59 protein-coding genes, 2 tRNA genes, 2 rRNA genes and 2 pseudogenes (2 of these 65 running past the window's edge) are annotated in these 57671 nt (G+C 40.9%); 43 read left to right on the top strand and 22 right to left on the bottom strand.

The annotated features are described in order from the left end of the window. Positions 1 to 423, bottom strand: partial view of a DedA family protein gene (locus GFH30_RS12700; protein ID WP_153373127.1) — the 5' portion only. It extends 216 nt beyond the left edge of the window; 423 of the gene's 639 nt are visible here — the first part of the coding sequence; its start codon is at positions 421 to 423; its stop codon lies beyond the left edge, outside the window. A 191-nt stretch (positions 424 to 614) separates the two neighbouring features. On the opposite strand from GFH30_RS12700, the gene GFH30_RS12695 reads away from it, so the two are divergent. The 7 genes from GFH30_RS12695 (at position 615) to GFH30_RS12670 (ending at position 4943) form a co-directional block, all read left to right on the top strand. Continuing rightward, complete coding sequence (locus tag GFH30_RS12695; RefSeq protein ID WP_153373125.1) at positions 615 to 1031, top strand: DoxX family protein; 417 nt, start codon at positions 615 to 617, stop codon at positions 1029 to 1031. A gap of 141 nt (positions 1032 to 1172) precedes the next feature. After that, a complete protein-coding gene (locus GFH30_RS12690; RefSeq protein ID WP_153373123.1) occupies positions 1173 to 1541 on the top strand; it encodes a NirD/YgiW/YdeI family stress tolerance protein in 369 nt (122 codons plus the stop codon). A gap of 184 nt (positions 1542 to 1725) precedes the next feature. After that, a complete protein-coding gene (gene guaA / locus GFH30_RS12685; protein WP_153373121.1) occupies positions 1726 to 3294 on the top strand; it encodes a glutamine-hydrolyzing GMP synthase in 1569 nt (522 codons plus the stop codon). Positions 3295 to 3444: 150 nt separating this feature from the next. Then, positions 3445 to 3741: a hypothetical protein gene (locus tag GFH30_RS12680; RefSeq protein WP_227551515.1), complete on the top strand. Its 297-nt coding sequence runs from the start codon at positions 3445 to 3447 to the stop codon at positions 3739 to 3741. Between the two features lie 42 nt (positions 3742 to 3783). Then, positions 3784 to 4065 (top strand): IS1 family transposase, encoded by a 282-nt coding sequence (locus GFH30_RS13555; RefSeq protein WP_166323682.1) that lies wholly within the window; start codon positions 3784 to 3786, stop codon positions 4063 to 4065. Between the two features lie 87 nt (positions 4066 to 4152). Next, a complete protein-coding gene (locus GFH30_RS12675; RefSeq protein ID WP_171501085.1) occupies positions 4153 to 4521 on the top strand; it encodes an IS1 family transposase in 369 nt (122 codons plus the stop codon). After that, the gene (locus GFH30_RS12670; RefSeq protein WP_153373120.1) at positions 4500 to 4943 is read left to right on the top strand and encodes an HNH endonuclease; all 444 of its coding nucleotides are present in this window, start codon (positions 4500 to 4502) and stop codon (positions 4941 to 4943) included. The genes GFH30_RS12675 and GFH30_RS12670 overlap by 22 nt, the downstream gene beginning before the upstream one ends. 55 nt (positions 4944 to 4998) lie before the next feature. On the opposite strand, the gene GFH30_RS12665 is transcribed toward GFH30_RS12670, so the two are convergent. After that, positions 4999 to 6243, bottom strand: coding sequence for a GGDEF domain-containing protein (locus GFH30_RS12665; protein WP_153373118.1), 1245 nt, complete (start codon positions 6241 to 6243; stop codon positions 4999 to 5001). Positions 6244 to 6400: 157 nt separating this feature from the next. After that, positions 6401 to 7756, bottom strand: coding sequence for a GGDEF domain-containing protein (locus tag GFH30_RS12660; protein WP_153373116.1), 1356 nt, complete (start codon positions 7754 to 7756; stop codon positions 6401 to 6403). A gap of 457 nt (positions 7757 to 8213) precedes the next feature. Between GFH30_RS12660 and GFH30_RS12655 the strand changes: the two genes are divergently transcribed. From GFH30_RS12655 to GFH30_RS12645, 3 genes are all read left to right on the top strand, one after another. Beyond that, positions 8214 to 9161, top strand: a complete 948-nt coding sequence (locus GFH30_RS12655; protein ID WP_153373114.1) for a pirin family protein — start codon at positions 8214 to 8216, stop codon at positions 9159 to 9161. A 30-nt stretch (positions 9162 to 9191) separates the two neighbouring features. Next, entirely contained in the window at positions 9192 to 9590 is a 399-nt protein-coding gene (locus GFH30_RS12650; protein ID WP_153373112.1) for an OsmC family protein, read from the top strand. A 95-nt stretch (positions 9591 to 9685) separates the two neighbouring features. Next, the gene (locus tag GFH30_RS12645; protein ID WP_153373110.1) at positions 9686 to 10333 is read left to right on the top strand and encodes a glutathione S-transferase; all 648 of its coding nucleotides are present in this window, start codon (positions 9686 to 9688) and stop codon (positions 10331 to 10333) included. A 44-nt stretch (positions 10334 to 10377) separates the two neighbouring features. Here GFH30_RS12645 and phoR read toward each other — a convergent pair whose 3' ends face one another. The 3 genes from phoR to GFH30_RS12630 all read right to left on the bottom strand — a co-directional run bounded on the left by phoR (position 10378) and on the right by GFH30_RS12630 (position 13394). After that, complete coding sequence (phoR, locus tag GFH30_RS12640) at positions 10378 to 11736, bottom strand: phosphate regulon sensor histidine kinase PhoR (RefSeq protein ID WP_153373108.1); 1359 nt, start codon at positions 11734 to 11736, stop codon at positions 10378 to 10380. A gap of 25 nt (positions 11737 to 11761) precedes the next feature. Continuing rightward, positions 11762 to 12472 (bottom strand): phosphate regulon transcriptional regulator PhoB, encoded by a 711-nt coding sequence (gene phoB, locus GFH30_RS12635; RefSeq protein ID WP_153373106.1) that lies wholly within the window; start codon positions 12470 to 12472, stop codon positions 11762 to 11764. 241 nt (positions 12473 to 12713) lie between these two features. Further along, complete coding sequence (locus tag GFH30_RS12630) at positions 12714 to 13394, bottom strand: TetR/AcrR family transcriptional regulator (RefSeq protein WP_153373104.1); 681 nt, start codon at positions 13392 to 13394, stop codon at positions 12714 to 12716. A gap of 215 nt (positions 13395 to 13609) precedes the next feature. Between GFH30_RS12630 and GFH30_RS12625 the strand changes: the two genes are divergently transcribed. The 11 genes from GFH30_RS12625 (at position 13610) to GFH30_RS12575 (ending at position 22798) form a co-directional block, all read left to right on the top strand. Continuing rightward, positions 13610 to 14446 carry an SDR family NAD(P)-dependent oxidoreductase gene (locus GFH30_RS12625; RefSeq protein WP_153373102.1) on the top strand — a complete coding sequence of 279 codons (837 nt, stop codon included), beginning with the start codon at positions 13610 to 13612 and terminating at the stop codon, positions 14444 to 14446. Positions 14447 to 14644: 198 nt separating this feature from the next. Beyond that, positions 14645 to 15592: a TauD/TfdA dioxygenase family protein gene (locus tag GFH30_RS12620; RefSeq protein ID WP_153373100.1), complete on the top strand. Its 948-nt coding sequence runs from the start codon at positions 14645 to 14647 to the stop codon at positions 15590 to 15592. Between the two features lie 289 nt (positions 15593 to 15881). Then, on the top strand, positions 15882 to 16277 hold the full coding sequence (locus GFH30_RS12615) for a transposase family protein (protein WP_171501076.1): 396 nt from the start codon (positions 15882 to 15884) through the stop codon (positions 16275 to 16277). Beyond that, positions 16225 to 16695: a transposase gene (locus GFH30_RS13380; RefSeq protein ID WP_196779981.1), complete on the top strand. Its 471-nt coding sequence runs from the start codon at positions 16225 to 16227 to the stop codon at positions 16693 to 16695. Before GFH30_RS12615 ends, GFH30_RS13380 begins: the two co-directional genes overlap by 53 nt. A gap of 24 nt (positions 16696 to 16719) precedes the next feature. Then, complete coding sequence (locus tag GFH30_RS12605) at positions 16720 to 17346, top strand: Crp/Fnr family transcriptional regulator (RefSeq protein WP_227551512.1); 627 nt, start codon at positions 16720 to 16722, stop codon at positions 17344 to 17346. A gap of 112 nt (positions 17347 to 17458) precedes the next feature. Beyond that, positions 17459 to 17674: a TOBE domain-containing protein gene (locus tag GFH30_RS12600; RefSeq protein WP_153373098.1), complete on the top strand. Its 216-nt coding sequence runs from the start codon at positions 17459 to 17461 to the stop codon at positions 17672 to 17674. Positions 17675 to 17686: 12 nt separating this feature from the next. Further along, positions 17687 to 19180 carry a hypothetical protein gene (locus GFH30_RS12595; protein WP_153373097.1) on the top strand — a complete coding sequence of 498 codons (1494 nt, stop codon included), beginning with the start codon at positions 17687 to 17689 and terminating at the stop codon, positions 19178 to 19180. A gap of 29 nt (positions 19181 to 19209) precedes the next feature. Next, on the top strand, positions 19210 to 20277 hold the full coding sequence (locus tag GFH30_RS12590) for an ABC transporter substrate-binding protein (RefSeq protein WP_153373095.1): 1068 nt from the start codon (positions 19210 to 19212) through the stop codon (positions 20275 to 20277). Positions 20278 to 20308: 31 nt separating this feature from the next. Next, entirely contained in the window at positions 20309 to 21157 is an 849-nt protein-coding gene (locus GFH30_RS12585; RefSeq protein ID WP_153373093.1) for an ABC transporter permease, read from the top strand. Between the two features lie 28 nt (positions 21158 to 21185). Continuing rightward, positions 21186 to 21962: an ABC transporter permease gene (locus tag GFH30_RS12580; protein ID WP_153389454.1), complete on the top strand. Its 777-nt coding sequence runs from the start codon at positions 21186 to 21188 to the stop codon at positions 21960 to 21962. 20 nt (positions 21963 to 21982) lie between these two features. Beyond that, positions 21983 to 22798, top strand: coding sequence for an ABC transporter ATP-binding protein (locus GFH30_RS12575; protein ID WP_153373091.1), 816 nt, complete (start codon positions 21983 to 21985; stop codon positions 22796 to 22798). 146 nt (positions 22799 to 22944) lie between these two features. Here the strand turns inward: GFH30_RS12575 and GFH30_RS12570 are convergent, their stop codons facing one another. The 3 genes from GFH30_RS12570 to GFH30_RS12560 form a co-directional block, all read right to left on the bottom strand. After that, a complete protein-coding gene (locus GFH30_RS12570; protein WP_153373089.1) occupies positions 22945 to 24309 on the bottom strand; it encodes an MATE family efflux transporter in 1365 nt (454 codons plus the stop codon). A 115-nt stretch (positions 24310 to 24424) separates the two neighbouring features. Next, positions 24425 to 25579 (bottom strand): methionine aminotransferase, encoded by a 1155-nt coding sequence (locus GFH30_RS12565; protein ID WP_153373087.1) that lies wholly within the window; start codon positions 25577 to 25579, stop codon positions 24425 to 24427. 142 nt (positions 25580 to 25721) lie between these two features. Continuing rightward, entirely contained in the window at positions 25722 to 26645 is a 924-nt protein-coding gene (locus tag GFH30_RS12560) for a Dyp-type peroxidase (RefSeq protein WP_153373085.1), read from the bottom strand. A gap of 160 nt (positions 26646 to 26805) precedes the next feature. Here GFH30_RS12560 and GFH30_RS12555 point away from each other — a divergent pair, with 160 nt between their 5' ends. Next, positions 26806 to 27426, top strand: coding sequence for a LysE family transporter (locus tag GFH30_RS12555; RefSeq protein WP_153373083.1), 621 nt, complete (start codon positions 26806 to 26808; stop codon positions 27424 to 27426). A 152-nt stretch (positions 27427 to 27578) separates the two neighbouring features. Continuing rightward, positions 27579 to 28823 carry a mechanosensitive ion channel family protein gene (locus tag GFH30_RS12550; RefSeq protein WP_153373081.1) on the top strand — a complete coding sequence of 415 codons (1245 nt, stop codon included), beginning with the start codon at positions 27579 to 27581 and terminating at the stop codon, positions 28821 to 28823. Positions 28824 to 28873: 50 nt separating this feature from the next. Here the strand turns inward: GFH30_RS12550 and GFH30_RS12545 are convergent. The 4 genes and pseudogenes from GFH30_RS12545 to GFH30_RS12530 form a co-directional block, all read right to left on the bottom strand. After that, positions 28874 to 29357 (bottom strand): annotated as a pseudogene (locus GFH30_RS12545) (DUF523 domain-containing protein). A gap of 5 nt (positions 29358 to 29362) precedes the next feature. After that, positions 29363 to 30163 (bottom strand): zinc ABC transporter permease subunit ZnuB, encoded by an 801-nt coding sequence (gene znuB / locus GFH30_RS12540; RefSeq protein ID WP_153373079.1) that lies wholly within the window; start codon positions 30161 to 30163, stop codon positions 29363 to 29365. 3 nt (positions 30164 to 30166) lie between these two features. After that, positions 30167 to 30934, bottom strand: a complete 768-nt coding sequence (znuC, locus tag GFH30_RS12535; protein WP_153389455.1) for a zinc ABC transporter ATP-binding protein ZnuC — start codon at positions 30932 to 30934, stop codon at positions 30167 to 30169. After that, entirely contained in the window at positions 30931 to 31428 is a 498-nt protein-coding gene (locus GFH30_RS12530) for a transcriptional repressor (protein WP_153373076.1), read from the bottom strand. Before GFH30_RS12530 ends, znuC begins: the two co-directional genes overlap by 4 nt. Before the next feature lie 139 nt (positions 31429 to 31567). Between GFH30_RS12530 and GFH30_RS12525 the strand changes: the two genes are divergently transcribed. From GFH30_RS12525 to GFH30_RS12480, 10 genes and pseudogenes are all read left to right on the top strand, one after another. Next, entirely contained in the window at positions 31568 to 32404 is an 837-nt protein-coding gene (locus GFH30_RS12525; RefSeq protein ID WP_153373074.1) for a metal ABC transporter solute-binding protein, Zn/Mn family, read from the top strand. 173 nt (positions 32405 to 32577) lie between these two features. Continuing rightward, positions 32578 to 32976 (top strand): ATP synthase subunit I, encoded by a 399-nt coding sequence (locus GFH30_RS12520; protein ID WP_153373072.1) that lies wholly within the window; start codon positions 32578 to 32580, stop codon positions 32974 to 32976. 104 nt (positions 32977 to 33080) lie between these two features. Beyond that, entirely contained in the window at positions 33081 to 33956 is an 876-nt protein-coding gene (gene atpB, locus GFH30_RS12515) for a F0F1 ATP synthase subunit A (RefSeq protein WP_153373070.1), read from the top strand. An 83-nt stretch (positions 33957 to 34039) separates the two neighbouring features. Beyond that, a complete protein-coding gene (gene atpE, locus GFH30_RS12510) occupies positions 34040 to 34285 on the top strand; it encodes a F0F1 ATP synthase subunit C (protein ID WP_000424060.1) in 246 nt (81 codons plus the stop codon). 39 nt (positions 34286 to 34324) lie between these two features. Then, positions 34325 to 34795, top strand: a complete 471-nt coding sequence (locus tag GFH30_RS12505) for a F0F1 ATP synthase subunit B (RefSeq protein WP_153373068.1) — start codon at positions 34325 to 34327, stop codon at positions 34793 to 34795. A 12-nt stretch (positions 34796 to 34807) separates the two neighbouring features. After that, the gene (locus GFH30_RS12500; RefSeq protein ID WP_153373066.1) at positions 34808 to 35344 is read left to right on the top strand and encodes a F0F1 ATP synthase subunit delta; all 537 of its coding nucleotides are present in this window, start codon (positions 34808 to 34810) and stop codon (positions 35342 to 35344) included. A 42-nt stretch (positions 35345 to 35386) separates the two neighbouring features. Then, positions 35387 to 36931 (top strand): F0F1 ATP synthase subunit alpha, encoded by a 1545-nt coding sequence (gene atpA, locus GFH30_RS12495; RefSeq protein WP_153373064.1) that lies wholly within the window; start codon positions 35387 to 35389, stop codon positions 36929 to 36931. 90 nt (positions 36932 to 37021) lie between these two features. Further along, positions 37022 to 37893: pseudogene (gene atpG, locus GFH30_RS12490) on the top strand (F0F1 ATP synthase subunit gamma). Positions 37894 to 37919: 26 nt separating this feature from the next. Next, complete coding sequence (gene atpD, locus GFH30_RS12485) at positions 37920 to 39314, top strand: F0F1 ATP synthase subunit beta (protein WP_153373062.1); 1395 nt, start codon at positions 37920 to 37922, stop codon at positions 39312 to 39314. 26 nt (positions 39315 to 39340) lie between these two features. After that, on the top strand, positions 39341 to 39760 hold the full coding sequence (locus tag GFH30_RS12480; protein ID WP_153373060.1) for a F0F1 ATP synthase subunit epsilon: 420 nt from the start codon (positions 39341 to 39343) through the stop codon (positions 39758 to 39760). 75 nt (positions 39761 to 39835) lie between these two features. Here the strand turns inward: GFH30_RS12480 and GFH30_RS12475 are convergent, their stop codons facing one another. From GFH30_RS12475 to GFH30_RS12450, 6 genes are all read right to left on the bottom strand, one after another. Then, positions 39836 to 40207, bottom strand: a complete 372-nt coding sequence (locus GFH30_RS12475; protein WP_153373058.1) for a hypothetical protein — start codon at positions 40205 to 40207, stop codon at positions 39836 to 39838. Positions 40208 to 40342: 135 nt separating this feature from the next. Further along, positions 40343 to 40792 (bottom strand): AAA family ATPase, encoded by a 450-nt coding sequence (locus GFH30_RS12470; RefSeq protein ID WP_153373056.1) that lies wholly within the window; start codon positions 40790 to 40792, stop codon positions 40343 to 40345. A gap of 69 nt (positions 40793 to 40861) precedes the next feature. After that, positions 40862 to 41860, bottom strand: coding sequence for a pirin family protein (locus tag GFH30_RS12465; RefSeq protein WP_153373054.1), 999 nt, complete (start codon positions 41858 to 41860; stop codon positions 40862 to 40864). Positions 41861 to 41996: 136 nt separating this feature from the next. Beyond that, complete coding sequence (locus GFH30_RS12460) at positions 41997 to 42587, bottom strand: hypothetical protein (protein WP_153373052.1); 591 nt, start codon at positions 42585 to 42587, stop codon at positions 41997 to 41999. Between the two features lie 154 nt (positions 42588 to 42741). Next, entirely contained in the window at positions 42742 to 43119 is a 378-nt protein-coding gene (locus tag GFH30_RS12455; protein ID WP_153373051.1) for an RcnB family protein, read from the bottom strand. Positions 43120 to 43325: 206 nt separating this feature from the next. Next, a complete protein-coding gene (locus GFH30_RS12450; protein WP_153373049.1) occupies positions 43326 to 43871 on the bottom strand; it encodes a glutathione peroxidase in 546 nt (181 codons plus the stop codon). Positions 43872 to 44064: 193 nt separating this feature from the next. On the opposite strand from GFH30_RS12450, the gene GFH30_RS12445 reads away from it, so the two are divergent. Further along, the gene (locus GFH30_RS12445) at positions 44065 to 44967 is read left to right on the top strand and encodes a DMT family transporter (RefSeq protein WP_153373047.1); all 903 of its coding nucleotides are present in this window, start codon (positions 44065 to 44067) and stop codon (positions 44965 to 44967) included. Positions 44968 to 45396: 429 nt separating this feature from the next. On the opposite strand, the gene GFH30_RS12440 is transcribed toward GFH30_RS12445, so the two are convergent. From GFH30_RS12440 to GFH30_RS12430, 3 genes are all read right to left on the bottom strand, one after another. Beyond that, the gene (locus GFH30_RS12440) at positions 45397 to 45966 is read right to left on the bottom strand and encodes a Sua5/YciO/YrdC/YwlC family protein (protein ID WP_153373045.1); all 570 of its coding nucleotides are present in this window, start codon (positions 45964 to 45966) and stop codon (positions 45397 to 45399) included. Positions 45967 to 46011: 45 nt separating this feature from the next. Continuing rightward, positions 46012 to 47151, bottom strand: coding sequence for a DNA-processing protein DprA (dprA, locus tag GFH30_RS12435; RefSeq protein WP_153373043.1), 1140 nt, complete (start codon positions 47149 to 47151; stop codon positions 46012 to 46014). Positions 47152 to 47244: 93 nt separating this feature from the next. Continuing rightward, entirely contained in the window at positions 47245 to 48399 is a 1155-nt protein-coding gene (locus GFH30_RS12430) for a LysM peptidoglycan-binding domain-containing protein (RefSeq protein ID WP_153373041.1), read from the bottom strand. Positions 48400 to 48519: 120 nt separating this feature from the next. On the opposite strand from GFH30_RS12430, the gene def reads away from it, so the two are divergent. From def to GFH30_RS12390, 9 genes are all read left to right on the top strand, one after another. After that, positions 48520 to 49050 carry a peptide deformylase gene (def, locus tag GFH30_RS12425; protein ID WP_153373040.1) on the top strand — a complete coding sequence of 177 codons (531 nt, stop codon included), beginning with the start codon at positions 48520 to 48522 and terminating at the stop codon, positions 49048 to 49050. Positions 49051 to 49139: 89 nt separating this feature from the next. After that, positions 49140 to 49559, top strand: a complete 420-nt coding sequence (locus tag GFH30_RS12420; protein ID WP_153373038.1) for a DUF2946 family protein — start codon at positions 49140 to 49142, stop codon at positions 49557 to 49559. Between the two features lie 67 nt (positions 49560 to 49626). Next, a complete protein-coding gene (locus tag GFH30_RS12415) occupies positions 49627 to 51657 on the top strand; it encodes a TonB-dependent copper receptor (protein ID WP_153373036.1) in 2031 nt (676 codons plus the stop codon). Positions 51658 to 51779: 122 nt separating this feature from the next. Beyond that, the gene (locus GFH30_RS13475) at positions 51780 to 51947 is read left to right on the top strand and encodes a hypothetical protein (protein WP_227551509.1); all 168 of its coding nucleotides are present in this window, start codon (positions 51780 to 51782) and stop codon (positions 51945 to 51947) included. Between the two features lie 63 nt (positions 51948 to 52010). Then, the gene (locus tag GFH30_RS12410) at positions 52011 to 52910 is read left to right on the top strand and encodes an SRPBCC family protein (RefSeq protein WP_227551506.1); all 900 of its coding nucleotides are present in this window, start codon (positions 52011 to 52013) and stop codon (positions 52908 to 52910) included. Between the two features lie 652 nt (positions 52911 to 53562). Next, positions 53563 to 55100: ribosomal RNA gene (locus GFH30_RS12405) — 16S ribosomal RNA — on the top strand. 60 nt (positions 55101 to 55160) lie between these two features. Next, a tRNA-Ile gene (locus GFH30_RS12400) sits at positions 55161 to 55237 on the top strand. A gap of 43 nt (positions 55238 to 55280) precedes the next feature. Further along, a tRNA-Ala gene (locus tag GFH30_RS12395) sits at positions 55281 to 55356 on the top strand. A gap of 459 nt (positions 55357 to 55815) precedes the next feature. Next, positions 55816 to 57671, top strand: a 23S ribosomal RNA gene (locus GFH30_RS12390); it runs 1039 nt beyond the window's last position. The 16S and 23S rRNA genes sit together here with 2 tRNA genes alongside, the layout of an rRNA operon.

The following is a 57671-nucleotide window of genomic DNA, read 5'->3' as shown; positions in this document are numbered from 1 at the left end:
ACCTGCGACAAAGGGTGCAAAGGTACGTGCGAACGGCACAAAGCGGGCAAAAATAATGGTTTTACCGCCATGTTTGGCAAAGAATTGCTGCGTTGCAATCAAATGCTTTTTATTGATAAAACGCGACTCAATTTCAAAGACACGTGGTCCAATATAACGACCAATATGATAATTCAACGTATCGCCAAGTACGGCTGCTAAGAATAATAGCGGAATCAGTACCCACGGATCCATGACACCTGTTGAAGCCGCTAATGCACCTGCTGCAAACAATAAGCTATCGCCGGGCAGGAAGGGCATAACCACCAAGCCTGTTTCTACAAAAATAATCAGGAATAAAATTGCATAAATCCATACCCCATATTGGGTAATAAATTCAAGCAAATGGTCATCAACATGCAAGATAAAATCGATCAGTTCCATGAGGCCGTTACAAGCTTAAGTGTGTCGAAATGCTATCAGTGATCAAGGCACATGTCAGTAGGAAAAGCAGATTAATTCCAACTCTATCATCCTATAAATGCAACGAAGAGTATGATATTCACCGCTTTATTCAATTATTGGCGATGCTTAATATATGTGCATCTTCTGAATATGTATAAATGAGTTTGAACATGTTAAATCCGAATGTTGTTGCTGCAAATATCTTAAAAAATCCGACTGTGCATCATGGCTTGGCATTGCTTGCACGTGTTTTCTTGGCATACATTTTTATTGTGGCTGGGTGGGGCAAAATCGCAGGTTATGATGCAACGGTTGCTTATATGCAAGCCATGGATGTGCCGGGTGGTTTATTACCGTTGACGATTTTAGTTGAGCTAGGTGGCGGACTTGCGATTTTATTCGGCTTCCAAACTCGTATTATGGCGCTGGCATTAGCAGGTTTTAGCATCGTGACTGCATTACTATTTCATAGTGGCGCAGAAGATGCGATTAACCTCATGAAAAATGTTGCTATGGCAGGTGGTTTTGTTGCACTAGCATTATTGGGTGCAGGTCGTTTTAGCATTGATCATGTGATTGAAAAATAATGTGATGAATGGAATGCCATTTCATCTGAGCATCAATCATCGCTTGCTACATATTGTTGCTAGAGCTGTACAGAAATAGCGCTGATCAAAGTGGATTAGACTGTTCAAATAGACAGATCGAATATGTTGAGTGAGTGCAATATGAGCAAAACTTTATGGGCAAGCGTTGCATTATCTGCTGCGATGTTAACACCGACCGCTTGGGCAAAAACTGATAGCGCTGTTTTAAAAGAAGCGAAAGCCAATGTCGTAACCATTGCTCAAGCAAAAAAACTAAAAGATGAAACAGGTGTCACATTGGTTGGGCAAATTGTGCGTCAAGCGACAGCGGATAGTGATGATTTTGAACTCAAAGATAAGACCGGTTCAATCATAATTGATGTCGATGATGATTTATGGAAACCACTGGCTTTAAAAGCGGGGGATAAAGTCCGCGTTTTAGGTGAAGTTGATACCCATCGTGCTAAACCAACCGATATTGATGTGATTCATATTGAGCGCGTTAAATAGTTCAATGATGTTTATACAAGAAAGGGATCATGTATCCCTTTTTTTGTTGCTAAATTATCTTGCAATTCAGTGGCTAAATTCAGAAATTGCTTATATTTCATACATGTTTGAATAGTGTGCGTAATGCTGTGAAAAATGGTAGAATAGCGCGCTTATATTCGTTTGCCTTTCATAGTTGTTTACCATGACTACCAATACCCAAATTACTGAAGACCGTATCCTTATTTTGGATTTCGGTTCTCAATATAGCCAGCTTATTGCACGTCGTGTACGTGAAGCTGGTGTTTATTCAGAAATGTACGCTTACGATATGTCTGAAGAAGACATTCGTGCATTTAACCCAAACGGGATCATTCTTTCAGGTGGTCCAGAAAGTGTTTATGAAGCGGGTAGTCCACGTGCGCCTGAAGTTGTCTTCAACCTAGGTGTACCTGTTCTTGGTATTTGCTATGGCCTACAAACCATGTCGCAGCAACTTGGCGGTAAAGTAGAGCCAGGTGATGTGCATGAGTTTGGTTATGCAGAAGTGGATATTCAAGTTCGCGATAAATTGATCGGTGATCTTGAAGATACTAAAGACAAGCTTAAAGTTTGGATGAGTCATGGCGATAAAGTGACTGCCTTACCTGAAGGCTTCCAAGTGACTGCAAGCACACCAAGCTGTCCATTTGCAATGGTGTCTGATGAAGCACGTCGTTTCTACGGTATTCAATTCCACCCAGAAGTAACGCACACCGCTAAAGGTGCTGAATTACTATCTAACTTCGTTCACGGTGTATGTGGTTGCCGTAACCTGTGGAACTCTGAAAACATTATTGATTTACGTGTTGAGCAACTTCGCGCGCAAATTGGTGATCAAAAAGTTCTACTCGGTCTTTCAGGTGGTGTCGATTCATCTGTGGTTGCTGCACTTTTACATAAAGCAATTGGCGACCAATTGACTTGCGTATTCGTAGATAACGGTTTACTTCGTTTGAACGAAGGCGAGCAAGTGATGGATATGTTTGCGAAAAACATGGGTATCCGTGTGATTCGTGCTGATGCTGAAGATCGTTTCTTATCTGCACTTGCAGGTGAAGTTGATCCTGAGAAAAAACGTAAAATCATCGGTCGTGAGTTCATCGAAGTCTTTGCTGAAGAAGCACGTAAGCTTGATGGCGTAAACTTCCTTGCACAAGGTACGATTTACCCAGACGTGATCGAATCTGCGGCAACTAAAAACGGTAAAGCGCATGTGATTAAATCACACCACAACGTGGGTGGTTTACCAGAAGATTTAGCGTTTGAATTGGTTGAACCAATCCGTGACTTGTTCAAAGATGAAGTGCGCCGTTTAGGTACGACTTTAGGTCTACCTTTTGAGATGCTTTACCGTCACCCATTCCCAGGTCCGGGTCTAGGTGTTCGTATTTTGGGTGAAGTGAAAAAAGAATATGCTGACATTCTTCGTTTAGCAGATGACATTTTCATGCAAGAACTTCGTGCAAGCGGTTGGTATGACAAAACTGCGCAAGCATTCGCTGTATTCCAACCAGTGAAATCTGTTGGTGTCGTAGGTGATGGTCGTCGTTATGCATGGGTGATTGCACTTCGTGCGGTTGAAACTGTTGACTTTATGACAGCACGTTTCGCGCATCTTCCTTATGATTTAGTTGATAAAATCTCGACTCGTATCATGAACGAAATTGCTGAAGTTTCTCGTGTTGTTTATGACGTATCGTCTAAGCCACCTGCAACGATTGAATGGGAGTAAAATTGGGCTTTCACGAAGCACTGCTTCGTGCCAATTTTACGCCGAGAACTATGTTCGAGGCTATTTAGGGCGACCTAAATATTTCTAATAAAAAGAGCGCTTAGGCGCTCTTTTTTTATATATAGTACTTTAAAAAGATTAAGGCTTTATATGGACTTTTATAAGTGGCTTTTAGAAGAAAAAAGATTATCTAATGCAACTGCTTCAAAATATGACTTAGTAATTAGAAACAGAATTTCAGATTGGTTGCCTAGCTATGAAGTGCCTAAAAATAGTATTGAGTTTGAAGCTTTAAAACTGATGATCTATTCGCTAGAAATTTACCAAGAACGTAATCGTACTGGTAATAATATGTATTCTGCTGCATTAAAACATTATGAAAATTATTTAAAAACAACGGATGTGAGCAATAGTAAATTGGTAGTGTACAAAAACAACGTGTTTTAATTTAGAATAGACGTGAAAATGTGTGAGCAATAAACCTTTAACATGATCATAGAAAAGACAACTTATGTCTGCACCCGTTGCCAATCACCCAATATCCATAAGAATGGTCACAACAAAAGTGGAAATGCACAGTTCAGATGTAAAGATTGTGGGCGCTCTAGTGTACTCAAACCCAAAATTAAATATACCGAAGAACAGAAAGAACTCATTATCAGTACCTATCTTGAACGAGGCAGTTTGAGAGGCATGCAGCGTCTATTCGGTGTTGCACCTGAAACACTGATGGGCTGGATAAAAAAAAGTAAACAGCAGGAAACTGAGTGACGAATTACTTGATGCTCATCCAACAGATGTCCTTGAGCTTGATGAGTTATGGAGTTTCGTAAAAGCCCGTCGCCATAAGGTTTGGACTTGGATGCACTCTGCCATCGTACACGCCAAGTAGTGGCTTATGTGTGTGGTCAGCGTAATGATAAAACGTGTACAGATTTACGTTGCCGTATTCCCACAAGCTACTTTAATTTAGCAACCTGTAGTGATTATTGGTCAAGTTATGCTGAGGTATTTGATCCTGATACCCATCGCTCTGTAGGTAAACATACAGGTTTAACCAACCATGTTGAGCGTTTCAATGCCACATTAAGAAATCGCTTAGGGCGTTTTACACGGAAAACTTTAAGCTTTTCGAAGAAGAAAGAAAATCATGAAGCTGTCTTGCATCTATTTTTATTAAAATACAATCAAGACATGAAAGATAGGTGGTTAACACGTCACATTTAGACACTACCAGTAAATTTTTTGAAGAAGCTTCTAACTTTACATCTGAAGCGGAAAGATTGATTAAAGTTAGACTATTACAGAACAAATTTCGAAAATCATTATTTGAACTTAATCCAAGTTGTGTTGTGTCTGGGTTTAATAATTCTAAATTTCTGATCGCCTCACATATCAAGCCGTGGTCTTTAAGCAATGAAGAAGAGCGGATAGATCCATATAATGGAGTTTTATTGACACCGACATTCGATCGTTTATTTGATCAAGGATTTATATCATTTAAACTAGATGGTGAAATTCTATTATCGAAAGAATTATCCTTAGAGGATCAATCATTTTTTAAGATACCGCAACACTTAGTTATTAAGCCATTTCTTGCTCAAAAAGAATATTTAGAATTTCACTTTGATGAAATTTTTAGATCTTAAATCGTTATTTCTAGTATCTAGCAAGACAATGTTTAAAGAATAGAGGGAACGCTCTCTATTCCACAATCATCTTCACATCACTTTCAATATTCCAAGAACGCTTCATATTTTGAATCGCCGATTGATCCATACTCGGATCATAATGTTCAACACGATTTCGCCCATTGGCTTTAGCCTGATATAACGCGATATCCGCTTGTTTAATCAGAACATTCAGATCAGTTTCAAATGTCTCTAAAATGGTAATCCCAATTGAAACTGTAAAATGAAACTGTCGACCATCTGTGAGGTTGACCTCAATATTTTCAATACGTTTTCTTAATCGCTCGGCAATTTTCACCGCATCATCAGAGTTTGTGCCAGTCAGTAAAGCAATAAATTCCTCGCCACCATAGCGCGCTAAAATATCGCTATGTCGCATTTCTTTCGATGAAACGTCAGCAATCATTTGTAAAACACGATCGCCAATATCATGCCCATAACTGTCATTAATTTGCTTGAAATGATCAACATCGAACACCAATAAGGTCGTCGGGTTTGGCGACTCAAAATTTGCATGAACATGCTGCGTTGCTAAAGACTCAAAATAACGTCGGTTATTTAAACCCGTTAAAGCGTCTGTATGGGCAAGCTTTTCAAAAGCTTTTCGATGGTAATCATTTAATAAATGATGCAAAAACACAGTGCGAGATTTTAGTGTTGAATTCCAACTGATATACACGCTAAAAATGAGTACAGGAATATAAATCAGCGAAAACAGTAAAATCTGATACGCATCGCCATAGGTATTGAAATATACCCCAGTGTAAATCACTAAAGTAATCAGGCTAGTGGTGATCAGCGAGGGGCGAAAACGGACTTGCACACATAAATTAGCAAGCACAATAAACACTAACGATGCATATTGATAAATCAGGGTATAAGGGCTTTCAGATATATTGAGATTGAAAAACCAAATACTACTTGCGCCAATAATAGAAGTGGGCAGCAGCAAATCGAACAAGGGTAAGTTTTGATAATGGTTATAAATCCAGATCGTGATCAAGGTCATGACTACTGCAAAGCCAAGCTTACTCACAATCAATAAGGTTCGAATGTCGGTTAAAACTAAAATATCCGCAAGGGTATACACCACATAAGCAAATTGTGCAATTAGATTCACTTGTAGCAAATATTTTAAATTTAAAGCCTTTTGATGTTCGTAATAACAGGATTTTAGGCGTTCGGGGATACGAGCAAGAGGATCATTTAAAGCCTCTTGGATGAGTGCACGATGATCTTTTTCGTACTCATTTGGCATAGTGCCTTCCCAAAAAAATGATTTTTTTAAAAATATTGAAGATCTATATTTGTATAAATAATATTCTATGCTTTTCTGATTTGTTTTAACAAGTAAAGAATGAAAGATAAACGATTTTTTAGTGAATAGAATCTTCACTTTATTTAAACATTTAAGTTTACAGAATAGACCATTTCTTCTGTGGATTGGATAGCGAGAGTTGATAAGGCATTGGATTTGAATGTTTCAAAACCCATGACTTGGATAATGTCGGCTGCTTTTGAGCCAACATATGAATGCCATACACTTGAACACAATTACGTCCATTATTTTTAGCAGCATACAGTGCGATATCCGCCTTTTTAATAAGATCATCCAAGCTTTGATCAGGAGATTCAAGTTCAGACAAGCCAACCGAAATGGTGAACTGAATACTACGATTGGGGCGTTCATACAAATATTGCTTTTCAATCGATCCGCGAATTCGTTCTGCAATGACCAAAGCATCCTGCATTTGCGTATCATTTAACATAACAATAAATTCTTCACCGCCAAAACGTGCCAATAAATCACTATGGCGCATTTCTTTACGCGCGGTATCGGCAATCACTTGCAGCACACGATCGCCAACATCATGCCCATAATCGTCATTTATTTTTTTAAAATAATCGACATCAAACATAAGTAAACAACAACTCGCAGGTCTTGGCCAAACGCGAATCGATTTTTGCGCCACATGGACGAAGTGACGACGATTGCAAAGCTGAGTCAATTCGTCAGTATGGGCGAGATTTTTTAAAGTATGGTAATTCCATTCATCCATTAATGTTCTTAAAAATGAACGACGTGAATTTAAAATATTATTCCAGTTGATATAAAGGCTGAGCAACCAAATCGGAATAGAGACCACAGCGAAAACCAAAGCCTGCGAAGGGCTCATGATGACCTTTGCCCCAATCATCATCCACAACCCAATAAAAATAGAGCTATAGAGTGCTGATTTAAATTGGATTTTAACGCCTAAATTCACCACCAATATAAAAATTGAAGATGCATACAGATAGAGATGAACCAAAGGGCTATGAGATAACGCCAGTAAAAAAATCCATACTGCAGCACAAAGCACAGTGCCAATCGGTAAAATTCTATCGAGCACGCGGATGTCTTTGATGTTTTTAAATGCAAAATAACAGATGCCCATTGCGGTTAAAATCATAGCAATACGCAGTGCACCAGAGATTAAGATCATGTCTGGAATAATGAGGATATCGACAAAGAAATACAGTAAAAAGCTGATTTGAGCCAAATAATTAAATTGTTTTAATGTCGAATGGTGACGCGCATATAAAAAATTTAAAAAGTAATTGTGAAACTGCGCAGGAATGGGCGCATGGGGATTATGCAGGGCGTGCTCAATACGTTGCCTATTTTCAGCATTACATTCTGCTAAATTTAATAAGCGCAAATTCTTACTTCTATCATCCTGAAGAGATGCATTCATCGTGGAATAAGTATGTTTATCCATCGAAGACATCGAACTGTCCATTTTTTTAAAATGAAGCATAATTATGTGCTTTTTGAGTAAAAAATGATCTACCTGAAAATGGTGATTTTATCGATATGATTGCTAAATAAGTAACAAATTATGATTTTGTAACTGTGTTTTTGCGGACAATATTCATTTTTTATCAACATTGTGATTTTGATCAATTACATTAAAATTTCAACTGTTTCACGTGAAACACTATTTCTGAGCTTTTCTGTGTTACTGATCATATTAGAGATATAAAAGTTTTATCTATTAAAATAAAGTACATTTTTAGACACAATTAAAAGCCAATCATGGCGGTAATATAATTTAGAGAAATCAGTTGTTTATTATTAGCTTAAAACATTGTCCTAAAACTATTACGCACAATCCTAGTGAAAAGGCTGTATCTGCTAAATTGAATTGTTATGATCGTTTAAATTTAGCTTTTTGAGCCAATATCATGTCGCATAATAACGATACTGAACTGTCACACTCAGATGACTGCAAAAAATATGTAAATCAATTTATTCAAGAATTTACTTTACGTCGTGCTGAGATTGGTCAAGGCACTGTCATTAAGCGTGCTTTACCGAGCCGTCATAAAAGGATGATTGGTGCGTGGTGTTTCCTTGATCACGCAGGTCCAGTGAGCTTTCCACAAGGCGACGGCTTAGATGTGGGTCCACATCCGCATATTGGTTTGCAAACCTTCACCTGGATGATTGAAGGCACCATGCTACACAATGATAGCTTAGGTACAGAGCAGCTCATTCGTCCCAAACAAGTCAATTTAATGACTGCGGGTTATGGCATTTCTCATACCGAAGTTGCGCCAGACACTGAAACTAAAATGCATGCCGCACAGCTTTGGATTGCTTTGCCTGATGATAAAATCAATATGGCGCCTGCCTTTGATCATTATCCTGAACTGCCCATCGTGAGTGAGCAGGGCATTGATTTTACGGTATTGGTGGGTGAATATTTAAAAACCACATCACCCGTTAAAGTACATAGCGAACTCTTAGGTGTAGATCTATTTGCTGCTGAGAACACGCATGCTCGTTTGCCGCTCAATCCTAAATTTGAATATGGTTTTATGGCGCTAGAAGGAACAGCAAGTATCAATGGGCACGCATTAGATGAAGACAATATGGTGATTTTAGAGCCGGGTCTTACGCATGTAGATGTTGATATTCATGCCCATAGTCGTGTGCTATTACTCGGTGGCGAGCCTTTTGAAAGTCCTATTTTATTGTGGTGGAACTTTGTAGGTCGTACTACAGAAGAACTGAAAACAGCTCGTGAACAATGGGTTGCAGCACATGAACGTTTTGGTTCAATTCCTGAATATAGTGGACCTCGTTTGGAAGCCCCTGCATTTCCAGATGGGATGCGTCCTTCAAAATAATGATTTAAAAATAAATATAAGGAGTACCAAATGGGTATTGTTGCAACAGCGAAAGTGCAGAGCCTAGACACCCCATGGCAGGGAGAAATTCAACATGGCAAACATGTTTATCTTACCGATAAGCCTGAATCCTTTGGGGGGAAGGACAGTGGACCTGCACCTTATGATTTTTTGGTGGCAAGTTTGATTTCATGCACCATGATTACTCTCAGAATGTATGCTAAGCATAAAGACATTGATTTGGGCTTATTTGAAGTTGAAGCAGAATTCCATGCCAATCGTGAAGGTGAAGAATGGATTGAACGTCGCTTGAACTTTAAGGCTGACATGGATGAAGCGCTTAAACAGAAGATTCTAGCCATTTGTCAAAAGACGCCGGTGACCAAGACCTTATTGCGTAGTGTTGAAATCAAAACCAGTTTGGTTTAACTGCTCTTGGTAACGCTTTGTTAAGGCATTGGGTTTAAAGCCAATGCCTTTGCTATGATCAGAGGCTTCAGAACAACAAGAACACTGAGTCCAATATGCGGGTTTTACACCATTTAGAGCAATCGCGTTCCTTCCGAATTTTATGGGCATTGGAAGAACTAGAGCTCGACTATGACATTCAATTGTATAAGCGCCTGCCAAATTTTTCTGCGCCGCCGAGCTTAAAACAGGTGCATCCTTTGGGGAAAGCACCAGTCTTGGTCGATCAGGATCAGGTCTTAGCTGAGTCTGCAGTGATTTTGGAATATTTACAGGAGAGCTATGATAAAAATCTCTTATTCCAGCCTTTGAATGCGACGTCAAAGCAGCAGTTCCGTTATTGGATGCATTATGCCGAAGGCTCATTGATGCCCTTGTTGGTCATGCATTTGGTCATGGATAAAGTCGCAACTCAAGCGCCATTTTTGGTGAAGCCCATTGCCAAGCAAGTGGCAAAAGGGGTGCAAGCACAATTTGTACAGCCACGCTTAAAAGATCATATCGACTACTTGGAAGGTTACTTAACCCAACATGAATATTTTGCTGGGCGCTTTAGCTTTGCCGATATTCAGATGAGTTTTCCATTAGAAGCCTTACAATCTCGACTTAAGAATAAGTATCCAGCGATTAACGCTTATTTAGATCGTTTAGGACATCGCGCTGCTTATTTTAGAGCAAAGTCAAAAGAACAAAATTTGAAATAATGCTGGTAAAAAAGGTGCTAATGCACCTTTTTTTGATGTTGAAACTAGTCTGGAAAACTCAAACGTTCTTTTGGAAAAATCACTTTAAAAGTAGAACCTTGATTCTCCTTAGACTCGATTTCTAAATAGGCTTGATGTTGCATGAGCACATGTTTCACGATGGCTAAGCCTAAACCTGTGCCACCTGTGCTGCGACTTCGGTCAGAGTCGACCCGATAAAAACGTTCCGTTAAGCGTGGTAAATGTTTGGGATCAATGCCAATACCGGTATCTTCAACCACGAAGTACGCCGTCTCACCATTGTCATGCCAGCCCATCGTAATCGTGCCACCTTTGGGTGTGTATTTAATGGCATTAGAAATCAAGTTGCTAAATGCACTCGCAAGTTCCATATCCGAGCCAATTAAATCGCAATGGCTATCAATATCTAAATTCAGCGTATGACCATAATCAACGTTATAGGCTTGGGCATCATCAAACAATTGATTCATTAAACTTGGCATATCAATGATTTGATTTTTAGCTACTTTTTTGTCATTTTCTAAACGCGATAATAACAACAGATCATTCACCAACGCATTCATACGGCGTGTTTGCGATTGCATTTGATCGAAAGCACGTTTCCATCGTGGTGTGATATCTTCTTGATCGGTAAAGGTTTCGATATAACCGCTCAGTACGGTCAATGGTGTGCGTAGTTCATGTGAAATATTATCCACAAAGTCTTTACGCATCTGCTCGAGATTATGCATGCGCGTCACGTCATAAGCGACTAAGAGGCGACTTTCACCACCGAAACGGGTCATTTTGACTTGCACATAATGATCATCAAACATCGATGATTTCATTTTCAAGCCATCGGGTGAGTCATCAATTTTATTGTAATAATCGACAAAACTAGGTTGACGTAATAAGGTTAGAATATTGCGTCCACGGTCTTCGGTTGATATCCCTAATAATCGTTCTGATGCCGGATTCCACCATTCAATCAGTTGATTTTCATCAATCAGCACAACGGCTTCTTGTAAGGCAATTAATGACGATTGAGCACGATCAATCAGCCCGACCATTTCTGCCTGTACAATTCGTTCTTGACGCTGCGCACGATATACATTGAATAGGAGTGCGCCCCAAATCCCTTTGATATTGGGTGGAACATCGTAAGGGCGGTTGGAAATCCATTCATTGACCAAATACAGTGAACGCATTTGAGTCGCAAAAAACGCCACAAAGGCAATGACAATACAGACCCAAAAATAGCCAATGCCATAGCCAATAAAACAGGCAATCACCAGAAAAAATGCTAAGAGACGTAAATCCTGCTTGGCGAAATCCCACAAACTGCTGTAGCGGAATTTTTGATGGTCGCGAGCCAGCTCAGGCACTGGGTAGGGTTCATACATAAAACAAGCGTAACCTTAAAATAACTTAGCTCAATGCAGCATCTGCACGGGTAGAAAAACGATAACCTGTACCGCGCACTGTTTGTACATAACGATCCGCATTATATGGCTCTAACACTTTACGTAAGCGACGAATATGCACATCAATGGTTCGGTCTTCAATATATACGTTGCCGCCCCACACTTGGTCAAGCAATTGTGCACGTGTGTAGGCACGTTCAGGATGGGTCATAAAGAATGCCAATAAACGATATTCCGTTGGTCCCATTTCTAAAAGATTGTTGGCAAAGCTGACACGTTGACTGACCGGATCTAAAATCAAGCCATTGGCATCAATGGTCTTTTCACCGCTTAACGCGTTGGCACGACGTAATACCGCTTTAATGCGTGACACCAATTCTCGAGTGGAAAATGGTTTGGTCATATAGTCATCTGCGCCGGCATCGAGACCTTGGACTTTATGGTCTTCTTCAGCTCGTGCGGTGAGCATAATCACTGGAATTTCAGATAAGCTTTCATCACGTTTGAGACGACGACATAAGTCTACACCACTCACGCCTCCAGGCATCATCCAATCCAGTAAAATGAGTGCAGGACGTTGATCTACAATCATTTGATGGGCTTGTTTCGCATCCTCAGCTTGTAAGCAGTGAAAACCTGCCATATCCAAAGAGGTATGAATCATTTCCCGAATCGGAAGTTCGTCATCGACGATTAAAATATAGTCATCTTTCACAGCGCAAGACCCTTTTCATGTAAACGGTGGACCGTTTTATTTTGTATGACAGGCTTATTACAAAGACTAATTATGACAGTATCATTGCAATGATATGTATTCGTCCTTATCTCACTGAAATTTATCAAAAAGCAATGATGGGGTTTAATCGAAATTGATTATTTTCAGTTGATTAAACAATGGTTTGCTATCGTGTTTTGCAAAAAGAAAATAAACTTTCAATTCCCAATAGAAATATATTTTATTGTTTCAGTTCTGCAAAATTATTCAGCAATGCCATGAAAACAATACTACATGAGGACAGAACCTCATCCATTGATTGTTTAAAGCCACTCATCACCCAACGAATCGCAATTTGGGTGACATAACCATTGAGCCCCGTAGAAACAAGTGCAATTTCACCGTCACTGCGTTTTAAATTCGGCATCATCAACATGACGAAAGCATGAATCATGCGGTCAAAACGCAACATGGTTTCATGAATGGTAGCTTGGTTATGAAGCTCTTGAACTAGCATGGCATCGATATAAATAATCCGTGCCATACGTGGGTTATCGCGTAAAGTCGTAAGGAGGGCAGTTAAGCCCGCTTTGATCATTTTTTCGGGATCGCCAGATGCTTGCATAATGGCTTGCATCACATTGTGCTGTAACTCATCAATCAGTTTTAAAAAGATGGTTTGAAATAAGTGCTCGCTCTTTTTAAATGACTCATAGAAATAACGTTCGGTCAGTTTGGCTTCATTACAAATATCTTTGACAGTGACAGAGAAAAAACCTTGTGTACCATAGGCTTCAATACCGGCTTCAATCAGCTTCTCACGACGTGCTTGTTGGCGTTCGGACATGGATAGTCCTTTAAATTGACGCTCTTTGCTGGCTGATTTTTTGGCTTTTTTCTCTGATGTATCCAATTCTGTCATAGTGTTGATCAGTCATATTTCTACAGTTTTTCATATCTTAGCAATAAATAGGCATCGAAACTCAAACAATCATCTGATGATAGAAAGTTGACCCGAATAGACATACTGTAATTATTGACAATACTCATTGTCAAAACTATATTGAATAGCAATGATAGAACTTAACAGAATAAAAAGCCTATCTGTGCAGATCGGTGAAGACACAAGGAATATGTATGAAAGATTTTAATAATAAAGTGGCTGCAATTACGGGTGCGGGCTCAGGTATTGGACAACAACTTGCAGTGCTTTTAGCCAAGCAAGGCTGTCATTTGGCACTCAGCGATGTTAATGAAAAAGGTTTAGCAGACACCGTGGCTTTAGTCAAAGAAAGCGGTGTGCGCGTTACAACCAAAAAAGTGGATGTCGCAAAACTTGAAGAAGTGAAAGCATGGGCAGCGCAAGTCGAGCAAGAACATGGCAGTATTAATATGATCTTCAACAATGCGGGTGTGGCACTCGGTTCTACTGTTGAAGGCGCGTCCTATGAAGAACTTGAATGGATTGTAAATATTAATTTCTGGGGTGTGGTGTATGGCACCAAAGAATTCTTACCCTTGATTAAAAAGACGGGTGATGGTCATATTATTAATATTTCAAGTCTATTTGGTTTGACGGCACAGCCGACCCAATCTGCTTATAATGCAACGAAGTTTGCGGTACGTGGTTTTACTGAAGCACTACGTCAAGAATTGGATATGGAAAAGAGTGGTGTCAGTGCGCTCTGTGTGCATCCGGGTGGGATTCGTACCAATATTGCACTTGCAGCGAAAATGAATGATAGTTTGCTAACATTGGGCATGAATCCTGAAAAATCAGCGAAGTCTTTCAACAAGTTATTACGTTGTCCACCTGAAGAAGCAGCACGTCAAATATTAGAAGCCGTGCAAAAAGACAAACGCCGTCTATTGATTGGGAATGACGCGAAAGCGATTGATATCATGCAACGCGTATTGCCAACGGGCTATCAAAAAGTGATTGCTTTTGCGACGCGATTTAGTCAAAGAGGCTAAGTTGAATCATAATAAAAAACCCGCGGAAGCGGGTTTTTTTGTTTTTATTATTCCTTTTTATATTTTACATAGCTGAAATTCAGAACATAAATGTCAAATGTTTGACAGATTTTAATAAGTGATTTTGGCAAGATCATTTACAGCAAGAAAATAACATTTTGAAAACTACCTAAATAAATTAGAAATGAGGCACACCCCATGAGCTATGAATATAAACACATTCAAGTCAAACCAATTACAGGTCGTATTGGTGCAGAAATCCAAGGCGTGAAATTATCTGGTCAATTAGAGCAAAACGTTGTCCGAGAAATCAATCAAGCACTACTTCAATATAAAGCAATCTTTTTCAAAGGTCAGCAACATCTTGATGATGCCGAACAAGAAGCTTTTGCTGCACGTCTAGGTGAGCCATTAAATCATCCAACTGTTCCAGTAAAACAAGGTTCTAAACATATTTTAGAACTTGACTCTGCACATGGCGCGCGTGCAGATTCATGGCATACGGACATTACATTCTTAGATGCTTATCCGAAAGCATCTATTTTACGTAGCGTGGTTGCGCCTGCAGCAGGTGGTGATACAGCTTGGGCAAACACAACGTCAGCATATGAATCACTGCCTGAGCCGCTAAAAGTATTTGCAGATGGTTTACGTACTGTACATAGCAATGATTTTGATTATGCCAATGTTGTTAAAAAAGAAATCACGCCTGAGCTTGCAGCAAAGTATAAAAATTTCTTTAATTCAACTGAATATGAAACAGAACATCCATTGGTTCGTATTCATCCTGAGACAGGTGAAAAAACGTTACTACTTGGGCATTTCTTTAATCGCTTTGTCGGTTTCAGTTCATCAGATTCACGCAAATTATTTGATTTATTCCAAAGCTATGTCGTGAAACAGGAAAACATCGTGCGCTGGCGCTGGGAAGCAGGAGATGTTGCGATTTGGGACAATCGTGCAACGCAACACCGTGCTATTAATGATTATGGTGATCAGCACCGTGTGGTACGCCGTGTAACATTGGAAGGTGATATTCCAGTCGGGGTGGATGGACGTCCAAGCGAAGTACTGCGTAAAGAACAAAAAGTAGATATCACGGACTATCGTTTAACCAATGATGGGCAATATGAAAAAGTTTCATAATGAAATCTTTGCAGTGAACAAACTTTGCACAAAAAAAACTAACTAATTAAGAATAAATGATTCGTAGTCAGTTAGTAATCCATCTAATATGAAAATAAAATGATATTAGGTGGATTTTATGCAATATTATAATTTTGATGAAAATCAAAAATCAAATGTTATAAAAAATATATTTAAAAAAATATCGGATGATGATATTCAATAGATCTCTTTCATAAATCAAAAAACGCTCTATCTTTTGCTGATTATTTGTACCGAAGAATTTTGAATATTCATGCATAATTTGCGGATGAAATACATCGATTCGAAGAAGCTTTCTGAAACACAGTTTAAGCGATATACAGGCATCTCATGTTCAACCTTTGATTTAATGGTTGAACAACTGAAAATGCATGTCCCTGCAAAAGGTAGACCACCTAAATTAAGTGTAGAAGATCAGGTTTTACTCTGTCTGAGCTATTGGCGTGAATACCGAACTTTATTTCATGTCTCAACAAGTTATGGCGTGTCAGAGCCTACTGCTTCAAGAATCGTTCGCCATGTAGAGGATTGTCTAATCAAGTCCAATCTATTCAATTTACCTAAGAATTTGCCTGAAGGCGAAGGTATTGACTGGAATGTGGTGATCGTAGATGCCACAGAAATCCCAATACAAAGGCCTAAAAAAACAGAAGAAAAGCTATAGTGGCAAGAAGAAGGCACATACTTTTAAAGTTCAAGCCATTATCCATTATAGAACTCGGCAAGTTCTGAGTTTATGCACGAGTCGTGGTGCTGTACATGATTTCGAGCTATTCAAACGCAATTTAAATCAGGTTCCTAAAGGGTCTTTTATCCTTGCAGATAAAGGCTATCAAGGGATTTACGCAGTGTATCCAAATAGTCTATTGCCATTAAAAGCAAAAAAGCGCTGCAAACTAGATCTCGAGCTAAAAGTTTACAATCAAGAAATCAATAAAAGAAGAATTGGGATTGAGCATGTATTTGGCAGTTTGAAGACCTTCAAAATACTTGCCGAGCGATATCGTAATCGAGGCAAAAGACTAGGCTTAAGATTCAATTTAATTGCTGGAGTCTATAACATGGAACTGAGTAAAAAATGACTTATGAAAGAACTCTAATATATATTGAATAACTCTAATGTTAAGAAATATCAAAAAAATGAAATTATAATTCAGCGTGATAAATATAATGAATATAGTGATGATTCATTGTATGTTTTACTCGATGGGATTATCCAGATTGGATATTTAAGCCCATCGGGTCGTTTCCATGCCTTTAATTATTATTCTGAAAAAAACTTTATTAATTTATTCTCATGTTTACAGGATGAAATTCCAGAATATGACTATTACGCCTTTAATCAAATTAGAGTTTTGATCATTCCTAAACAACTTTTTTTTCAAATAATTTACAAAAATAATGATTTATCACAAGAGCTTATGAAGCTGCTTGCCAAAAGAATGCACTATCTTATGGCTGAGCTGAAGTTCTTACATATTGCGAGTTTACATCAGAAAGTATGTAAAATACTGCTTAATTTAGCTGCTCAGTACGGTATTCGGCATACAGCAGGCATTGAAATTAAACTTAAAATTTCACAGCATGACTTGGCAGATCTATTGTCAGCTTCGCGTCAGACCGTGAATAAAGAAATTAAAAAATTGGTTAATCTAGATGTTTTGAATTGGCAGTATGAGAATATAATTATTAAAGATTTAAAATATTTAGAGTCTGAAAGTAATAATCTATAAATTTTGTATTTTTATTATGAATAAAATAAGATATAAAAATCTAATTTAATTATTTTTTATTATTTAAAAATATGTGCATGATTAATTCCAATATAAAAAGTAGGAATTAATAATGACAATTCAATCAATCAATGTCAGAAATCAAATTAAAGGTACGATTCAGGAAATCGTAAAAGGTGATGTTGTTTCTGAGGTCGATGTTGTTACTGCATCGGGTATTTTTACTTCAGTCATTACAACTCGTTCAGTCAATGATTTGAATCTACAGGTCGGTAGTCAAGTTTTGGTTTTAATTAAGTCGACAGATGTGTCGCTTGCCAAACTGTAGGTGCTCTGATTCATGAAATTGCCATTAAAATTTGGGATAGCCACGCTAACTTTACTGGGTGCAAGTATCTCGTTGACTCATGCAGATGGGGATCTTAGCCAACTACAACAGCAAGTGAGCCAGCTAGAACAATCATTAAAACAATTAAAAAATGAAATTAATTCGATTCAAGCTAAAAGTTCAAATACAACTCAGCCTGAAGCTATTCTTTCTGATGGGTTATATCCAGAGGATCAAAGCGAGGAAACCGCTGAAGATGATCAACGTTACGTCACATTGGCTGAATTCCAAGGCATACAAAGCGATTTAGAAAACTATAAATATCAAGTTCAGCGAGAACGTGACACCAAAACGGCATTGTCTTCTCGTCAATTGCTCATCAATGGTGTGGTACAAACCAAGGCATCTTATTACGATGAATCACAGACGACCAATCCAGTCGGTGCAAATACAGCAACCGCTGTAAATAAGCGTCACTCTTCATTTGATTTGGGTGCTGTTCAAATTGGTTTTATAGGCAATCTGTTTAAAGATTATGACCAAGGACGTAACTTAGATTTCAATCTACGTTTTGGTACTTCGCCTCAATCGGGTACCAACAACAGCTATTTAAACTTGCTCGATGCACAATTGATTTATAACGCCTCACCAACTTTAAGTGCAGACACTGGGCGTTTAAGCATCACCTTCGGTCAACAACTCCTACCCTTCGGGCAAGAGGTTCAATCTACAGAAGATTTAAAACCGACAATTAACAATGCGTTATTTAGCTTGCCAGGTTATGGCTATGGTTTAGCACTGCGTGAAGTTGGTCTAATTGTTCGTGGTGATGCATTCCCAACAGTTGATTACGGTTATAACTATCGTTCACCGATGATTAGCTATGCTTTTGGTATTGTAAACGGCAACGGTGCAAATAAGTCTGATGACAATGATGATAAAAATTTCATTGGGCGCGTTCGCTATACCTTACCTGCGGAATACAACTCGTGGTTACGTGAGTTGAGCATCGGAGCATCATGGTATCAAGGTAAAAGTAACTTATTTGAGCTAAATGGCACCAGTGCTTCATTTGCGGGTAAAGGCGATATTTCTCGTAAAGGAATCGATCTTTATTACAACCATCATCCTTTTGGTCTGACCTATGAGTATGTTCATGCGGAAGATGAAACTTATGTAAATGCCACTCGAGATGTTTATAACCGTCAAAGTGAATCACACACTGGCACATTATTTTGGAATCTGGGTGAACAATTTGTCAAAGGTTTCCGTCATCAAGGACGTTATGACGACTGGTGGCCAAAGTCTTATCAAACGTTTTATCGCTTTGACACGATTGACCGTGATACCAACCTGAATAATCAAACGATTGATATTCATAGTATTGGTTTAAATGCATTTTTTGCTGAAACAACTAAATTCCAGCTCAATGTGAATCATGTAGATAACGCGATCACCAATCAGAAATATAACGAATTGGTCGCACAGTTCCAGTATGGCTTTTAATCATATTCTCTATTCAGAAGGATTTTATAATGACGTCTTGGTCTAAAATTTTTGTTAGCAGCTTGATTGCAACATCAACACTTTTCCCTCTTACTCAGAGTTTTGCAGCTGAAGTAAAACCAACAGTTATTCGTTTATCTACACCTTATGTAGGTACAGGTAATCGACCGGTAGGATATAGCAATTACTATTCCACCACACAAACGTTGGGCTTAATTGAAAAAGAATTCCAAAAAGATGGTATTAAAATTCAATGGAATAACTTTAAAGGTGCGGGACCTGCGATTAATGAATCTTATGCCAATGGTTTGGTCGATATCACATGGATTGGAGATTTACCTGCATTAATTGGTAAGGCAAGCCGTTTAGATACGCGATTGATCGCAATAGCAGGTACCAATGACAATGCATATTTAGCAGTACCTCCAGGTTCAACAGCCAAGTCATTTGCAGATTTAAAAGGTAAACGTATTGGATTTTACCGTGGTACCAATTTACATTTAGCTTTAATCAATACGCTTAAACGTCAAGGACTGACTGAAAAAGACTTCCGTTTTGTGAATACCGATGGACCAGTGGCTTACTCTGCTTTGGCTAGTGGTGATTTAGATGCAATTTTTAGTAACCAAGGGATTTTCCCAGTGGTAGATCGTGGCGTCGCTAAAATTATTTACAGCACAAAACAAGAGCCACAGGTGAATCGTCTGTCTGGTTATGTTTTGGTGAGTTCTAAGTTTGAGCAAAAATATCCTGAAACCGTTCAGCGTATTGTGAATGTTTTAGTCAAACAAGCAGCTTGGGAAAGTGATCCTGCACATAAAACTGAACTATTTAAACTCTGGTCAAAGTCAGGCTTGGCTTTCGCAAACTTTGTTAAAGCCAATGATGGTGTTGATTTAAAACGTCATAGTGCACCAATTTTTGATGCTTATAACATCTCACTTATTAAACAAAAATTAAAAGCAGGTCAGGACATTAAATTAATCCGAGGCAATATTGATGTCGATCAATGGATCGAGCCTAAGTACGTCAATAAAGCCTTACAGACTTTGAATTTGCAGAATTTTTGGGCACCTTTAAATGCAAATGGTAAATAACCGCTTGCATTGCCCTTAGGAGTATCAAGCAATGTCTGAGAATATAACCTTGGAAAAAACAGCAGATTTTGAACTGCTCGACCAAGTTCAGAAAAAAGGATCTTGGATTCAATTTTTGAGTAAACATAAAAGTATCAAGTGGATTATAGGAAGTATTTTTCCAATTTTCTTGCTGGTGTTATGGCATGTGTCTGTAGAGCAAAGTTGGGTTAATCCTTTACTACTTCCTGCACCTGATTTGGTATGGACTGCACTTCAAGATTTATACCATAGCGGTGAGCTGTGGAGTAATTTGAGTGTGAGTTTGTCAAGGATTGCTTATGGTTTTAGCGCAGGCATTGTGTTGGCATTATTGCTCGGTTTAAGTATGGGTTTATCATCAACCGTTGAGGCATATATTTGGCCTATTTTTAAAGTGATTAACCTTGTCCCTGTCGTCGGTTGGATTCCGCTTTTAATTTTATTAGTTGGTATTGATGAAACCTTAAAAATTGTTTTGATTGCTAAATCTGCACTGGTACCCATGACCATAAATGTCTTTAAAGGCGTTCGAAATATCCCTAAATCTTTAACTGAAGTCGCAGAGGTTTATCAACTAGGTCGATGGTCTAAGTTTAAACATTTGGTTTTACCTGGTGCATTTACCAGTTTTATTGGTGGCTTACGCCTTTCTCTTGCAAGTGCTTGGGGTGCGTTGGTTGCTGTAGAACTCTTAGCATCGAGCGATGGAATTGGCTATTTAATGGTTTACGGACGTCAAATTTTCCAACTTGATGTGGTTTTAGCAACAGTTGTAGTGATTGGTCTGGTGGGATTTAGCTTTGATTTTGTGATTAGCTTTATTCAAAAACGATTTGCTGTTTGGAACACTCAAAAATAAAAAGTGTTCAGTCATGAAGGATTCGGCTATGCAAAATAAAGCTATAAAAAAATTCGATTATCGTGGACTGGTTATTCCACTGGTTTTGTTTGTCATCTGGTATATCGTAACTCAGCAAAAGTGGGTCGACGCTGCACTTTTACCTTTGCCGAAATCGGTATGGCAGGTATTTGTTGAAAGTTGGCAGTCGAAAGAGCTTCTAGAAAATATCGCCTATAGCCTCGCACGTAATACCACAGGCTTTATTGCTGGGGGCATCATTGGTGCAGGCTGTGGTTTATTACTTGGCTTAAATATATGGGCGGATCGTTTTTTTTCTCCAACCTTAAATGCAATCAAGCATGTCGCTGTTTTTGCTTGGATTCCATTAATGATCATGTGGTTCGGTAATGGCGAATTATCCAAGATTATCTTTATTGCTTTGGTTGTATTTTATCCCGTATTTTTCAATACCTACGATGGTGTAAAGAATGTGCCTGAGAAAGCCAAAGAAGTTGCAAAAATCTTTCAACTCAGCAAATTCTCGACATTCTTTAAAGTTATTTTACCTTCCGCTGCACCCAGTATTTTTGCAGGATTGAATATTGCTTTAGTTTTTTCATGGATAGCTACGGTAGGAGCTGAGTATTTCTTCGTCGCAGCACCGGGTGTGGTTAATCCGATACTCGATGGACAAAACCTCTTCAAAATGGAAGTGGTCATTTATGGCATGGCAATTATCGCAGTGGTTGGACTATTGTTCTCAAAAGCTGCCCAATTTTTTGAAAGCTATAATTTGCGCTGGCGCCAAGGCACTCATAAATAAAGTTAAAAATAGGAATCAATATGAATCAGCATGTCAGTGCCTTTGGGCACGTTGAAATCAAAAAATTAGATAAAGCATTTCTTTCCCAGGGCGAACCTTTACAGGTTTTAGATCAGATCAATCTCAATATTCAGCCGGGTGAATTCATCAGCATTGTAGGTAACAGTGGTTGTGGTAAATCGACACTGTTACGTCTACTGGTTGGTTTGGATGCTGAATACAGTGGTTCAATTGAGATCGATGGTCATTCAATTAAAGGAACCAGTCTAGAGCGTGGCATTGTGTTCCAAGATCATCGCTTATTTCCTTGGCTAAACGTAGAGAAAAATATTGGATTGGCACTTGAAAAGAGTGCATACACCAAAGCTGAAAAAAAGGAATTAATTGATTACCATCTTGAGCTAGTACAGTTGAGTGCATTTAAATATGCTTATCCAAGTCAGCTTTCAGGAGGGATGAGTCAACGTGTCGCAATAGCCCGAAGTCTGGTGAATCGACCGCAAATTTTACTTTTGGATGAGCCTTTTGGTGCTTTGGATGCGTTGACACGCGCTCACTTGCAACAGGAGTTACAACGTATTTTAGCTTCAGAAAAAATCACCACTATTTTAGTGACACATGACGTTGAAGAAGCTGTACTTTTAGGTGATCGTGTCGTGGTGATGCAACCAAATCCCGGTAGAATTAAACGCATTGTCAATGTGGATTTAGAACGCCCACGTAAGCGTGAAGACTTTCGCTTAGCATTATTGAAAAATGACATTCTACTCGACTTCAAAGATACTCAGATTGAACTAGCATCGACTACATTGGATGGCTATGAATTAACTTGGTAAAACAGAAACTTAACTCATTCTTTAAATGCCCTTATGGGCATTTTTTATATCCGTTTCAATCCATATTCAATTAAGATAATGTCTGGTTGAGTAGCTTGCTTCAAAAGCATGTTGCTCAGATTTTTTTAACTTCAATCTACTCGTCATTATACCAACGTCTCAATCGTTTTCTTCTTCCACACAAACTGATAATACAAACCTTGCATAACGCATAGACTGACAAAAGCAAGCGCGTACGCATACCAAATCCCTTGAAGTCCCCAATGTAAATTAAAGATATAGGCACAAGGCACTTCAATACATAAAATCGCGACAATATTAATGATCATCGGGACAGTGACCGTGCCACTCGCACGCATGATGGATGCAAAAATAGCGCTCGCACCAAAGAATAGAATGGACCACAACACAATGAATAACAGCTGTTGTCCCAAAACCACCACTTCAGGGTCGGTAATGAATAACGCCATTAAGTATTTAGAGAATAAGTACGCCAGAATTACCAAGCAGCCCGTAAAGACAATATTCATGACTAAGGCTGTACGCGTGACTTTATTGAGTAAGTCTGATTTACCTGCACCGATGGCTTGTGCGGCAAAAACTGAAGCTGCGATGGCAATCGAAAGCGCAGGGAATTGAATATAATTTAGCACCTGATTAACCGCACCGTATGCCGCAGTAGCATCTGCACCGTAACGATTGACTAAGCCAACAATAACGAGACCGGCCACTGAAGTGGTGACCATTTGTACCCCAGTTGGGATGCCCAAGCGTAGAATAATTTTGCTTAAACTCGGATGGTGGCGAATGCTTTTTAACAGGGCGAAATCGGGTTTCAGCGGGTGGTTTTTATAATTTAAATATAAGATCAGGAAGATTAAGACTGCACAATTTCCCAAAATTGTAGCGATTGCAGGGGAGATAATTCCCATTTTAGGAAAGCCAAAATAACCCGCAATTAAAATCGGTGTCACCACCAAGCCGACCCCAATTGTTAATGCGGACGCAAAGAGTGGTGTGGTGCTATCGCCTACTCCGCGTAGAATTGAGGTATAAATAATGTAAATGAAAATGAGTGGACTGCCGGCAAGCATCCATTGCACATAAGGCAAAGATAAGGGCATCACATTGGGATCTGTGCCGAGTGCTAACAAAATATTTTCAGCAAAGATGACCCCGAAAAGTGCAATGAGACTTCCGCCAATTAAGGTCATAAAGAGGGTGGAGCCAACGACATCACGTACTTTTTCAAGATTTTTGGCACCCCACGCTTGCCCAATCAATACGGTTGAACCTGCGGAAAGTCCAATGACAAAAGCCATTAAGCAAAATAAAATAGGGAAAAAGACAGCAACAGCCGCAATGGCTTTAACACCGAGCATTTGACCGACAAAAACCGTATTAATGGTGCCCGATAGACTTTGTAAAATATTGGTCGCAATCAGGGGGAGCAGAAAAATTAAAAAAGTCTTCCATAAACTATTCTGATTGAGCAACGCGCGCTGTGCCATAGCAAACCTTATGCAATATTGTCTATTTTTATCAAGCGTTAGTATGACTGCTTTGCTGTAAAAAAGCCTGAGTATTTCAGTAACTCAGGCTGTGCTTTTATGACACTATTTGCAACTAAACCTTGGATAAAATGTTTCCTGCTTGTATTAATGTTTCATCTTTTTTAGCGAAACAGAAACGCAATAAACGTAAATCTTGCGGTGGATGTTTATAAAAGACTGAAACGGGAATAGCGACAATGCCATGTTCATGCGCAAGCAGTTGGCACATGTCGGTATCGGTTAAATCTGGTCGAATTTGGCTGTAATCTAAATTTTGGAAATAGGTGCCTTTTGACGGTGTCCATTCAAAACGTGAAGCTTGAATAGATTGGTTAAACAGGTCACGTTTCTTTTGATAAAAACTCGAGAGTTCCTGAATATGCTCAGGATGTTGCTGCATATAGCTTGCTAAAGCGACTTGCACAGGTGTCACGCCACAGAAACTGGCAAATTGATAGACCTGACGCAACAGTTTCATTAACGGTTCAGCAGCAACACAGAAACCTGTTTTCCAACCGGTGACATGAAAGGTTTTACCAAAAGAGCCAATCACGAAACTCCGTTCGCGTAATTCAGGGAATGATAATGCAGAGAAATGCTTCTGACCATCAAAAATCAAATGTTCATAGACTTCATCAGAGAGCACCACAATATTTTTATCTTGAATGAGTTCAATCAAGCTTAACCAATCTTCACGTGCCCAAATTGTGCCTGTTGGGTTATGCGGTGTATTGACAATGATCATACGGGTTTTGTCATTGATCAATGCTTTGACTTCATTCCAATCCACTGAAAAGTCAGGATGCTTTAAAGCAATATGAACGGGTGTTGCACCCAAGACTTGAACCGTTGGTGCATAACTATCATAGCTTGGATCGAAAATAATCACTTCTTCGCCAGCACGAACAGTCGCTTGAATGGCACAGTAAATGGCAATAGTTGCGCCCGGTGTAATCGTGATATTCGTGATGGGATCAAGACTCACCTGATCACGGTGTAAATATTGCTCTGCAAGCAGTTGTCGAAGCGTGGTTAAGCCATCACCCGGTGCATATTGGTTAAAACCATCCGCGGATGCTTGGGCTAAAGCATCAATTAACGCTTGCGGTGCGCCAAAGTCAGGAAAACCCTGCGATAAATTCAGTGCGCCCAACTGCTGTGCTAAAGCAGACATGGTACTAAAGACAGTCACACCTAAATCAGGAAGTTTTGAAGGAAGATCAAGCATATATGGGCGCTCTTGTGTTTATCAGTTTTAAAGTTTAGCAGCTTAAAATAATGTACGACACGATGATGGTTATTGTACGGATTTAAAAATAATGTAGTGCTGCATCAGCCATAAAAGAAGCAGCCCGAAGGCTGCCTTTCATTTATCCAAGATCGAGAATATCTTCAAGTAGCTCTTCACTTGGCGCAAAGTAATAAGCACCATCTTTTGGAGTCACAAAGTGAAGTAGGCGATCATGAATTCCATCACCACTGGTGCCAAACATACGCAGTAACATGGCATCAATAATGTTCAAATCTTTGGTATAGGCAATAAAGAATAAGCCTTGATCCCCACGACCATCACCATACGGCAGGGAATGACGTAAAATTTCCATTTCTTCGCCATCCTCATCTTCAACGACAGTACGTGCGATATGAGCATTTGCTGGTTTCACATCATCATCGAGTTCAATGGATTCAAGTTTGGTGCGACCCATAATTTGCTCTTGGGTGTCGACTTTCAGTTTTTTCCACTTTTCCAAATCATGCGCATAACGTTGCGCAAAAATAAATGAACCATCCGCAAAGATACCTGCTTCTTCAGGTAATAAAGCTGTTTCAGCACGGTCATCTGGGAATTGCGGATTTTCCGTGCCATCAATAAACCCTGTCATGTCCCGACCATCAAAATGACGGAAGCAAACGCGTTCATCTAAAACATCGACTTTATCTTGAATCCCTTCAAAAAAGGCTTGGCTCATGGCAAAGCAAATATCAGTACGTGCACTCGCAAGATGAAGAATGACATCAGCTTCCACCACAGGCATATGGAATGAACCATGAATGGCTTCGAGTTGCTTAAAGCCTGCCGGTGTTTGGTCATGGAGTTTTGCCCATAGTTCAGGACCAAAAGCCACCGCGGTTTTAATTTGTGATTGCGGATGTTGGGTAATTAAACGATCACGGGTGGTAAATAAATCCGCTAATTTTTCTTTTAATTCGTTAATGCTTAAATCTTTTAAGCGTAAAACAATAAAACGAGCATGATCTGAAGGTAATGGCAAAATCACGGATTGGGCAGTCATTCATGGCTCCTAAAAATTATATTTTTGATGTGGCTTGGGCTTATTGTGCCTGATGAAACTTAGGGTGAATAGTATTTTTGGGTATTTTTAAGCTGCATTTTTAGCCATCAAAATACAGTAAATATCATATAATACAGTCCCATTTTTGAAGCTGAATTCTATGTCTTACCAAGTTTGGATCGCGTATATGTTGGCGTGTTGGGTGATTAGCATTTCCCCAGGTGCAGGTGCGATTGCGTCCATGTCGAGCGGTTTGAATTACGGTTTTAAACATGGGTATTGGAATGCTTTGGGTTTGCAATTGGCATTACTGGTACAAATTGGCATTGTTGCCGCAGGCGCGGGTGTGCTTTTCGCGACTACGGAATGGGCATTTCTAGCCGTAAAATGGTTCGGTGTGGGCTATTTATTATATTTGGCATATTTGCAGTGGACTGCACCTATCACATCGATTGAAATTCAACACGAAACACAAACCAAGTCCAAAGCAAAATTGGTTTGGCATGGTTTTTTAGTCAATATGAGCAACCCGAAAGCGATTGTGTTTTTATTAGCAGTTTTACCGCAGTTTTTGGATTTATCTAAACCCCAGTGGATTCAGTATCTGATCATGGCGGCAACCATGATTACGATTGATTTGATTGTGATGGCGGGCTATACAGGCTTAGCCGCTAAAGTGTTGCGCTTGCTCAAGTCCCCAAAACAACAAAAGATTTTAAATCGTACCTTCGCAGTATTGTTTACTTGTGCGGCAAGTTTATTAAGTTTGGTACATCAGTAATCCATCTTGTTATTTCTGCTTCGCGATTGATTCGAAATGTAAAGATATGTCAATACATCAGGTAAGCGTTCTCAATTATTTGTTAGGGTGTGCTTTAAATATATCTTAGGTAGACGATGTTCGTGAGTTTGACTGAAAACAAGGGTTCTATAATGCTGGCAGATGGCTATACAAAAATAACCACATGGATTGATCAATATCCATGGTTGGATATGTTGAGCTCCTTATTGATGCTGCTATCCATCGCATTTGTTCTCTATTTCATCACCAAGAAGTTTGTTGTCGTCGGGCTGCGCCGCTTAATTTCCAAATTGCCTTTCGTCAATCAAGATATTTTCGCTAATCACAGCGTGATTCGTCGAATTGCGAATATCGTCCCTGCTTTATTTATTATCAACACCATTAATACCGTACCGCATCTATCGGAAAAGTTTATTCAGTTGGTTCAGATGTTGGCTCAGGCTTGGATTTTTCTCACAATTGCCTTGTCGATTGCAGAAATGCTGAATATTTTTAATCTGATGTATCAGCGGAATCCTAAGTCGCAAAACAAACCGATTAAAGGTTACTTGCAACTGGTTAAATTAATTATCTTTATTGTGTGTGGTTTGATGATTCTAGGCACATTCTTAAAAAAAGATGTGTTTACTTTACTGGCAGGCTTTGGTGCGATGGCCGCGGTACTGATGTTGGTCTTTCAAAATACGATTTTATCGCTTGTCGCGAGCGTACAAATTTCTTCCTATGACATGATTCGTGTTGGCGATTGGATTGAAATGCCATCTTTAGGTGCCGATGGTAGTGTAATAGATATGTCTTTACATACGGTGACGGTGCAAAATTTTGATAAAACCTATACCACGATTCCGACTAATCGTTTGGTAACAGATACCTTTAAAAACTGGCGTGGCATGGCAGATGCCAATTGCCGTAGGATCAAACGCTCCATTTTTATTGACCAAAGCAGCATTCATTTTTTAAATGATCAAGAATTTGAAAAATTGAGAAAATTTTTAGTTTTACAGCAGTATTTAGAAACCAAAAACGTAGAGCTTAAAGCATGGAACGAAACCGTAAATGATTTAATGAATCAGCGCCGTTTAACCAATTTGGGAACTTTTCGTGCCTACGTGAAATACTATCTAAGTCAGCATGCGGGTATTGCTCAGCATGAAAGTCTGTTGGTGCGTCAGTTGCAGCCCACAACGGAAGGCTTACCTTTAGAGATTTATGCTTTTACTCAGACCACAGCTTGGGGCGAGTATGAAGATATCCAATCTGATATTTTTGATCATCTGTTGGCAATTATTGGTGAATTCGGTTTGAAAACCTATCAAGCACCTTCAGGTGCAGATGTGTCGGGACTGATCTCTAAGCACATCAGCGAAAATGACTAAGATAACCATTGTGGTGAGGAGGGGGTATATATATCCCATTCTCATCACGATTAAACAGATGGGCGTTTTAAAGACTGTAAAAACTCATCTTCTGTCAGCACAATAATGCCACGCTGTTTAAAGAGTGCAGCTGTTACACCATCGCCTGAAATTTTCTGTCCTGAAAATGAGCCATCATAAATTAAGCCACTGCCACACGAAGGGCTTTTGGCTTTTAAAATCGCGTGAGTGGCTTGGAAAGCTTGTGCAACTTTTAATGCGCGATATGCACCGTCTATAAATGCTTCTGAAACATCCTTTCCCGTAGCATCTAAAATGAGGGAGGGCTTTTTGCTCAAGTACATGTATACCTGAGCCATGTTGAATTTCTGCAGGTGGGCGTGGGGTGGGCAGTCCGCCTGCTATTTCAGGACATAGCGTGACGTATTGATCCGCTAAAAGATGATTAAGAATGTCTTGAACTAAACAATCTTCGCCATCGTAACGAACTCTTTGACCAAGCAAACAGGCACTCATAAAGTATCGTTTGCTCATGACATTTAACTCAGCTTTTTAAACTTTTGCACAATAAAGATCAGGGTAAACAACACCGCCATGGTTAAAACGATGGTGAGCCCTGTTGATGTATTCAAACCTGCACTTGACCATAAACCGACCGTCACCCCAATTTGTGCAATCACAAATGCCCATAGCACCATTTGTTTAGGTGAGTTGGCAAGAAGTCGAGCAGTGAGTGCTGGAATAACCAAAAGCGCGCCCATCAGTAATGAACCGACTGCACGAAGGGCAAGCACCGTGAATAGTGCAAGCAGCAACATAAAGATTAAACGCTGCCAGTTGCCACTGATGCCTTCACTTGCTGCAACGTCAGGGTCAATGGCAATTTGAATTTGAGATTGCCAACTTTTATACAGTACGCCTAATGCCACAATAATCACGATGGCAAACATCGGTAAGTCTGACCATGAAATCGTAAGCAGATCACCAAATAAATAGCTTAAAAGCTCAGGTCTGAGACTTGGCAAATGTTGAATTAGCAATAGCCCTGAACAGAGTAAGGTCGCAGAACAGAGTGCAAGCAAAGCATCATTCGGTAAGCGCGGATCATGCAATACCCAAAGCACCGCCACCAAAAGCAGTGCTAAGAATGTCACCCCCATCCAGAGTGGCAAACTTAAAGCACCGGCAATCGCAACACCGAGCAAAGTCCCGTGCGCCATGGTGTCAGCGAAGAAAGACATACGACGCCATAACATTAAACAGCCGAGTGGTGCGGTCAAGAACACCAATAGTGTTCCCATAATCCATGCAGGTAAAAGGAGTTGTAACCAATCCATCATGGTTTAAGCTTCCGGCTCGGGGTGAATATGTGGGCGTGGGTCATTTTGACACGGTGTTGCGGCATCACCATGTGCACAATGGTCATGATGATGTTGATAGAACACACGATTGGTGCCAAAGATCGCTTGATATTCAGGATGTTGTTGGACGTTGGCAGGACTACCGCTGCAACAAATATGTTTATTGAGGCAGACCACACGTGAAGTGCCTTGCATCACCCATTGCAAATCATGCGAAACCATTAAAATGGCACAGCCGTATTTTTCAGGCAGGCTACGTACATAGTCATACAGTTCAGCTTCAGACTGAATGTCTAAACCTTGCATAGGTTCGTCAAGTACCAAAATATCGGGCTGACGCAGCAAAGCGCGGGCGAGCAATACTCGCTGACGTTCACCACCAGACAGTTGCTGAACTTTAGAATTTTCAAGTTTGGCAATACCGGTATCGCGCACGATCTGAGCTTTAATATCAGGGTTGCATTTTTCTAGCGCCAACAAGTCTTTTACCCGTAGGGGCAGACTATGCGATGGATTGAATTTTTGTGGCACATAAGAAAACTTCAACTTGCGCGCAGTAATAATTTCCCCAGATTTGGGTTTGACAATGCCGAGCATGACTTTAATTAAAGTTGATTTGCCCGCGCCATTCGGACCAATCAGCGTGACAATTTCTTTTTCTTGCAGCGAAAAATCAATGGCTTTTAAAATGTCACGCTCATCAATATTGACCCAAATTTTAGAGAGTTGAATCAGCGCGGATGAACTCATGCTTTGTTGCGACACTGCTGACACATTCCTGAAATTTCAATAATACTATGATGGGCGCTAAAGCCGTCTGAATCCGCAAGGGCTGCCAACTGATCTAAGAGACCTTGAGCTGATGCTTCTTTCACGGCTTTACATTCGGTACAAATTAAAAATGCAGCTTGATGTCCTTCACGCGGATGACAACATGGAATGTAAGCATTAATAGACGTTAAGCGATGAATAAAGCCATTCTCAAGTAAAAAGTCGAGTGTGCGATAGACGGTCGGGGGAGCAGCAGGTCGGTCGCTGTTGTTTTTGATTTTTGCGAGCAAGTCATAAGCGCCCATTGGACCTGTGGCATTTAAAATCAGTTCCAACACTTCTTTACGTAAAGGAGTTAAACGTGCGCCCGTTGTTGCACAGAAACTTTCCGCTTCAGCGAGACGTTGTGCGACATTTGGATGGTCGTGTACGCCGTGCAATGCGTTGTGATGTTCGTGCGAACATGAACCCATAGTTCACCTCAAGTGCGAAACAGAAAAAAGAAGAAGACCTGAAATATTAACATGAAGTCCTTGGACTTTCGATCAGGCATAGGTATTTTTGCGAATTTGTTATATTATAACACTTAAGTTTTTATCGTGATTCTCTCCCATGTCTCGTTTTCTCGCGTTTTGTACTTTGGCACTTTTGAGTAGTCTAAGTTGGTCACAAAACTTGGTGATTTCTACGCAACCGATTTATTTAATTGCGAAACAAGTAACACAGGGAATTGAACAGCCGACTTTGTTGTTGGCACATCAAACTGGACATGATGTCAGTCTGACACCTGCGCACCGTAAACTGATTCAAAATGCAGGTTTAGTGATTTGGCTCGGTGAAGCACACGAAGCACCTTTGACTAAAGTACTTCAAGAAAGCCATAAAAGTATTGCGCTTTTAGACTCAGGTATTTTAGCGACCTTACCGATGCGTAATCCACGCGGTCAAGCGCTAAAAAATACAGTCGACACCCATGTTTGGCTCGATCCAAACAATGCGGTACGGATTGGCTTCTTTATTGCTGCGCTACGTTCGCAGCAAATGCCACAGCATCGTGAGGCATATTTTAAAAATGCTCGTCAGTTCGCACAAAAAATGCTGAAGACTGCACAGCGCTTTAATGCCAATACTAAAGTCCAGCCGTATTGGTCGTATCATGATGCCTATCAGTATTTAGAACGTCCATTGAGTTTGAAATTTGCAGGCGCATTGACCGATGACCCGCACGTTTCTCCAACGGTTGCACAAATTAAATACTTGCAAGATACACGTGCACGCACGAAGATGTGTTTGCTCGCAGAAGGGCATGCCAGCAAAAATCAATACCAAAAACTGAACCCAATCGTCTTCCAATCTGTGGATGAAAGTATGAGCGGGGCAGGGGACTTTGTGTCAGCATGGCAACAATTAGCGCAACAAACGCATAAATGTGTGTTAAATTCCCAATAATGATTAAAAACTAATCTATTTTTGATTAGTTTAAAGGCAAATCATGCATTTAAAAATTGTCGACTAAGGTCGGGAAAAGATTGCATGTTCAGGGGTGTAACTCTATAATGCCTGCGATTTAAAATAATCATCAGCTAAACTTGTCAAGCATGATTGCTGTGAGTGAATAAATAATGAGCCGAACTAGTCGCTTGATTGACCGACGATTAGCGAAAGCTTTAGTCATCTTACAAGCAATAATGATTCCTGTTTCAGCGCTGATCGGTTGGGTCACGACTGACTCGACCGCAGCCTTAAGTGCAGCCTTGGGTGCATTAGTATGTTGGCTGGCGAGTTGCTATTTTACGTGGCAATCGTTTCGTGCTGCGGGTGCTCGAGCAACCAAACAAGTTCTATCGAACATGTATAGGGGCATGCTCGGTAAGTTTGCAATTATGATTGTTGGATTCATTTTGATTTTGAAGAATGTTGAACCGTTGTCACCGGTTGCATTGTTCTGTGGTTTTATCCTCGTTCAAGCCATGTCGTGGGTCGCTCCTTTTTGGGCGTCACGTCTACAACGACGAGTTTAGGCACAACAAGAAATTGAAAAGTTTTTTTGGAGACGAGCGAGATATCAAGCAGCACGCGATATTCGTAAGTTTCATTAGTTTTTGACATTGACCAGGTGTGATTTATGGCTGCTGAAGAACATGCCCTTACTTCGACCGAGTACATCAAGCACCACTTGACCAACATGACTTACGGCAAAATGCCGGACGGTACATGGAAATTGGCTGAGAACGGTGCTGAAGCTCAACAGATGGGGTTCACTGCTATTCACTTGGATTCAATGGGTTGGTCAATTGCGCTTGGCGTGATTTTCTGTTTGTTGTTCTGGATTGTTGCGAAAGCGGCAAACGCTGGTGTTCCTACCAAGTTCCAGTCTGCAATCGAAATGATCATCGAGTTTGTTGACTCAAGTGTTCGCGATACTTTCCACGGGAAGTCTCGTTTGATCGCTCCATTGGCGCTCACCATCTTCGTGTGGATTTTCCTCATGAACGCGATGGACTTAATCCCTGTTGACTTCATTCCTTATGTTGCTCAACACGTGATTGGTAGTGCGATGGGTATCGATCCACATCACGTTTACTTCAAAATCGTTCCATCTACTGACCCTAACATTACCCTTGGTATGTCATTGTCTGTATTTGCTTTGATCTTGTTCTATAGTATTCGTGAAAAAGGCATTGGCGGTTTCGTCGGTGAATTGGCACTTAACCCATTTAACCCAAGTAACCCAGTTGCAAAAGCGTTACTTATTCCAGTGAACTTAATCTTGGAACTCGTAACTTTCCTTGCACGTCCAGTTTCATTGGCTCTACGTTTGTTCGGTAACATGTATGCAGGTGAGTTAATCTTCATCCTCATCGCGTTGTTACCGTTCTGGATCCAGTGGGCGTTGTCTGTGCCTTGGGCGATCTTCCACATTCTTGTTATTACGCTACAAGCATTCATTTTCATGATGCTGACTATCGTATACTTGAGCATGGCAAGCGAAAAGCATTAATGGTATTGCCTAACTATCACGAGATGGTTGGGCACAATTTTTTAACTTAAATTTGGTATAAACCTAACCTCTGAGGAATTATCATGGAACTCACTTTAGGTCTAGTTGCAATTGCATCTGCTATCTTGATCGCTTTCGGTGCTTTAGGTACTGCGATTGGTTTTGGTCTTCTAGGCGGCCGTTTCCTTGAAGCTGTAGCTCGTCAACCAGAATTGGCTCCACAACTTCAAACTCGTATGTTCTTAATCGCGGGTCTTCTTGATGCTGTGCCTATGATCGGTGTTGGTATTGGCTTGTTCTTCATCTTCGCTAATCCATTTGTAGGTTAATCAGCTTAATTCCGAAATTCACTATTTGAGGAATTTGCAATGAATATCAACCTCACATTGTTTGGCCAAGCGATTGCATTTGCGATTTTTGTCGCATTCTGCATGAAGTTTGTATGGCCACCACTAATCAATGCGATTAGTGAACGTCAGCGTAAAATCGCTGATGGCTTAAATGCAGCTGAAAAAGCCAAAGCTGATCTTGCGGATGCGCAAGCACAAGTGAAAGCTGAATTAGATGCAGCGAAAGCACAAGCGGCTCAATTGATCGAACAAGCGAACCGTCGTGGTGCACAATTGGTAGAAGAAGCGCGTACTCAAGCATCTGCTGAAGGTGAGCGTATTCGTCAACAGGCTAAAGAAGCTGTTGATACAGAAATCAATTCTGCTCGCGAAGAATTGCGTCAACAAGTGGCTGCTCTTGCAGTAACTGGGGCTGAGAAAATTCTTAGCCAACAAGTTGATGCAGAAGCTCACAATGCCATGCTGACTCAGCTGGCTGCTAAACTTTAAGAGAGGCGGATTATGGCTGAACTCTTGACGTTGGCACGCCCATACGCTAAAGCAGCATTTGCTTACGCTTCTGAGCAAAGTGCAGCTGACTCTTGGTCAAAAGCACTTGAATTGCTCAGTGCTGCGGTGCAAGACGAAGCATTTTCAGCTTATCTAAATCGCCCTGAGCTTACACCTGCCGAGCAGGTGACTCTCTTTGCTAAAGTTTTAGGTGAAGACCAAACTGCAGCAGTGTCTAACTTTTTGACATTGCTTGCAGAAAACAATCGTTTGGCACTTCTTCCTGAAATTGCAGCAGAATATGAGCAGCTTAAATCACAGAATAACAATACTGTGGATGTTGTAATTGAATCAGCATTCCCATTGACTTCAGTACAAGAACAATTGCTTGCGCATGCATTAGAGAAGAAATTCGAAGCGGCTGTAAGCGTGACTGTTGAAGTTAAACCAGAGCTTATTGCTGGTGTGGTTATTCGTGCAGGCGACCAAGTGATAGATGATTCTGCGCTTAACAAGCTTGAAAAAATGCGTACTCGTCTTCTTGCGTAATTGCTTGAAGACTGAACTTTAAAAAGATTGAGGTATAGCGCAATGCAACAACTGAATCCATCCGAGATCAGTGCGCTCATTAAACAGCGTATCGGCGATCTGGACACCAGCGCAACCGCTAAGAACGAAGGGACCATTGTTATGGTTTCCGACGGTATTGTGCGTATTCACGGCCTTGCTGATGCAATGTACGGTGAAATGATCGAATTCGACGGCGGCCTTTTTGGTATGGCACTGAACCTAGAACAGGATTCAGTGGGCGTCGTTGTTTTAGGTAACTACTTAAGCCTTCAAGAAGGTCAAAAAGCTCGTTGCACAGGTCGTGTATTAGAAGTTCCGGTTGGTCCAGAACTTTTAGGCCGTGTAGTAGATGCTTTGGGTAACCCAATTGATGCAAAAGGCCCAATTGATGCAAAATTAACTGATGCTGTTGAAAAAGTAGCACCAGGCGTAATTTGGCGTCAATCAGTGGATGAACCTGTACAAACTGGTTATAAATCAGTAGATACAATGATTCCTGTAGGCCGTGGTCAACGTGAGTTGATCATTGGTGACCGTCAAACTGGTAAAACAGCAATGGCGATCGATGCGATCATCGCTCAGAAAAACTCTGGCATTAAATGTGTATACGTAGCAATTGGTCAAAAACAATCGACTATCGCTAACGTTGTGCGCAAGCTAGAAGAAACTGGCGCTATGGCGTATACAACTGTTGTCGCAGCAGGTGCATCAGATCCAGCAGCAATGCTTTATCTTGCTCCGTACTCTGGCTGTACAATGGGTGAATACTTCCGTGACCGTGGTGAAGACGCGCTTATCATTTATGATGACCTGTCTAAACAAGCTGTTGCGTATCGTCAAATTTCATTGCTTTTACGCCGTCCACCAGGTCGTGAAGCTTACCCAGGTGACGTGTTCTATCTACATTCACGTCTACTTGAACGTGCTTCTCGTGTATCTGCTGACTACGTTGAGAAATTCACTAACGGTGAAGTTAAAGGCCAAACTGGTTCATTAACTGCATTGCCGATTATTGAAACTCAAGCGGGTGACGTATCTGCATTCGTACCAACGAACGTAATTTCGATTACTGATGGTCAGATCTTCCTAGAAACATCATTATTCAACGCAGGTATTCGTCCTGCTGTGAACGCGGGTATCTCTGTATCTCGTGTTGGTGGTTCTGCGCAAACGAAGATCATCAAAAAATTGTCTGGTGGTATCCGTACCGCTTTGGCTCAATATCGTGAATTAGCAGCGTTCGCTCAGTTTGCTTCTGACCTTGATGAAGCAACTCGTAAGCAGTTAGAACACGGTCAACGCGTAACTGAATTAATGAAGCAAAAACAATATGCTCCATATTCAATCGCTGACCAAGCTGTTTCAATTTATGCATCTAACGAAGGTTATATGACTGACGTTGAAGTGAAGAAAATTGTAGACTTTGATGCTGCACTTGTTTCTTACTTCCGTTCAGAACATGCTGCGTTAATGCAAAAAATTGACGAGTCTGGTGCTTGGGATAAAGAAATCGAAGCACAATTCAAAGCAGGTATTGAAAGCTTTAAAGCGACTCAAACTTACTAAGTTTCAACTGGTTTGAAATTTAGTGTCGGTTTGGTTCACGGAATCAACCTTCGGAAGCTCGAAAGGGCTTTCGAATACTAGGTTAAGCGTATGGCAAATTTAAAAGAAATTCGCGCCAAAGTAGCTAGTATCAAGAGCACGCAAAAGATTACTCGAGCGATGCAAATGGTAGCAGCTTCTAAGATGCGTCGTGCGCAAGAGCGCATGGCTCAAGGCCGTCCGTATGCCGAAAATATGCACCGTGTAATTGCTCATTTGGTTCAAGCGAATCCTGAATACAAACACCGTTATATGGTTGAACGTCCTGTAAAGCGCGTTGGCTATATTATTGTGTCTTCAGATCGTGGCCTTGCTGGTGGTTTGAACATTAACTTGTTCAAGAAAGTGGTCAAACACGTTCAACAGCAACAAGAGCAGTCAATTGAAGTTCAATTTGCTTTAATTGGTCAAAAAGCGGTTTCGTTTTTTAAAAACTACGGCGGTAAAGTTCTTGGTGCAACGACGCAAGTCGGTGATACACCAAGTCTTGAGCAGTTATCTGGTTCTGTACAGGTGATGTTAGACGCTTATGATAAAGGCGAGTTAGATCGTATTTATCTAGTGTCAAATGGCTTTGTCAATGCCATGACTCAAAATCAAAAGATCGAACAACTTGTTCCATTGGCTGCGGCTGATGAGGGCGAGAATCTGAACCGTCAATACGGTTGGGATTACATCTACGAACCTGAAGCTGAAGAGCTTTTAAATGGTTTGTTGGTTCGCTATATCGAGTCTGTGGTGTATATCAAGGCGTGATTGAAAACATCGCGTGTGAGCAGTCTGCACGTATGGTTGCTATGAAAGCAGCAACTGACAATGCGGGCGAGATCATTAAGAGCCTACAACTTATTTATAACAAGCTGCGTCAAGCCGCGATTACTCAGGAAATTTCTGAGATCGTTGGTGGTGCCGCTGCCGTTTAACATTATTTTGAATTGAGGAGACAGCAATGAATAGCGGTCGTATCATTCAGATCATCGGCGCGGTAATCGACGTCGAGTTTGAACGCAACAGCGTTCCTAAGATCTATGACGCTCTCCAAGTAGATGGTACTGAAACTACTTTAGAAGTTCAGCAACAACTTGGTGATGGCGTAGTTCGTACTATTGCAATGGGTTCTACTGAAGGCCTTAAGCGTGGTTTGAACGTAGTTAACACTGGCGCTCCAATCTCTGTACCTGTAGGTACAGCATGTTTGGGTCGTATCATGGACGTTCTTGGTCGCCCAATCGACGAAGCTGGTCCTGTTGCGACTGAAGAGCGTTTACCAATTCACCGCTCAGCACCTTCTTATGCTGAACAAGCAGCTTCTACTGACCTTTTAGAAACTGGTATTAAAGTCATCGACTTACTATGCCCGTTTGCGAAAGGTGGTAAAGTTGGTCTGTTCGGTGGTGCCGGTGTTGGTAAAACTGTAAACATGATGGAATTGATCAACAACATCGCGAAAGCTCACTCAGGTTTATCTGTGTTTGCTGGTGTTGGTGAACGTACTCGTGAAGGTAATGACTTCTATCACGAAATGAAAGATTCTAACGTTCTTGACAAAGTAGCAATGGTCTACGGTCAGATGAACGAGCCACCAGGTAACCGTTTACGCGTAGCGTTGACTGGTTTGACTATGGCTGAATATTTCCGTGACGAGAAAGACGAAAACGGTAAAGGCCGTGACGTACTATTGTTCGTAGATAACATCTATCGTTATACACTAGCGGGTACTGAAGTATCAGCACTTCTAGGTCGTATGCCATCTGCTGTAGGTTACCAGCCTACGCTTGCAGAAGAGATGGGTGTTCTTCAAGAACGTATTACATCGACTAAGTCTGGTTCTATTACGTCAATCCAAGCGGTATACGTACCTGCCGATGACTTAACAGATCCATCGCCTGCAACTACCTTCGCTCACTTAGACGCAACTGTAGTATTGAGCCGTGACATCGCATCTTCTGGTATTTACCCAGCGATCGATCCACTTGACTCAACTTCACGCCAGCTTGACCCGCTAGTTGTTGGTCAAGAGCATTACGAAATTGCTCGTTCAGTTCAAAACGTTCTTCAACGTTATAAAGAATTGAAAGACATTATCGCAATTCTTGGTATGGATGAGCTTGCAGAAGAAGATAAATTGGTTGTTTACCGTGCGCGTAAAATCCAACGTTTCTTCTCTCAACCGTTCCACGTAGCTGAAGTATTTACTGGCGCGCCTGGTAAATTAGTATCTCTTAAAGAAACGATTCGTGGCTTTAAAGGTCTTCTAGCTGGTGAATACGATCACATCCCAGAACAAGCGTTCTACATGGTTGGTGGTATTGACGAAGTTATTGCTAAAGCTGAGAAACTTTAATTAGTTCCCTAATTTAGGAGATTCTCATGGCGACTATGCAATGTGACGTTGTAAGTGTTAAAGAGTCTTTGTACTCAGGCACTGTAACTATGCTAATTGCTAAAGGTGCTGGCGGTGAGTTAGGTATTATGCCTGGTCACGCTCCGCTAGTAACTTTGCTTCAACCGGGCGCAATCCGCGTTCTGTTGGAAAACGGTACAGAAGAGTTAATCTATGTATCGGGTGGTGTTCTTGAAGTTCAACCGCACGTTGTTACGATTCTTGCAGATACTGCAATTCGTGCTGACAACTTAGATGAAGCTGCAATTCTTGAAGCGCGTAAAAACGCTGAAAGCTTGCTTGCAAATCAAAAGAGCGATTTGGACGCTGCTGCTGCATTGGCTGCTCTTGCAGAAACTGCTGCTCAGCTCGAAACGATCCGCAAAATCAAAAACCGCGCTCAATAAGAGACGGTTTGAGATTAAAAAAACCACCCGAAAGGGTGGTTTTTTTATGCATGAAGCGAAGTGATATCACACAAATTATGGACAATAGTGGTTATGCTTTCTAAGTTGATCGCGTAAGCCTAGCGATGATTCAAGCAGTTGGGTGGTTTTTGCTTTACTTTCAAGATCAAATGCAAACTTTGGGTGAACTTTTCGATTGGTCACTAGATGATGAATTAACTTTGCTGATTGGACAACATTACAAAGTTCAATTTGGGTTTTGGGATCATCAAAATTAACTTCATCTTGTACTAATGCTTCAGCGGATTTGATAAATGCATTGAACTCAAAACTAAAATGCTTCATAAGCATTAAATATTCTCTGAGGTCTTGCTTGGTAGGTTCTGGTGCATAAGCATGTACATTGCACGAAAATATAAATAAAAAACTAATTAAAATATTTTTCATTGGCGTGTTTGATAAGACATAAAATAGAGATGAATATAAGTACTGGAACTAAAATCAGATATAAGACTTAAGTTTTTATATTTTAATAAGTTTTTGAATATATTAAATTAGTTAAAAAATATTGGATCATATTATTTATAAGGTAGCGATTAACCTAGAAAAATTAAACTCCCCATTTCCTACAATCTTTACCTTAAAAATCTCATCAAAACCTTCATCTAAACTTGGAACTTCTAGCTTCTTATAAGTTGCCCTTACACCCACTTCAAGAATATTGGCTTTACCGATACGATGGCTATTCCGTTCCAACGTACTGCTTAAATCCGTTTCAAAATAATAAGAAATGACTTCAAAGCCTACGTCTTTTGCTCGCTGAATATAACGCGCTCGGTCTGCTTTGGTGGGGTTGGTATTATCAATGACTGTTTTGGTTTTAGATGCCAAACATGCTTCAAAAATCATATTTTCACGATGCCTTGTTTTCAGCATATCTAAATTAATGCGCAAATGACTATGCGCCAAATTCAGTAAATAAAAACTCGACTTTCCTGACGCTTGAACACCTGTAAAAATAATGAGTTGCATAGAAATTGAGTTATAAAAAAAAGCCTAGAGTAAATGACACAATAGGCTGTTTTTATTCAGTTTGGCAAGTTAAAGCTGCTCAGGGAATTCTTTACGTTCACCGCCATTATAAGTGGCAAAACGTGGCTGCACTTTTTCAAAGACTGGGGCAGGGCTAGGCCAAGGCCATTCACCAAAATGCGTTTCACGATAACGTCGAAATGCAGCATCGAGTTCTTCATTGCTGTTTAGAACAAAAGGTCCACGCATAGCAACAGGTGCATTAATTGGTTCACCTTCAAGCCACAAAATCCGTGACTCTAAAAGCCCGCTTTTTAAATGAATATCTGCATCCGCTTTGAGTTCGACCAAATGTTTAAAATCAATGGTTTGATCTTCAACATCTAAAGTTTTGCCTTCATAGAAATAGCAGAATCGGTTGGATGTTGCAGTGGTTGCGGGAATGGTCAGTTCAGCTTCAGGCGCTAGGGTAATGAGGTAAATGTTGACTTTATTTTCTGCTGCGGCAGCCCAAGAATGTGGTGGGCGAGGAATCGCATCGGTGTGTTTAAACGCACCTGAAATGACGCGAATATCCGACTTTCGATCTTCAGGATCTGATTCAAAGACATGCGGAATTTGCTCACGCCAAAACATTCTATAGTCGGCGGGCTGTTTCTTTTGCTCAGGTGATGAATTGAACCAAATTTGAAATAACTCAAACGGATTTTCACGGTCTTCATGCAGCAAAGGAAACATTTCACAATGTTCAACCCCATTGCCTGTGGTGAGCCATTGCACATCACCTTCGGTATAACGTCCAGCATTTCCTAAAGAGTCAAAATGATCGACATAACCTTGTTCGACCAACGTGATGGTTTCAAAACCGGTATGTGGATGCTCAGGGAAACCGGGAACGGTCTCACCATAATACATGTTGTATTCTTTATTGAGTGCAGGGGTGGCAGGGCCTAAATCAGCATTGCCTTTGGGGTAATGGTCAATGTGATGGGCGCAAAAAATAAAAGGATCTTTAAGATCTAGTCGAAACTCGATCGGAACAACACTGTAAATCAAAGGATTCGACATGCATAAGCTCCACAGTTTGAATCATCGTTATGGCTATTTATTACATTGACTGTAAATAGCTTTCAGCACGCGATCTATATTAAAACTGTAAGCTTATGAATGAGAGTCGATACATCTCAAAGATGCATTACGAATTTTAGCTATTGTCACTCGATTCTTCTGCTGTATTGCCGCCATTTTCAAGCAACATGCCAGCAAGTTTGATCATTTCGGATTGAACATTTCCCATTTGTTGTTCAATTTGTTTGAAATCAACTTTACTTAAATCTACATCGCCATTTAAGAACGGTGAAGCTAAGACTTGTTCATTGGCCGTCATAATTTTAGAGCGAACTTGATCAATTTCCTGACTTTTTAAATTTAAGCCGGTCAATGCGTCATTAAAGCCTTTTAATTGCGATTCGAGTGCGGTCGCTGTTTGCTGAAGCTGTGCAGTATCTTGAGCATTCACCGCAGTTTGTAATTCAGTTTGGGTTTGTTTGAGCTGTTCGACATAATCGCCAGCTTTTAGCTGAAAATCTGCGACATCACGAATGATATAAAACATATTGCCGCTTTTGAGTTCGACTGCTTGCTCTTGGCTTTGCGCTGATGTTGCAACTGTCGTTTCAGATTCAGTCGTTTGGCTATGCGATTCAGGGGCGGCGACTTGGTCGCAACCGAAAAGTGCCAGTGCACCGGCAAATAAAGCAAAAGGCAACACGCTGTTCTGAATTATATTTTTCATGAGAGGCTCAAGTGAAATCGCATATGAATGAATATAAACACCAATGTGGCAGATACGGTGAAGAATTGCAAAGCCACAACAAAACTCTTGGTTTGATTGATCAAAAAATAAAAAAGAGCGCCGTAGCGCTCTTCCTTCACCGAGATTGTGGGTATTAACCCGCAATGATTTTAATAATGTTATGCGTTTTTACGTTCGTCAAAATGTAGTCGCCATTTACTTTAATCCATTGCTGGTTTCTGCCCGGTTTACTCAATTTTTTATACTGTTTATGATCCACTTTATAGGATTGACTAAAGTGTTGATTCGGAACTTTTTGACCGACTCTCCAATCGCGTGATGGATTAATCGCTTTTTTAGCAACAGGTTTATGGTGTGGGTTTTTATGCAGTTGTTGTGGTTGCATCGGTGCTTTATGTTGTTGCTGCGTATAATGCTTATTCGGTTGGTGTTCTTGCGGAGCAGCCATCACCGGTGCGGCAACTAAAGCAGTCGAAATTGATAAAACAATTGCTTTTAAAAATGTATTCATACGTCACCTTGATGATCTATGGCATTGGGTTGATAGGTTGATCATAGGCGTCATCTGGTGAGTAATGGTGAATGCGATGTAGGTGAAATATAAAAATAAAGAAGAAATTAAGAAGATTGAGAAAAGAGCCTTTGTTATTTTAAATTTTGAAAAATTAGAAATGTCAGTACCTTGCGCTTGGCAAAATACTGACACAATGATGAGTCTTACTTCGAAAGTTCAGCTTGGATGGCATCGACAATACGGGCGTCATCCGCTGTAATATCCGGAGCAAAGCGTGCCACAACTTCACCTTGCTTGTTGACCAAGAATTTTTCAAAGTTCCATAGCACTTCAGGTGGCTCATTTGGGGTAAGACCGTAATCCACTAAATCTTTATGCCAAGGACCTTCACCAATACGTTCAGGAATGGCTTGGGTAAGAGCCGCATAAAGCGGATGTTTGGCATCGCCCACCACTGGAATTTTCGCAAACAGTGGGAATTCAACTTGATAATTAAGCGAGCAGAACTCTTGAATATCTGCTTCGCTGCCTGGCTCTTGCGCTAAAAAGTCATTCGATGGAAAACCAAGAATCTCTAAACCATTAGCTTTTTCAGCCGCATACAGTTTTTGCAACCCTTCATATTGTGGCGTTAAACCACATTTAGACGCTGTATTCACAATCAATAGGACTTTCCCTTCATATTGGTTGAGCGTGGTTTCGTTACCTTGAATGGTTTTCACTGGAATATCGTAAACAGAAGTACTCATTGAATGTCCTATCAATAGATTGTTGTTTACCCCATGTTTTAACGGGTATTGATTTGAAGTACAAGATGAGAGCCGTAAACAATCGATTTAAATCACAGACAAAAGCTGAAAATCACATGACAATTCCATTATGCTGTACAGCAATATAAAGATCTTTATGTTTATAAAAGATCAGACAGTGGGTTAGGGTGCTATGACACAGCAACAAAAAACGATGGCATGGGCTTTTCTCTTGCCATTGATGGCGGTTTTAATTTGGTCTTTGAATATGACGGTCAATCGTTATGTAGCTGACTATATTTCTCCGTTAAGTATTAGTTTTTATCGTTGGGTTTTAGCATTCTTGGTCATGACGCCTTTTGTATATAGGTGCATCAAAAAACAATGGCCTGACATTCGTCCTTATTTAGGACATCTGGCACTCCTCGGTGCTTTGGGCATGGTGTTTTATCAAGGTTTGGCTTATAGCTCGGCACATTATACCAGTGCAACCAATATGGGGCTGATTAATGCCTTTATTCCCGTGTTTACCATTATTGTGGGCGTGTTTATTTTAAAAATTCGCCCCTCAATCACTGCAATTTTAGGCAGTCTATTGTCTTTAATTGGGCTGATGTATGTGATGGCACAAGGGCAGTGGGCACATGTACTTTCGCTCGGGGATAGTTATATTGGCGATTTAATGATGCTGCTTGCGGTCTTTTTCTATGCCTGCTACGGGGTTTTACTCAAAAAATGGCAAATTCAAATTCCGTTGGTTTCAAGCTTATATATTCAAATCTGTTTTGCTTTAATCATGCATCTGCCATTCATTGCATTTATGGGATTGGATGCGATTAATGTGAATAATGTGGCAAGTATTGCCTATGCTGGTATTTTTCCTTCAATTGCCGCACCTTTATTGTGGATGATGGCGGTACAACAGCTTGGACCTAATCGCAGTAGTATCTTTATGAACCTCATGCCTATTTTCACTGCCATGATTGCGTATGTATGGTTAGGCGAATCGTGGACGATTTATCATACTGTGGGTGGCGTGGTCATTTTGCTCGGGATTTTGTTGGCGCAATATAGTCCCAAGCCAAAATTGACGTGATCATTCATATGAATTTTGCAGTATTGATTAAAAAATAAACAATCGAATAGTCTTTTTTATATTGGTTTCACTTGTTTGGCTTATTTTTTTAACTGAAAAGCAGCTCTTTAAAAATAAGCTTATTTTTAAAATTGAAGTAAAAATAGCAAGATATTTTGAATTTTACTTGAATCATTCATTCTATTAATAGTTAATAGCTATTAATAGATCATTTTATTGTATTTGTTGTTGTTCAAGCTTTCTCCCATAATACGTCCATCGAGAATGATGACTCAGAAAATTTCCTGAATTATCAAACTCCCAGAGATTTTCGAACCCTCTGGATGTGATTTATGCACATCCTTTTTTATGCTCAGCCGTCCCTATATGGCTGAGCTTTTTTTTGTCTTAAACTTTTGTCTTATTTTCAATATATAGAAGGTGATTCGCTTAAGCGCGAATCACTTCACCTGTTACTGCATCCAAAATTCGACTTGGTTGTTGGCTCAAGCCTAAATCACCATTTAAATAATGCAAATCTTGTTCAAAATACGCAATGGAATCTTGTAGTGAGCGCGCAGGTTCAAGTCCGGCAGGATTGGCACTGGTTGATACGATAAAACCGCCAAATGCCTGACAAAGCGCGACACATAAAGGATGTGTGGTGACTCGAACAGCGACTTTAGGATGGTTACCTTTAATCCATGTTGGAATGTCGCTACTTGCAGGCAATAACCACGTAGTGGCACGTTCTGAAGGGCCGCGATTGGTCCATGAATCAATAATCTGTGCTTTGGTTGTTTCAGACAGCCCTGCAAATAAATGTTCAACTTGTGCAATATTGGCTGCCAATAAAATCACGCCTTTTTCAATCGGACGTTGTTTTAGACGTAGAATTTCTGAAAATGCTTGTTCATTGAATGGGTCACAGCCCAAACCCCATACAGCTTCTGTCGGATATGCCAATACCTCACCCGCTTGCAGGGCTTTCGCTGCTTCAGCAACAGAGGTGGTAATCATGGGAGAGTCCTTTAATAAAATGACAATAAGTCATTATTGTGAACCTTATTTGTGTGGACGACAACGCACAAACATTCCCGATTGCTGCGTGCATAGACCTAAAAGTTCCAGTTCCATCAATTGTGCTGTTAATGACGCAACATCGAATTGTAGTTGTAAACTCAGCTGATCTAGATCTTGTCCCACCCAATCCAATTGATTGTAAAGCGCAATTAAATGCGCTGGAATATGAGTTGTCTCAACTGTGGGTGCTTCACGATGTATCTCATTTTGTAAGGATTGCCATTGTGTGGCGAGGGCTAAGTCTTCAATCACTTGTTGCGGATGGTCGATCAAAATCGCACCTTCCCGAATCAGTTGGTGGCAACCTTGATGATGTTCACTGTAAATATGTCCCGGAATCGCAAAAATAGTTTTGCCTTGTTCCGCTGCGAGTTTTGCCGTAATGAGCGAGCCACTCTTTAAGGTCGCTTCCGCCACAATCACGCCTAGGCTTAATCCACTAACAATACGATTACGCCGTGGAAAATGATGCTGAAGTGGCGGAGTCTCAGGCAAAAACTCAGTAATGACTGTGCCGCCTTCTGCTAATAGTTGTTGGCGTAATACTTGATTCGAAGAGGGATAAGTCTGATCAAGTCCTGTACCCATCACGGCGATAGTACGCTGATGCAAAAGACCAGCACGATGGGCTGCTTCATCAATGCCTTGTGCCAGTCCACTATTGATATAAAAGCCTTGCTCACTTAAGTAAAAGGCAAAATCATAAGCCACTTGGCGACCATGATGACTGGGCTTGCGGCTGCCTACAATTGCGATTTGTGCCTGTAACAAGCTATCTGCTTGACCTTGTCCAAACAGGATCGGGGGCTTATCAGAGTAATGACTAAGTTGCTGCGGATAATCAATATCTGTATCGAGTAAGATGAAGTCACAATATTGTTGTGTAAGCGCAATGCAGCGTTCAAATTTACGTTGTGATTCTTCTTGGTGGAAATCTTGAAGCCGCTGTACATGATTGGCATGAATACCTAAAGATTGCCAAACAGCGGTTTGATCTGGCTGAATGGCTTCAGCCAAATGCGCATAATGAGCACGAATTTTATAGAAGCTCGAAAGTGAATGCTGAACCAAATACCATAAGGTGAGTGTGTCTAATTGCATCTTTGATAACGAGTTCAGCATATCGAGACCTATAAATAACGTCTTCTTATTATTGGGCTAAGTTTAAGCCAAATTTTGACTTAAACTTATGAACAGATTGAAATGTTTTAGGGCTTATTCATCAAGTAATGGCGGTTGAATGCTTGAACCCACTTTCATCGGTAAAGCACTTTCCAATACATAGGCATAGCTTAAATTATCAAATGCTTTAAACACCATGATGCTACCGACTTGTTCTGTTGGAAGTGCAATACGTTCTTGGGTTTTAGGGTCAGTGACAATTTGACCTTGTTTATTCACATTGAATACATCACCGATTTGAACGCCATGGGTTGTTCCACGGTCAATCGTGACGACACTATGGCGCGCTGCTGTGCCAATAGAGCCTTGAACTCGAACGACAATACCACCCGGAGTGATGTTATCCGCGCTGGTTGGATAGAATAAGCTTGGTAGCATTGGGTCATATTCAGGTAGAACACGATCACCGCGACGCACTTCACGATCATAACTGTCAGTGAGTTCAAGCGTTGTAATTCCATCTTGACCACGTACAGCAACAGCGGATGCGACTTGGTTGAGTTCTACGCCTGCATTGTATTTCACGCCGTTGGCATCAGTGAAAATGTACGGTTCGCCTTCGTGATAGACCGCATAGCGTTGACCTACGACTAAGCCATTTCCACGGGCATAAACAGTTTGGTCTTTTGCAGCCAATACGCGTTCATCTGCTGCACCAATAATATAAGGCACGCCGTCCAATGTATCGGCAGGCAGAATCATGCTGTGTTGTAGCCAGTTTTTAATATGTTGGAGCGGAATAACAGGAATCGTATTGTTGAGTGACTCAACACGAATTTGTGGTTCTACTTTTGTACTACCTGTATAACGACTGATGATGCCGGCACAACCATCACCTTCATCTTTACCAATAATCGGTTTGCCGTTATAGGTACACATGAGTAGGCGGTCACCCGGGAAAATCCAGTGCGGATTTTTAACGTGTCGGTTGCTTGCCCAAATTTCACGCCAGCGTACTGGGTTTTTCAAGAATTTTTTGGAAATATCCCAAAGTGTATCGCCTTTTTTGACGACATAAACTTGAGGTGCATTTGCTTTAAGCGATGGCGGATTAATATTACGTGCCGGTGCTGCCTCAGCAATGGACACAGTTCCTAAGCTCACACCGACAGAAACCGCGAGTGCAAGCATTTGTTTTTTTAACCCCACAGCACTAAAAATTGGCGTGCCCACGAAAACCTTTTTCATTATCATAATTCCTAAAATTATGTATGTAGTTGCGTTATAATAAAGATCTTACACCGATTTTTTTGATGAAGCATTCCCTTCATTTGGTTTTTTGATCAATGGCATAATTGAGGACGCAGTATGGCCTTATTACCTATTTTAAGTTTCCCCGATCCCCGTCTTCGTACCATTGCACAACCAGTCGAAGAAGTCACTGATGAAATTCGTCAGCTCGCTGCAGATATGTTTGAAACCATGTATGAAGCGCCAGGCATTGGTTTAGCTGCGACTCAAGTAGATCGTCATATTCAGCTGATTGTCATGGACTTATCTGAAAATAAAGATCAACCATTGGTGTTTATTAACCCCAAAATAACACCCTTAACTGAAGAAACACAGCCATATGAAGAAGGCTGTCTATCTGTACCTCAAATATACGATAAAGTTGAGCGTCCGTCACGTGTAAAAATCGAGGCGATTAATCTTGATGGTGAAGCCTTCGAGTTGGAAGCTGATGAGCTGCTTGCAGTGTGCATTCAACATGAGATGGATCACTTAAATGGTAAATTATTTGTTGATTATCTATCGCCGTTGAAACGCCAACGTGCGCGTGAAAAAATTGAAAAAGCAGCACGTCAACGCCAAAAAGAAAAAGTTGCAGTAAAACGCTAAAACGCTTTTTGGTGTTTTTGATCTGTTACAAAGCCCAATTTTGATTGGGCTTTGTTATACTTGGCTTAGACAAATATCAAGGTTCGCTTGTGTTTTTTCGTGCTGGATTACTGCTGTGTCTGACAGCGGTATTTTTACAGATTGCTGTGTTTTTACAGCCTTTGCTGCCTGTGCAATATCAAATTGCACCAGTCTGTGAAACCATCACGCGTGCACTTTTATTGCCTACATCAGAAGCAAAACATACATCTCATTCACATCATGCTGACCACAGCATGCATGTCCAATCTCTAGATACTGGTCATGACCATCATGATCCAAGTCATCAATGTCAGTACTGTACCGTGTACGGCAATTTGGTTTTGCCACCGCATCTAGATATCAAAGAAGTTCTTGATCGTATTCAAGTGCGCTTAATTGCATTTCAAAAAGCCTTTAAGCACATTTGGTTTGTCCTTCAGCAACTCTTTTTAATGCCTCAAGGGCGTGCGCCACCACTGTTTGCATAAATCCGTTTTTTCTTGAGTCTTCATTGATTCAAGTCCTGCTTAATTTATGTATTCAGTGAGATAGAAAATGGCTCAGCCTACATTCTTGTTACAGCCGCTTACGGCTGCGATTTGCATTGCATGTTATTCACCACTCGTTTTTGCCAATGTGCAGACGACAGCAGATGATGTAATGCCTGTACACACACTAGCGCCTATTGTGGTTACTACCCAAATGGAGCGTGATGCCAATGGTTTAATTGTTCGTGCCGATCCTAAACAGCCGATTCAGCCAGTTCCTGCAACCGATGGCGCAGACTATTTACAAAGTATTGTCGGCTTTAGCGCGGTAAACAGTGGGGCAGGCACCAATGGTGACGTGACATTCCGTGGTATGTTTGGTTCGCGCATTAAAATTCTCACCGATGGCACAGAAAACTTAGGCGCATGTCCAAGTCGTATGGATTCACCGACGTCTTATATTTCTCCTGAAAGCTATGATCGTATTTCTGTGATTAAAGGTCCGCAAACGGTTCAATATGCCAACACCGGTTCAGCAGCGACAGTCATTTTTGAGCGTACACCTGAACAGTTTGATGAAAATAAAAATTACCGCGGTCAAGCCAGTGTATTACTCGGTTCGTTTGGACGTTTAGATCAGAATATTGAAGTCGCAGCAGGCGATGAGAAAAAATATGTTCGCTTGAATACCAATCGTTCAGTATCTAATAGTTATAAAGATGGTAATGGCACGACTGTTCCATCAGATTGGGAGCGTTGGAATACAGACATCGCTTTGGGTTGGACACCTGATAAAGATACATGGCTTGAACTCACCGGTGGTAAAGCCGATGGTGAAGCGGTGTATGCGGGGCGTGAGATGGACGGCTCCAAATTTGCGCGTGAAAGTTTAGGACTGCGTGTTGAAAAGAAAAACATCAGCGATGTGATCAAAAAAATTGAGGCGCAAGTCAATTACAATTTTAATGACCATGTCATGGATAATTTCAGCCTACGTGAATTTACGCCAACCCCCATGATGAAGATGCCAATGGCAACCAATGTGGCACGTAAAACACTCAATGCACGTGTTGCCATGACAAGTGAATGGGAAAAGATCACACTGATTTCAGGTGTCGATACGCAAAACAATGAACATAGCATTCGTAAGGGGATGCATAACAGTTATAAAAAGCAGCCCCGTCAGACGGATATGGAATTCCAATCCATCGGCGCATTTGGTGAGCTGACCTATGACCTAGGCAACGATAATCAATTTGTCACAGGTCTACGTTTAGATCAGGTTGATGTCAATGCAGTTCAAAGTCATCAATCGCGTCAACAGTTATTACCAAGTGCTTTCTTGCGTTTTGAAAATATTCACCCTGAACATGACGATGGCAAAACTTATATCGGACTTGGTTATGTAGAACGTATGCCAGATTATTGGGAACTCTTTAGTCCTGTATCAGGCAATGGCAATTCAAATACCTTTAAAAGTATCGATACCGAGAAAACGCTACAGTTGGATTTAGGCTATCAACATGCGCATGGTAATTTCAGTTCTTGGGCATCAGCGTATACAGGTTTGATCCAAGATTTTATCTTGACCAAATACAATGCAGACGATAAAGCCGAGACACGAAATGTTGATGCCGTCATTGCAGGTGCAGAAGCAGGGGTTGGTTATCAGTTTACCGATGCGATTCAGGCAGATGTGAGTGTCATGTATGCATGGGGTGAAAACACTACGAACAATACGCCGTTGCCACAAATTGCACCCTTAGAAGGTCGCGTGAATCTTCGTTACATTCAAGACCGTTACACTTTGGGTGCTTATTGGCGCATGGCCGATAGTCAAAATCGGATAAGTGAACGTGAAGGTAACATCGTAGGTTATGACAATAAGAAAAGTTCAGGCTTTGGTACTTTGTCTTTAAATGGTACGTATAACCTATCTAATGGTGTGGATCTTTCAGTTGGCATCGACAATGTGCTCGACCGCGCTTATACCGAGCACCTAAATAAAATGGGTGCATCAGGTACAGGCTTACCCACCACTGAACAATTTAATAATATTGGACGGAATTACTGGGCTCGAATCAGTATGAAGTTTTAATTTTTCAAGTTTAAAAAAATCTGAAGTTATTGTTTTAGAACGGTAACTTCAGGCAATATGTCAAGATATAAATAATATATCGCTATAAAATGGAAAAATTACAACAATATTTTGATGTTCTTATGCAAGAACACGAGGTGCTTATTTTAGAGTTGGATTGGACGGCAGAATTTGAGCAAGCTTTTTATCAACAACTGAGTGATCATTATCAAAAAATTGAAATTTATAAAGCGGTAGATTATCCGCACCATAAGTTGATTTGCCTAAAAGACCATTCGCCAAAACTTTAAATTGAATCGCAGTACAGTAAACGTCCTTTCATTAAAGTCGTTCTTCCCATCTTTGTGCTGGCAATGTTGTATTTTTTAATTATCTCATTGTTAGCACGTTATACCGGAAAAATGATGTCGATGTCATTTCTCATCTTATTTCCTTTAAGTGTGGGCGCAATCAGTGAATACATTTTGTCATTTAATCGAAATGCCAGTGATGGTCAGATCTTAAAACGGCAGTCTTTGATCGTGTTGGTCTTACTTATTTTAGGGGGAATTGTCTTAAAAGAAGGCGTGATTTGCTTAATTATGGCTGCGCCAATTTATTTTGTGTTGGCATTGCTTGGTGCATTTTTCATGCGAAGCCTATGTCGAAAAATATGGAAACCCTATAAAAGAATCTATTCAATTGGCTTGTTACCATTATTGGGCTTACTGTTTTTACCCAATATCACTCAGTATCATCAAGGCTATACCACGAAATCATTAGTCATCGATGCATCGCGAGAGCAGGTCTTTGCGGCAATTAATCATATTCAAAATATTCAACCCAATGAAATCAAATACAGTCCAATTTTTACAATGGGCTTTCCTAAACCACAATCGGGTATGACAGTATGTACAGATCAAGGTTCAGTACGCCAAATCCATTGGGAACGTGGAATTTATTTTGAAGAAAAGATTATTCAGTCAAAAGCACCTGAAAAGTTAATGTGGACGTATCGATTTGCACCAGAATCTTTCCCTAAAGGATCTTTAGATGATCATATTGAAATTGGCGGAGCGTATTTTAATTTGTTGACAACAGATTATCGCTTAGAAGCCATCAATCCAAATCAAACAAAATTAATCCTACGCATTGATTATCGCTTATCGACAGAATTGAATTTTTATTCAGATCTATGGGTGCAATATGTATTAAGAGAATTTAGTGACGTGGTTTTGCATATTTATAAGCATTGTTTAGAAGGCAAAACCTAAATTTATAATAATAAAGGGAAGGATAAGCACAGATTAAAAAATGGAGATGTATCTTATTTTTGATCTCTATATATACAAAATGCTGTTTATTACAGTGAATCTAAAGTGGCTTAAGGCTGGTTTTTGGTATAAAAATATTATATATCAATAACTTGCATCAAATTATATGTGCTCAAAATGATATTTTAAAATTAATTAAAATAAATTTTAGTTATAAAACAATATCTTAGTTATTTTATGGTTTATAAAATAAACATGCGTTTTAAAACTTTTTAAAAAGGTGTTGCAAGGGATCTGAAATACTGTAGAATGCACATCCATCGGCAGTGATGAAGATTAAAACTTCTGGTAAAACAATGGCTTAGCACAAGATGTTAAGAATTGATTTTAGAAAGAAAGTTTAAAATAATTTGAATTACTGATTGACACTAGATAAATCTAGTGTAATATAGCCGACCTAGCTTGCTGGTGACGAACCAACAAGAAGATCATTAAGAGATTATGAAGAACAACTTGTGTGGATTTTTACTGATTGATTGATCGAAATTATTTTCATTGATTGATGGTAGAAATTACTCGAAGTTTATTTGAGAAATATTTGTCAGAAAATTGATGAGCCAAGATTGGTAGCCTTTAAGCTACTACTGATTTTAAACTGAAGAGTTTGATCATGGCTCAGATTGAACGCTGGCGGCAGGCTTAACACATGCAAGTCGAGCGGATGAAAGTAGCTTGCTACTGGATTCAGCGGCGGACGGGTGAGTAATACTTAGGAATCTGCCCATTAATGGGGGACAACAGTTGGAAACGACTGCTAATACCGCATACGCCCTACGGGGGAAAGCAGGGGATCTTCGGACCTTGCGTTAATGGATGAGCCTAAGTCAGATTAGCTAGTTGGTGGGGTAAAGGCCTACCAAGGCGACGATCTGTAGCGGGTCTGAGAGGATGATCCGCCACACTGGGACTGAGACACGGCCCAGACTCCTACGGGAGGCAGCAGTGGGGAATATTGGACAATGGGGGGAACCCTGATCCAGCCATGCCGCGTGTGTGAAGAAGGCCTTTTGGTTGTAAAGCACTTTAAGCGAGGAGGAGGCGCCCTAGACTAATACTCTAGGTGCGTGGACGTTACTCGCAGAATAAGCACCGGCTAACTCTGTGCCAGCAGCCGCGGTAATACAGAGGGTGCGAGCGTTAATCGGATTTACTGGGCGTAAAGCGTGCGTAGGTGGCCAATTAAGTCAAATGTGAAATCCCTGAGCTTAACTTAGGAATTGCATTCGATACTGGTTGGCTAGAGTATGGGAGAGGATGGTAGAATTCCAGGTGTAGCGGTGAAATGCGTAGAGATCTGGAGGAATACCGATGGCGAAGGCAGCCATCTGGCCTAATACTGACACTGAGGCACGAAAGCATGGGGAGCAAACAGGATTAGATACCCTGGTAGTCCATGCCGTAAACGATGTCTACTAGCCGTTGGGGTCTTTGAGACTTTAGTGGCGCAGCTAACGCGATAAGTAGACCGCCTGGGGAGTACGGTCGCAAGACTAAAACTCAAATGAATTGACGGGGGCCCGCACAAGCGGTGGAGCATGTGGTTTAATTCGATGCAACGCGAAGAACCTTACCTGGTCTTGACATAGTAAGAACTTTCCAGAGATGGATTGGTGCCTTCGGGAGCTTACATACAGGTGCTGCATGGCTGTCGTCAGCTCGTGTCGTGAGATGTTGGGTTAAGTCCCGCAACGAGCGCAACCCTTTTCCTTATTTGCCAGCGGGTTAAGCCGGGAACTTTAAGGATACTGCCAGTGACAAACTGGAGGAAGGCGGGGACGACGTCAAGTCATCATGGCCCTTACGACCAGGGCTACACACGTGCTACAATGGTCGGTACAAAGGGTTGCTACCTAGCGATAGGATGCTAATCTCAAAAAGCCGATCGTAGTCCGGATTGGAGTCTGCAACTCGACTCCATGAAGTCGGAATCGCTAGTAATCGCGGATCAGAATGCCGCGGTGAATACGTTCCCGGGCCTTGTACACACCGCCCGTCACACCATGGGAGTTTGTTGCACCAGAAGTAGCTAGCCTAACTTAATTGAGGGCGGTTACCACGGTGTGGCCGACGACTGGGGTGAAGTCGTAACAAGGTAGCCGTAGGGGAACCTGCGGCTGGATCACCTCCTTAACGAAAGATTGACGATTGGTAAGAATCCACAACAAGTTGTTCTTCATACGATGTACCTGAGGGTCTGTAGCTCAGTTGGTTAGAGCACACGCTTGATAAGCGTGGGGTCACAAGTTCAAGTCTTGTCAGACCCACCATCTGCAAAACAGAAATCAGATACATTGATCTAAATGATAAGCTGGGGACTTAGCTTAGTTGGTAGAGCGCCTGCTTTGCACGCAGGAGGTCAACGGTTCGACTCCGTTAGTCTCCACCAAATTTCAAGACAAGAAAAGCATGCTTTTCCTTGAAATTTAGGCAAGAAGCTACGCTTCGCGCAGTATGTGATCATACGGTGCTGAGGTTGATTAGTCCTTGAGCTGTCAAGTGTTTAGATTCTAGAGATTAACAAGTATAAGCGTTATGATACGCGCACTTGGTAATCTCTGTGATTTATCACAGTTGCTACGATCCGATGAGGACGTAGACAATCATTAACAGAATATATTTGAGTTGAAATAAATTGTTTAAGGCTCAGAGCTAATTAAACAACAACTTACAAAGCGTAAGCTAAGTGAGTGGTTGAATAAGAAGTGATGAGAAACTAGCGATTAACTGAATCAAGCGTTTTGGTATATGATTTTGATTGAAGCTGTACAGTGATTAGATTCACAGTACTTCGAACTGTATGTTGAAGGTGCTCCTTGTAGGTACCGTCGACTGTTTGGGGTTGTATAGTCAAGTAATTAAGTGCATGTGGTGGATGCCTTGGCAGTCAGAGGCGATGAAAGACGTAATAGCCTGCGAAAAGCTCCGGGGAGGCGGCAAATATCCTGTGATCCGGAGATGTCTGAATGGGGAAACCCACTTACCATAAGGTAGGTATTGCATGATGAATACATAGTCATGCAAGGCGAACGAGGGGAAGTGAAACATCTCAGTACCCTTAGGAAAAGAAATCAATTGAGATTCCCTTAGTAGCGGCGAGCGAACGGGGATCAGCCCATTAAGTTACATAAGCTTTAGTGGAACGCTCTGGGAAGTGCGAACGTAGAGGGTGATATTCCCGTACACGAAAGGGCTTATGTAATGATGACGAGTAGGGCGAGGCACGTGAAACCTTGTCTGAATATGGGGGGACCATCCTCCAAGGCTAAATACTCCTGACTGACCGATAGTGAACCAGTACCGTGAGGGAAAGGCGAAAAGAACCCTGTGAGGGAGTGAAATAGATCCTGAAACCGCATGCATACAAGCAGTGGGAGCCGGCATTGTGTCCGGTGACTGCGTACCTTTTGTATAATGGGTCAGCGACTTACATTCAGTAGCAAGGTTAACCGAATAGGGGAGCCGTAGAGAAATCGAGTCTTAATAGGGCGTTTAGTTGCTGGGTGTAGACCCGAAACCGGGTGATCTATCCATGAGCAGGTTGAAGGTTGGGTAACACTAACTGGAGGACCGAACCCACTGTCGTTGAAAAGCCAGGGGATGACTTGTGGATAGGGGTGAAAGGCTAATCAAACTCGGTGATAGCTGGTTCTCCCCGAAAGCTATTTAGGTAGCGCCTCGGACGAATACCATTGGGGGTAGAGCACTGTTTCGGCTAGGGGGTCATCCCGACTTACCAAACCGATGCAAACTCCGAATACCAATGAGTACTATCCGGGAGACAGACTGCGGGTGCTAACGTCCGTAGTCAAGAGGAAAACAATCCAGACCGCCAGCTAAGGCCCCAAAATTATAGTTAAGTGGGAAACGATGTGGGAAGGCATAGACAGCTAGGAGGTTGGCTTAGAAGCAGCCACCCTTTAAAGAAAGCGTAATAGCTCACTAGTCGAGTCGGCCTGCGCGGAAGATGTAACGGGGCTAAAACTATATGCCGAAGCTGCGGATTTGCAATTTATTGCAAGTGGTAGGGGAGCGTTCTGTAAGCCGATGAAGGTGGATTGAGAAGTCTGCTGGAGGTATCAGAAGTGCGAATGCTGACGTGAGTAACGACAAAACGAGTGAAAAACTCGTTCGCTGAAAGACCAAGGGTTCCAGTCCAACGTTAATCGGGGCTGGGTGAGTCGACCCCTAAGGCGAGGCCGAGAGGCGTAGTCGATGGGAAATTGGTTAATATTCCAATACTTCTGTGTAATGCGATGAGAGGACGGAGAAGGTTAAGTCAGCCTGGCGTTGGTTGTCCAGGTGAAAGACAGTAGGCATGCATCTTAGGCAAATCCGGGGTGCTCTATGCTGAGAGTTGATAGCAAGCTGTACTTGTACAGCGAAGTGGCTGATACCATACTTCCAGGAAAAGTCTCTAAGCTTCAGTTACACAGGAATCGTACCCGAAACCGACACAGGTGGTCAGGTCGAGTAGACCAAAGCGCTTGAGAGAACTCTGCTGAAGGAACTAGGCAAAATGGTACCGTAACTTCGGGAGAAGGTACGCTGTCGACGGTGACGGAATTTACTTCCTGAGCGGTTGACAGCCACAGAAACCAGGCCCCTGCAACTGTTTATTAAAAACATAGCACTCTGCAAACACGAAAGTGGACGTATAGGGTGTGATGCCTGCCCGGTGCTGGAAGGTTAATTGATGTGGTT

Source organism: Acinetobacter wanghuae (assembly GCF_009557235.1).
In the GTDB taxonomy this organism is placed as follows: Bacteria; Pseudomonadota; Gammaproteobacteria; order Pseudomonadales; family Moraxellaceae; genus Acinetobacter; species Acinetobacter wanghuae.
The sequence above is the reverse complement of the archived record's forward strand: the minus strand, read 5'-3'. Positions and strand labels throughout refer to the sequence as shown.

Excerpts from the sequence above, each read along its gene's own strand:
- GFH30_RS12455 (WP_153373051.1), bottom strand. The coding sequence starts at position 43,119 with ATGAATACATTTTTAAAAGCAATTGTTTTATCAATTTCGACTGCTTTA.
- GFH30_RS12525 (WP_153373074.1), top strand. The coding sequence starts at position 31,568 with ATGTCTCGTTTTCTCGCGTTTTGTACTTTGGCACTTTTGAGTAGTCTA.
- GFH30_RS12590 (WP_153373095.1), top strand. The coding sequence starts at position 19,210 with ATGACGTCTTGGTCTAAAATTTTTGTTAGCAGCTTGATTGCAACATCA.
- GFH30_RS12580 (WP_153389454.1), top strand. The coding sequence starts at position 21,186 with ATGCAAAATAAAGCTATAAAAAAATTCGATTATCGTGGACTGGTTATT.
- GFH30_RS12555 (WP_153373083.1), top strand. The coding sequence starts at position 26,806 with ATGTCTTACCAAGTTTGGATCGCGTATATGTTGGCGTGTTGGGTGATT.
- GFH30_RS13555 (WP_166323682.1), top strand. The coding sequence starts at position 3,784 with ATGATCATAGAAAAGACAACTTATGTCTGCACCCGTTGCCAATCACCC.
- GFH30_RS12645 (WP_153373110.1), top strand. The coding sequence starts at position 9,686 with ATGCGGGTTTTACACCATTTAGAGCAATCGCGTTCCTTCCGAATTTTA.
- GFH30_RS12690 (WP_153373123.1), top strand. The coding sequence starts at position 1,173 with ATGAGCAAAACTTTATGGGCAAGCGTTGCATTATCTGCTGCGATGTTA.
- GFH30_RS12585 (WP_153373093.1), top strand. The coding sequence starts at position 20,309 with ATGTCTGAGAATATAACCTTGGAAAAAACAGCAGATTTTGAACTGCTC.
- phoR (WP_153373108.1), bottom strand. The coding sequence starts at position 11,736 with ATGTATGAACCCTACCCAGTGCCTGAGCTGGCTCGCGACCATCAAAAA.
- GFH30_RS12460 (WP_153373052.1), bottom strand. The coding sequence starts at position 42,587 with ATGAAAAATATAATTCAGAACAGCGTGTTGCCTTTTGCTTTATTTGCC.
- dprA (WP_153373043.1), bottom strand. The coding sequence starts at position 47,151 with ATGCTGAACTCGTTATCAAAGATGCAATTAGACACACTCACCTTATGG.
- GFH30_RS12480 (WP_153373060.1), top strand. The coding sequence starts at position 39,341 with ATGGCGACTATGCAATGTGACGTTGTAAGTGTTAAAGAGTCTTTGTAC.
- GFH30_RS12440 (WP_153373045.1), bottom strand. The coding sequence starts at position 45,966 with ATGATTACCACCTCTGTTGCTGAAGCAGCGAAAGCCCTGCAAGCGGGT.
- GFH30_RS12565 (WP_153373087.1), bottom strand. The coding sequence starts at position 25,579 with ATGCTTGATCTTCCTTCAAAACTTCCTGATTTAGGTGTGACTGTCTTT.
- GFH30_RS12650 (WP_153373112.1), top strand. The coding sequence starts at position 9,192 with ATGGGTATTGTTGCAACAGCGAAAGTGCAGAGCCTAGACACCCCATGG.
- GFH30_RS12600 (WP_153373098.1), top strand. The coding sequence starts at position 17,459 with ATGACAATTCAATCAATCAATGTCAGAAATCAAATTAAAGGTACGATT.
- atpB (WP_153373070.1), top strand. The coding sequence starts at position 33,081 with ATGGCTGCTGAAGAACATGCCCTTACTTCGACCGAGTACATCAAGCAC.
- znuC (WP_153389455.1), bottom strand. The coding sequence starts at position 30,934 with ATGAGTTCATCCGCGCTGATTCAACTCTCTAAAATTTGGGTCAATATT.
- GFH30_RS13475 (WP_227551509.1), top strand. The coding sequence starts at position 51,780 with ATGCAAGAACACGAGGTGCTTATTTTAGAGTTGGATTGGACGGCAGAA.
- GFH30_RS12500 (WP_153373066.1), top strand. The coding sequence starts at position 34,808 with ATGGCTGAACTCTTGACGTTGGCACGCCCATACGCTAAAGCAGCATTT.
- GFH30_RS12520 (WP_153373072.1), top strand. The coding sequence starts at position 32,578 with ATGAGCCGAACTAGTCGCTTGATTGACCGACGATTAGCGAAAGCTTTA.
- atpA (WP_153373064.1), top strand. The coding sequence starts at position 35,387 with ATGCAACAACTGAATCCATCCGAGATCAGTGCGCTCATTAAACAGCGT.
- GFH30_RS12465 (WP_153373054.1), bottom strand. The coding sequence starts at position 41,860 with ATGTCGAATCCTTTGATTTACAGTGTTGTTCCGATCGAGTTTCGACTA.
- atpE (WP_000424060.1), top strand. The coding sequence starts at position 34,040 with ATGGAACTCACTTTAGGTCTAGTTGCAATTGCATCTGCTATCTTGATC.
- GFH30_RS12475 (WP_153373058.1), bottom strand. The coding sequence starts at position 40,207 with ATGAAAAATATTTTAATTAGTTTTTTATTTATATTTTCGTGCAATGTA.
- GFH30_RS12505 (WP_153373068.1), top strand. The coding sequence starts at position 34,325 with ATGAATATCAACCTCACATTGTTTGGCCAAGCGATTGCATTTGCGATT.
- GFH30_RS12625 (WP_153373102.1), top strand. The coding sequence starts at position 13,610 with ATGAAAGATTTTAATAATAAAGTGGCTGCAATTACGGGTGCGGGCTCA.
- GFH30_RS12575 (WP_153373091.1), top strand. The coding sequence starts at position 21,983 with ATGAATCAGCATGTCAGTGCCTTTGGGCACGTTGAAATCAAAAAATTA.
- def (WP_153373040.1), top strand. The coding sequence starts at position 48,520 with ATGGCCTTATTACCTATTTTAAGTTTCCCCGATCCCCGTCTTCGTACC.
- GFH30_RS12530 (WP_153373076.1), bottom strand. The coding sequence starts at position 31,428 with ATGGGTTCATGTTCGCACGAACATCACAACGCATTGCACGGCGTACAC.
- GFH30_RS12430 (WP_153373041.1), bottom strand. The coding sequence starts at position 48,399 with ATGAAAAAGGTTTTCGTGGGCACGCCAATTTTTAGTGCTGTGGGGTTA.
- GFH30_RS12630 (WP_153373104.1), bottom strand. The coding sequence starts at position 13,394 with ATGACAGAATTGGATACATCAGAGAAAAAAGCCAAAAAATCAGCCAGC.
- GFH30_RS12550 (WP_153373081.1), top strand. The coding sequence starts at position 27,579 with ATGCTGGCAGATGGCTATACAAAAATAACCACATGGATTGATCAATAT.
- znuB (WP_153373079.1), bottom strand. The coding sequence starts at position 30,163 with ATGATGGATTGGTTACAACTCCTTTTACCTGCATGGATTATGGGAACA.
- guaA (WP_153373121.1), top strand. The coding sequence starts at position 1,726 with ATGACTACCAATACCCAAATTACTGAAGACCGTATCCTTATTTTGGAT.
- GFH30_RS13380 (WP_196779981.1), top strand. The coding sequence starts at position 16,225 with ATGCCACAGAAATCCCAATACAAAGGCCTAAAAAAACAGAAGAAAAGC.
- GFH30_RS12655 (WP_153373114.1), top strand. The coding sequence starts at position 8,214 with ATGTCGCATAATAACGATACTGAACTGTCACACTCAGATGACTGCAAA.
- GFH30_RS12450 (WP_153373049.1), bottom strand. The coding sequence starts at position 43,871 with ATGAGTACTTCTGTTTACGATATTCCAGTGAAAACCATTCAAGGTAAC.
- GFH30_RS12410 (WP_227551506.1), top strand. The coding sequence starts at position 52,011 with ATGTTGTATTTTTTAATTATCTCATTGTTAGCACGTTATACCGGAAAA.
- GFH30_RS12665 (WP_153373118.1), bottom strand. The coding sequence starts at position 6,243 with ATGCCAAATGAGTACGAAAAAGATCATCGTGCACTCATCCAAGAGGCT.
- GFH30_RS12680 (WP_227551515.1), top strand. The coding sequence starts at position 3,445 with ATGGACTTTTATAAGTGGCTTTTAGAAGAAAAAAGATTATCTAATGCA.
- GFH30_RS12470 (WP_153373056.1), bottom strand. The coding sequence starts at position 40,792 with ATGCAACTCATTATTTTTACAGGTGTTCAAGCGTCAGGAAAGTCGAGT.
- GFH30_RS12445 (WP_153373047.1), top strand. The coding sequence starts at position 44,065 with ATGACACAGCAACAAAAAACGATGGCATGGGCTTTTCTCTTGCCATTG.
- GFH30_RS12620 (WP_153373100.1), top strand. The coding sequence starts at position 14,645 with ATGAGCTATGAATATAAACACATTCAAGTCAAACCAATTACAGGTCGT.
- GFH30_RS12615 (WP_171501076.1), top strand. The coding sequence starts at position 15,882 with ATGAAATACATCGATTCGAAGAAGCTTTCTGAAACACAGTTTAAGCGA.
- GFH30_RS12595 (WP_153373097.1), top strand. The coding sequence starts at position 17,687 with ATGAAATTGCCATTAAAATTTGGGATAGCCACGCTAACTTTACTGGGT.
- GFH30_RS12560 (WP_153373085.1), bottom strand. The coding sequence starts at position 26,645 with ATGACTGCCCAATCCGTGATTTTGCCATTACCTTCAGATCATGCTCGT.
- GFH30_RS12695 (WP_153373125.1), top strand. The coding sequence starts at position 615 with ATGTTAAATCCGAATGTTGTTGCTGCAAATATCTTAAAAAATCCGACT.
- GFH30_RS12415 (WP_153373036.1), top strand. The coding sequence starts at position 49,627 with ATGGCTCAGCCTACATTCTTGTTACAGCCGCTTACGGCTGCGATTTGC.
- atpD (WP_153373062.1), top strand. The coding sequence starts at position 37,920 with ATGAATAGCGGTCGTATCATTCAGATCATCGGCGCGGTAATCGACGTC.
- GFH30_RS12660 (WP_153373116.1), bottom strand. The coding sequence starts at position 7,756 with ATGTCTTCGATGGATAAACATACTTATTCCACGATGAATGCATCTCTT.
- GFH30_RS12570 (WP_153373089.1), bottom strand. The coding sequence starts at position 24,309 with ATGGCACAGCGCGCGTTGCTCAATCAGAATAGTTTATGGAAGACTTTT.